Below are 52,418 nucleotides of genomic sequence, written 5' to 3'. Positions count from 1 at the left end.
CGACGCGGTCGAGGCCTCGGCCCACCTGCAGCTCGCGGGCTTCATGACGGTGGGCTTGAACTCTCCCGTCGAGGCCGACGTGCGCGCCGCCTACGCGCAGCTGCGAGGCATCAGGGACGAGGCCGCCGCGCGCCTCGGCGTCGAAGAGGCGGACCTGGCGCTGTCGATGGGCATGAGCCGCGACCTGGAGTGGGCCATCGCTGAGGGCGCGACGATCGTGCGCCTGGGCACAGCTATTTTCGGGGTCCGCCGCGCCTGAGCGGATCGCTCGTTCGTACCGGCGCGCCGCCCGGTAGGATTGTCCCCATGATGACCGTTGTCGCTGGAATGTCCGCGGCGATCCTCGCGCTCGCCCCAATCACCAACCCGATCGGTGGTCTCGCGGCGTTTGCGGGACTCACCGCCGGTGATTCTCCGGCGGCGGTGCGCTCGCAGGCGTGGAAGACCGGCATCTACGTGTTCGCGATCCTGGCGGTCTTCGCTGTCAGTGGATCGCTCATCATGCGTTTCTTCGGCTTCGACCTGCCGTCCCTGCAGATCGCGGGCGGCCTGGTCGTCGCGCACTCGGGCTTCTCGATGCTGGAAAACAAGCGCCGCTCCACCCATGAGGAGGCCCAGCACGCGACGGCCAAGCCGGACGTGTCCTTCTCCCCCATGGCGTTGCCGCTCATCGCGGGCCCCGGCTCGATCGGTGTCGTCATCGCACTGGCCGCCCGCAACACGGCCGTCGGTTTCCACATCGGCATCGTCCTCGGGATCGCGGTGACGGCCGCCCTCATCGCGGCGCTGCTGCGCTACGGCACTCCCTGGATCGACAAGCTGGGCGCCACCGGCGTCGGCGCGATCGTACGCATCATGGGCTTCCTGATCCTCGTCATCGGCGTCGAGCTCATCATCCACGGGGTACGCGCACTCCAGCTCTTCTAAGCGAAAGCCCGCCCCGGCCTCATTGCGCGCCATACCCCAATGTCGCACGTAATTCCCCTCCGATCCATTCCGCGAATTGTCTTGTTTCGTTGCTATTTCAAGGGTAGATACTAAACAACATAAAAGGTTGACACGGGAATTACGTGCGAAATTTGGGGGCAACCGCGCGGGAACACTAAAGCCCGCCCCGGCCTCGTCGATGAACGAGAGCCGAAGCGGGCCCGGGAACGTCCGGCTCGCGCCAGGCGGCGAAGCGCGCTCAGGGGATGCGGTGCACCCACTCCTCACGCGCGAACTTCGTCTCGCAGCGCTCGCGCGCGACCTCAAGATCCGCCTCGGTGATGGTGCCAACCGTGGCGTTGTACTTCTCCTTGAAGTGGTCGAAGAAAGCCTGGAGGATCTCCTCGCGGGGAAGGCCAGTCTGGGAGCGCATAGGGTCCACGCGCTTGACGGCACTGCGGGTGCCCTTGTCGCGGATCTTCTCCATGCCGATGCGCAGGACCTCGTTCATCTTGATGGCGTCGATATCGTAGGCCATGGTCACGTGGTGGACCATGTAGCCGTTCGCCCAGCGCTTCTGCGCGGCGCCGCCGATCTTGCCGTACTCGGAGGCGATGTCGTTGAGCGGCACGTACGTGGCTTTGATGCCCAGCTTGTCGAGGACCTCCATGACCCACTGATCCAGGTACGGGTAGGCCTGCTCGAAGCTCATTCCCTCCACCAGGGCGGTGGGGATGACCAGCGAGTAGGTGATGCAGTTGCCGGGCTCCATGAACATGGCGCCGCCGCCGGTGACGCGCCGCGACACGGTGATGCCGTAGCGCTCGACCCCGTCCTGTTGGATTTCGTTCTGGTAGGACTGGAAGGAGCCAATGACGACCTGCGGGCCGTTCCACTCCCACAGGCGCATGAAGGGCTTGCGGCGCCCCGCGGCCACGTCTTCGACCAGGGTTTCGTCCATGGCGACGTTGATCATCGGGTCGACGACGGGGCCGTGGATGACGTCGAAATCGATGTCGTCCCACGACAGGGCGGCGCCCAGCGCGCGGCGCACGGCGATGCCGACGGCCTCGGGGGTCACGCCCATGAGGGTGTCACCCTCGTGGAGAGCACCGGCGACGCGCGCGGCCAGATCCTTCGCGCTCGACGAGGCCGGGGCCCCTTCGAGGGACGAGGTGATCCGGGTGAGCGCGTCGTCGGGATCGAGGAAGAAATCGCCGGACACGCTCACGCGCGCGAGGCGTTCCTCCTCCACGTCGGTGTCGACGACGACGAGTTTTCCTCCGGGGACTTTATACTCTCCGTGCATGCCCACGATTGTAGGCGCCCCGCTCACGCCCAGTCGGGCAGGACGCGCACGCCGCCCTTGTCGGCGGAGGCGGCGAGCATACCGTAGACGCGCAGGGCGTCGGAGACCTTGCGGGGGCGAGGCTTGGAGGGCTTCCACGGGGCGGCGCCCTTTTCGGCGCGGCGGCGCTGAAGCTCCTCGTCGCTCACGTTCGCGCGCAGGACGCGGTTGTTGACGTCGATTTCGATCTCGTCGCCGGTGCGCACGAGGCCGATCGCGCCGCCGGCCGCGGCCTCGGGCGAGATGTGACCGAGGGAGATGCCCGACGTGCCGCCGGAGAAGCGGCCGTCGGTGATGAGCGCGCACTTCTTGCCCAGGCCCAGGCCCTTGAGGTAGGAGGTCGGGTAGAGCATTTCCTGCATGCCGGGGCCGCCCTTGGGGCCCTCGTACAAGATGACGACGACGTCGCCTTCGGTGACCTGCTTGCTGAGGATGGCCTCGACGGCTTCCTCCTGGGATTCGACGACGAAGGCCTTGCCGACGAAGTGGAAGAGGGACTCGTCGATGCCGGCGGACTTGATGATCGCGCCGTTGGCGGCGATGTTGCCGTAGAGGACCGCCAGGCCGCCGTCCTTCGTGTAGGCGTGGTCGACGGAGCGGATGCAGCCGGCCTCAGAGTCGGTGTCGAGGGACTCGAAGAGGTTGGCGGTCGAGAAGGCCTGGGTGGTGCGCACGCCGCCGGGGGCGGCGAGGAAGCGGTGCTTGGCCTCGTCGGTGGCGGTCCCCCTGCGCACGTCCCACGCGCCCAGCCAGTTCTCCAGGTTGTCGGAGTGGACGGAGTGGACGTCGCGGTGGAGCAGGCCCGCGCGGTCGAGCTCGCCGAGCAGGGCGGGGATGCCGCCGGCGCGGTGGACGTGCTCGATGTGGTAGGTCGTGGAGTTGGGGGCGACCTTGCACAGGCAGGGCACGCGGCGCGAGATCGCGTCGATGTCGTCGAGCGTGAAGTCGACGCCGGCCTCGTGGGCGATGGCGAGGATGTGCAGGACGGTGTTGGTGGAGCCGCCCATGGCCACGTCCAGGCTCATGGCGTTCTCGAAGGCTTCCTTGGTGGCGATGGAGCGCGGCAGGACGGAGTCGTCCTCGTTGTCGTAGTAGGCGCGGCACATGTCGACGATGCGCGTGCCGGCCTCGGTGAAGAGCTTCTTGCGTTCGATCTGGGTGGCCAGGGTGGTGCCGTTGCCGGGCAGGGCCAGGCCGATGGCCTCGTTGAGGCAGTTCATGGAGTTCGCGGTGAACATGCCGGCGCAGGAGCCGCAGGTGGGGCACGCGTTGGCTTCGACGGTCGCGAGCTGGTTGTCGCTGACGGAGTCGTCGACGGCCATGACCATGGCGTCGATGAGGTCGAGGCGGTGCTCGACGACGCCCTCGACAGCGGCGCCGGACTCCATGGGGCCACCGGAGACGAAGATGGTGGGGATGTTCAGGCGCATGGCGGCCAGGAGCATGCCGGGGGTGATCTTGTCGCAGTTGGAGATGCACACGAGGGCGTCGGCGCGGTGCGCGTTGACCATGGTTTCGACGCAGTCGGCGATGAGGTCGCGGCTGGGCAGGGAGTAGAGCATGCCGTCGTGGCCCATGGCGATGCCGTCGTCGACGGCGATCGTGTTGAATTCCTTGGCGACGCCGCCGGCCGCTTCGATGGCTCCGGCGACGAGGTCGCCCATGTTCTTCAGGTGCACGTGGCCGGGCACGAACTGGGTGTAGGAGTTGGCGATGGCGATGATCGGCTTGCCGAAGTCGCCGTCCTTCATGCCGGTGGCGCGCCACAGGGCGCGAGCTCCGGCCATGTTGCGGCCTTGGGTGGATGTTGCCGAGCGCAGCGGGCGACTCATGATGTGCCTTTCTTTTGCCTTGTAATGAGTCAACAGTAGGAGTGTGAGCGTCGCGTTTCCGTGCGGGTTTCGTCTCATGGACGAGGCCGGGGCTCAGGTCGGGTGGTTTTCGCGCGGTATTCCGTGGGCTGTGGCGAGCGGTGCTGTGTGTCAGAGGATGGACGCTTGCGTGCTGTGTGCGTGGGAAAACGCAAGGGGTATGTGCATGAAATAGCACGCAATCGTCCGAGTGGTTGATTACATTGGTCACGGATCGGACAATCGCCTTCGTCGCCAAGGCGCGAACCGTAGGCTGAAGGCACAGAAAAGAGAAAGGACTGCGATGACGATTCGCACCACTCATGTTGGTTCCCTGCCCCGTACCCCCGAGTTACTTGACGCAAATCGTGCGCGCCGCGAAGGTTCTCTCGACGAAGCTGATTTCGCGTCGCTGCTGCAGGATCAGGTTGACGGCGTCGTCAAGCGTCAGACTGAGATCGGCCTGGATATTGTCAATGACGGCGAGTACGGCCATGCGATGATCGACACGGTTGATTACGGCGCGTGGTGGACCTATTCCTTCTCCCGTTTCGGCGGGCTGTCCTTTGAGGACGTACAGCGTTTCGACGTGCGTCCCCCGGCTGGCCGCGATGGGCGCCTGTCCTTCTCGTCGTTTGCGCAGCGCCGCGACTGGCAGCGTTTCGCGGACGCGTACGGCGACCCGGATTCGGGCATTCACATTGCGAACCGCAACCCGATTGCGTTCCCGACGATCACGGGCGAGCTGACCTACATCGGCGCCGAGGCCGTGGAGCGCGACATAGCGGGCACGAAGCACGCGCTGGAGGCAGCGGGCAAGCTCGTGTCCGACGGTTTCGTGGCGGCGATTTCGCCGGGTTCGGCTGCTCGCGTGGCCAACGCGTTCTACGAGGACGACGAGGCCGTGGTGTGGGCGTGCGCGGATGTGCTGCGCGAGGAGTACAAGCGCATTACGGACGCGGGCCTGACGGTGCAGATTGATGCGCCGGATATCGCGGAGGGCTGGGATCAGATGAACCCGGAGCCGTCCGTTGAGGATTACCGCGCGTTCTCGCGCGTGCGTATTGACGCGCTGAACCACGCGCTGGAGGGCATTGACCCGGATCTGGTTCGTTTCCACGTGTGCTGGGGTTCGTGGCACGGCCCACACACGACGGATATTGCGTTCAAGGACATCGTGGATCTGGCCCTGCTGGTCAACGCGAACGGCCTGACGTTCGAGGCGGCGAACGCTCGCCACGCGCACGAGTGGACGATCTGGCGGGACACCCCGCTGCCCGAGGGCAAGTACCTGATCCCGGGCGTGGTGTCACACTCGACGAACGTCGTGGAACACCCAGAGCTGGTTGCTCAGCGCATCCGCCAGTTCGCGGACATTGTGGGCGACGAACGCGTCGTGGCGTCGACGGACTGCGGCCTGGGCGGTCGCATCTACCCGTCGATTGCGTGGGCGAAGCTGGAGGCGCTGGCGCAGGGCGCTCGTCTCGCGTCGAAGTGATCGCCTGATTGCTGGCCTGGGGCGCGCGGGGTGGATCTTTGTCCGCCCCGCGCGCTTTTTCAGGGTTTTTTCAGGTGACTTTCCATGTTTTTTGAGCTTCGCCTCACACAATATAGCGTGTGCCGCAGCCCCTGTTTCCGGGTCGGCCTGCCGCGGTGGGGATCGCACGCCGCGTCGGGTTCCGGGACCGGGGGCTGGTGTGCGTCCGATGCTTCTACTCCGTTAATACAAATGCCCCCTGTTTGTCGTCGTCACTGGCCGATGGGTACGTAGATGGGTACGTAAGGGTGATCGCGACTACAATTGGCGTATGAGCGTCCTCGTGATTCAAAACGACCCGATTGTTCCGGTGGGTCAGCTGTCCGCCTTCCTCGGCGGTCACGAGGTGGTGCGCGCGTGGGAAAATACCAAATACCTTCACGATCAGGCCGTCGCTACCCTGCCGGATGCCCTGATTCTGCTCGGCGGGCGCGCTAACGCCTACGACGACGAGGCGTGGCCGTGGCTGGAAGACGAGCGTGAACTCGTGCGCCGCTGCGTACGCGCGAACGTGCGCGTCCTCGGTATCTGTTTGGGGGCCCAGCTGATCGCAGCCACCTTCGGCGGGCGCGTCAGCGTCGCGGATCCTTGCGGCCCCGAATACGGGGTCATCTCCCTTACCTGGGGTACAAACGATCAAGCGGGCGGGGGTGGAGCCGTCCCCTTACGCATGGCCTTGGCGTCGACCCACACGGTCTTCGCCGATCATGGCGACGCCATCGTCGAGCTCCCTCGCGGAGCGCGCGAGTGGGCACGCTCAGACAAGTACACGCAGATTTTCTCCTTCGGTAGCGCGCTCGGTGTCCAGTTCCACCCAGAGGTCACGCGCGAAACCGCAACCGTGTGGGCGCAGAACAACGACGAGGTTGACACCGAGGACATCGTGGCGGGTTACGACGCCCACGAGGGGGAGCTGGCGGATACCTGTAAGACGCTGGCCGACTGGGTCAGCGGCATCTTCTGACATACACAGAATCGCAGTGCGGGCGCCCCCACGCGGCGCCCGCACTGCGATTGACAGTCGGGTCTCATCGCAGCGAGCGAAACTGAGACCCAATTTTTAGTTTAAGCGAATATTCAGGAACATGAAGGCTTTGTCAGGAACCAAGACCATCACGTGGATAGGCTTGACAACGAGGGTCGCCGTAGCGTCGTCTCAGCGCGTCATATTCCGATCAGGGGGCACCGACCTGCACGAATGAACCGGTGCCGTACGCCCACACGCGACGTTCGGCTGCCGAAACAAAAACGGCCTGCCCGCGCGACAGCCCCACTGCCTGTCCCCCCTGTTCCTCGCTCACGTGCAGGGTCACTGAGCCGGAGGTCGCGATAATAATGCGCGGTCCCTCTCCGGGCACCAGAACCTCGTCTACACGCGACGCGTGCGTGCCTGGCGCCAACGTCGTCACGGACAGCTCGAATTCCTGGGCGGGCGCCAGGAAACGATCCGTCGTCGCCGAAGGATGCTCGGGGGCCACGCGCACGGGCGGCAACGCTGAGAACTCGGTAATCTCCACGAGCTGTGCGGAATCCACGTACTTTCGGGTCAGGCCCGCGCGCACGACGTTGTCGGAGGAGGCCATGACCTCGATGCCCAGGCCTGACTGGTAGGCGTGGATCTGGAGCGGCGGAATGTAGACGGCCTCGCCGGGGCGCAGCGACACCGGGTTCATGAGGAAGGCGACGATGATGCCCGGGTCACCCGGGTGTTTCTCCCCTAGGACGCTCACGAGCGTGTCTGTGCGCGGCGAGGGTGAGTCCCCCGAAGCGAGGCGCGCGCGGCACGAGGCCACGAACTCGGCAATGCGCTCGGGCGTCGCCGGGGAATCCTCGTCAAAGAGCCAGGTTGCCAAGGAACGCAGGCCTCCGCGCACGGTCGAGAGCTTCAAGCGGTGGCGCAAGCGCTCAGCCAACTCCCCCTCTAGGCCAACCAGGAGCTCACGCGCCTTGCGCGGCACGCGGAAGCCCACAAGCGCACTGAACTCCGTGAGCGCGTAAATCATCTCCGGCTTGTGGTTCATATCCCTGTACACGCGGCGCGGATCCGTGCGTTCAATCCCGAGGACCTCTTCGCGCAGGTAGCCCTCGCGCGCAATCTCCTTCGTCGGATGCACCTGCAGGGACAGAGTTTGCGCGGGCGCAATAATTTTCGCCAGGTAGGGCAACGTCGAACCGAATGCGTAGAGCAGGCCACCTCCCAGCGCATGCTTGGGATCGACGTCGATAAAGTCGGCGAGTGTGTCACCGTCCGTCAGCAGCGTCGGCCCGTCCGGGTGAGTACCGAACCACACCTCCGACACCGGTTCGTCCCCGGCGGCGGCGCCCAAGAACTCCGGAATCGCGTTCGTGGACCCCCACGCGTCAGCTTTCGTCCAGCCGATCAATCTTTCCATAGGGTGAATCCTATCGGTATCGGACTCGCAAAGAGGCGAGGCGCGAGGCCGTGGCACTATTCCCGCGCCCACGCGGCTTTCAGGCGCTAGGTTGGGCGTCGGTTTCGCGTGCTTCGAGCATGGCGAGTGCGCCGCCACACGCGTGCAGCTCGGCGTAGGTACCGGTTTCCACGACGCGGCCCGCGTCCATGACAATGATCAGGTCGGCGTCGCGCACGGCACTGATACGGTGGGCGATCTCGACGATGGTGCGGCCCTTCGCGACGCGGGCGATGCCCTCGCGTACGCGCGCCTCGGTGACCGGGTCAACCTGGCTCGTGGCCTCGTCGAGGACGTAGATGGGCGCGTCGCGCAGGAGCGCGCGTGCCAGGGCCAGGCGCTGACGCTGGCCGCCCGAGAGGCGCTCGCCCATGTCGCCAACCACCGTGTCCAGGCCCTCTTTCTCCGTGGCCAGCCAGTCGGTGAGGTCCACGGCCTCCAGCGCGCGCTCCAGGTCCTCCTCGCTCGCCTGTGGGGCTGCGAGGAGCAGGTTGGCGCGCAGGGTGTCGTTGAACAGGTAGGGGCGTTGGGGAGCGGAGGCGACCACGGTGCGCAGGTCATGCAAGGATACGTCGGCGATGTTCGTTCCGCCGATGCTAACGGCACCGGAAGCGGGGTCCCACGTGCGCGTGATGAGCGAGGCCAGGGTGGACTTGCCGGACCCGGAAGCTCCCACAATCGCGGCGTGCGTGCCCGCAGGGATGTGGATATTGACGCCCTCCAGGACCGTGGGAGCGGGCGCAGGCGCGGTCTCATCCGTCGGGTAAGCGAAGCTGACGCCGGTGATGTCGATGTCGCCGGGCGTCAGGGGCTTGGGATCTGCCGGGTCCGCTACGACGGGCGCGCGGTCAGTGATCGCGAAAACGCGGGCGGCGGACGCGAAAGCTTGGTCCAGGTCGGCTGCGAACTCTTCAACCGCGAGGACCGGACCGAAAGCCCCCAAAGCGATGCCGATGGCGAGACCCGCCTGCGGCAACGTCAGCGTACCGGCGTGCACGCCCGAGCCCGCCACCATGGCGACGGTGACGATTCCGATTCCAACGGCGGCCTGTTTGAGGCCTCGGCGCAGAGCGATCCAGCGGCCCTGAGTGCCAAGGCTAGCGTCGATGCGCGCTTCAATCTGGTCCATTTCGGCCTCGCGGCGGCCTTGCGCGCCGAACGCCAAGACTTCTCGCACGCCCTGCACCGAGTCGGTCACGTGGGCAGCGATGGCGCCGCGAGCCTCGCGCAGCTCGCGGGCAGCGCGAGCGGTCAAACCCGACCCCAGGAATGGGATAACGACACCAACGGTGAGCAGGAAGGGAGCCAGCACGACAGCTGTCGTCCAGGAGACGACCGAACCCATCCACACGACGGTGAGGACCGGCACGATGAAGGCCGTCGTGACAGGAGCGAGGGTGTGGGCGAAGAAAACCTCGACGCGGTCGATGTCTTTTGTCACGCGGTTCATAATGTCGCCCGAATCCAGGCGATCCGTTACGGCAGGAGCCTGAGGTTCAAGCTGGTCGTAGAAATAGTTGCGCAGCATCGCCAGGGAGTGGAAGGCAACGAAGTGACCGGCGAACTGCTCGAGGTAGCGGGCTGCGCCTTTCAAGAGACTCAGACTCACGGCACACGCGATGATGAAGGGAATGGACCAGGCGCTGGTGCCGGTAGCCAGGCTCGCCACGGCCCAGCCGCCCAGCGCGAACAGGCCAATGCCGATCAGCAGAAAGACGATGCGCGCGGCGATTGAGAGAGCCAATGGGGCCAGCACTCGGCGCGTAATCGATAGGAGTCGAAGGGACAGCTTCCAGCGGGTCATCGGATCGTTCCTTCCTGGAGTGTTGCGACACGGTCGGCGTCCTTTATCGTCGCGTCTCGGTGGGAGATCGTCAGGGTCGTGCGCCCGGCGCACACCGAATCGAGGGACGCCAGGATTTCACGCTCGGAGGCAAGATCCACGTGCGCGGTTGGTTCATCCAGGATCATGATCGACGCGTTCTTCAAGAAGGCGCGGGCGATCGCGATGCGCTGCGCCTCGCCGCCGGACACGGCCAGGCCTCGGGCGCCCACGCGGGCGTCGAGGCCTCCGGGCAGGGAGTCGACAAACTCGCCCAGGTGTGCTGCGCGCAGAGCTTCGATGAGTTGGTCGTCGGTGGCAGTGGGTGCAGCCAGGAGGAGGTTGTCGCGCAGGGTACCGGAGAAGAGATAGGTGGTCTGTTCGACGACGGCGCTCTGGGCGCGTACCCACGACAGGGGCGCGGTAGCCAGATCCACGCCGTTGAGGCTCACCTGTCCGCGCGTGGGTCGCAGGAATCCTTGCAGGAGTGCGGAGATCGTGGATTTGCCGGCGCCGGAGGGTCCAGCCAAGGCGACGTGCTCGCCCGGGTTCACTGTCAGGTTCGCGTCGCGCAGGACGGGGGTGTCCTTGGTGTAGGAGAAGGACACCTCAGACAGGTCGATCTCCCCGGGGGCGGAAGGGATCGCGGGGATGCTGACGCCCTTTGCATCCGCAACGGGCGGGGTCTGCGCGATGAACTTCTTGATTTCCTTGTTGGCTGCGATGCCTCCCATGCCGATGTAGAAGAACTGGCCGATGCGGTCCAGCGGGTCGAGCATGATGGAGGACAGGAGCACGAGGCAAAGAGCACCTCCGATGCTCACGGCTCCCTGCTCGTAGCGGATGAGGGCTAGTGCGATCGCTCCGGTGATCATGCCGAGAGAGAAGACAGAGTCAATGACGAGAAGGATCAGCTGGTTGCCAGCCAGGTAGCTCATGACTTTCGAGCGTACTTCTTCGGCTGCCTGCGCCAGTCGCTGACCCATGTCCTTGCCTGCGTTCATGAGGGCAAGGTCACCCAAGCCCTGAATCGCATCGAGTTCTTTAGCAGCGAGTTGGCGCGAGGCGCCCCGGTAGCGATCGGACACCGGCTTAAAAGCGTGACGGAAACCCAAGACGCATACCGCAACCAGAGGAATCGCAGTAGCTAGAAGAGCCCCAGAGATAGGATCGAGCGCGAGTGCAACGACGATGACAACGAGGATCGGTATGGTGAGGGACGCGATCATGGGGGCCAGGAAAATTCCTTTATAGGCGGCCACACGCTCCACGCCATCGGTGGCCGAGTTGACGACGCGGCCCGCACGCTCGTTGGTGCGCTGCGTCGGCCCCAGGGCGAAGACCTGACGGATCATCGTGTGCCGCAGACTTGGCTCCAGTTCTTTCATGGCGGTCGCGCCGAACGCACTGACAAGCCACGCGAAGAAACCGGAGGCCAGTGCGCCCGCCAGAGCGAGCCACCACGTCGACCAGGCGCGACCGCCCACGACATCGTCGATGCCCCAGCCGATCGTCAGGTAGGCGAGCGCCAGGCATAGGGCCGCCGCCCACGAGCAGACGACAATGATCGCGCGTTTCATAGTTCTCCTATCACCACGACACACACGTGCATGTAAAGAAGGATACCCTTACTTTGGTTCTGACACTACCGTCACGAAGGTGGCGCCTGACGAAAATGAGACGGCTTGACACAGCTACGGCCTCGTCGATGGACGAGGCCGTAGCTAGGGGATGCGATCAGGCTCAGGCCAGGCGGTACGTCCAGCCGTAGGGATCCTCCGCGCGGCCCCACTGGATGTCGGTCAGACGCTTGTGAATCTGGCGGGTCTTGTCCCCCACCTCAATCTCCACGTCAAAGTCGTCGCCAGCCAGGCGCGTGATCGGGGTGACCACGGCGGCCGTGCCACAGGCGAAGACCTCGGCAACAGCGCCCGAACGGATCCCGTCCACGACCTCGGACAGGGCGATCTTCTCCTCGCGCACGTCTACGCCCTGGTCGCGCAGCATGCGCAGGATCGCGCTGCGGGTGCCGCCCTCGAGGATGACTCCGGTGAGCCCGGGGGTGCGGATAGTGCCGTCGGCCATGACGACGAACATGTTCATGCCGCCCAGCTCCTCGAGGTACTTGCCCTCGTACGTGTCCAGGAAGCAGACCTGAGAGAAGCCCTTGGCCTCGGCCTGGATCTGGGGCAGCAGGGAGGCCGCGTAGTTGCCGCCCGCCTTGGCGCTGCCGGTGCCGCCGGGGCCGGCGCGGTGGTACTCGCGCTCCACCCAGATGGCCACGCCCGACAGGCCGCCCTTGAAGTAGGGACCCGACGGCGAGCCGATGACGTAGTAGTCGACAACGCCCGCGGGATGCACGCCCACGAACTCCTCGGATGCAAACATGAAGGGACGCAGGTAGAGGGAGGAGCCATCGACGTCGGGCACCCACTTGACGTCCGTGCGCACGTAATCAACGAGGGAGGCCACGAAGTCCTCGCGGCTCAGCTCGGGCAGCGCCAGGCGGCGCGCGGAGTGGTTCAGGCGCGCAGCATTGTAGCCGGGGCGGAACGTCCACACGGACCCATCCTCACGCTTGTAGGCCTTGATGCCCTCAAACACGGACTGGCAGTAGTGGAAGACGGATGTTCCGGGGGTCAGATTGAGCGGACCGTACGGGATGACTTCGCGGTCGCTCCAGCCTCCCTCGCGCGTCCAGCGCATGTGGGCCATGTGATCCGTGAACTTCTTACCGAAGGCCAGGGTCGACATGATCTCGTTGTACTCTTCCGGCGTCGCCGGGTAAGGGTTGTGGGTCACTGGAAAACGACCGGCCAGCTTGTCGGCGCTGGGCAGGGCCAGGTCGCCGGCGGCCTCAAGCTCCGTGGGGGTGTGCTGCGTCGATGCCATGAGGTCTCCTCTGATGGTTTTTCACGAATATGGTGCCAGAATATGCCCGCGATTCACACCGAGGCCGATTGGTTTCGGCATGTGACCCACTCCCCCACCTGCTGTGGACGTTCTCACCCCAAGGAAGACTCATTCGTAGTGGGTCCACATGCGCAAGACGCGGACGGTGCGCTCTTCTTCGAACACCTCGTAGACGAGCCTGTACTGAATGTTAATTCTGCGCGAATACATCCCGGCGAGGTCGCCCACGAGGCGCTCGTAGCGGGGAGGCGTCGCGAACGGGTCCTTAGTCAGGACCTCGATGAGGGCCTGAGCTTTCGTCTTCAGGCCGCTGGCGGAGAGCTTCTTCGCGTCCTTCGCGGCCTGTTTGGAGAAAACGAGCCGCCACATCGCTACCACTCCACGTCATCGAGTGCGTCGTCGAGGTCTTCGCGAGCGGCTTCCTTCAGACTGTCCGTCATTCCGGGAATCCCCTGCAGGTACAGGGTTTCCTGAATCGCGGACCAGTCGTCCTCGCCGATGAGAACGGCGTTTCTGCGACGTCCGGTGATCGTGATCGGGGTTGACTCCTCATTCACGGTGTCGATGAGCCGATACAGGTTCGAGCGCGCGGCGGTAGCACTGACAGCAGTCATGATGTCCCTTTCCACCACCATCATAACGTACGCTTTCACGCACGCATAGTCTGTGCGCAGCGATACTGTTGAAAGGATACGATCAACGCATGACGACTCTGCCTGACTCCCTCGCCTGTGCCCTGCCCTCCCGCGAGCGCCGCTCCCCCGGCCTGGAGCTTCAAGACGGGCGCTGGACGGCAGCCGCGAAGTCGGGCCTGTACGTCTTCGGCGCCGAGGCCTCGTCCGGTGACGGGCACCCCTCCCCGGAGCACTTCCCCTGGTACGACGTCGCGCGGGCACGCTGGGAGGCCGAGGGTTCTCTCTTCGCCCTGGAGTGGGTGGATCCGGCCCGCACTCCCCTGGCCGGACGCACCCATGGCGACCCGTCGGACTTCATGCGACATGCGAGCGAATACGTCAACCGGTCGATCGTCCTACACTCCCAGGTGGAGGTCAGCAACGGGACGACGGTGACGGCGTGGGTGCGCCGCGGACCCGAGGGTCTCTTCTCCGTCCTGACGGCCGACGGCGCACTGGACGAGGCCGGTCAGCGCGAGGCGGACGCCCTGGAGGCTCGCGTGCGCGACGCGGTCGGTCTGGATTAGTCGACGAGGCCGTGGCACCCGCCCGGGGGCGCGCCCTCGGGCGCTCCGTCACAGATAACGACGGGACCCATCCGCTCCGGATAGGTCCCGTCTGCGTTCCCGGGTGCTCGCCCGGAATCAGTGAACGATGAACACTCGCTCGAAGGGGTCGACGGACAGGCCCTGCTCGAGGATCGTCCGGCTCCACTCGCGCGCGCTGAACAGGGAGTGATCGCGGTAGTTGCCGCAGGAGTACACGTCCGTGCCCGGAACGTCCTCCCAGGTCACCTCCTCGGCGATGGCGTGCAGCGACGAAGCGATGGCGGCCGTCACCTCACGGACGGAGGGGGTGCCCCACATGATGAGGTGGAAGCCCGTGCGGCAGCCGAACGGCGAGCAGTCGATGACGCCGTCGATGCGGTCGCGCAGCAGGGATGCGAGGAGGTGCTCGATGGTGTGCAGACCAGAGGTCGGGATATCGCCGCTGTTAGGCTGGACGAAGCGCACGTCGAAATTCGAAATCTGGTCGCCCTTCGGGCCGACCTCGACGTTGATGAGGCGCACGTAGGGCGCCTTCACGGCGGTATGGTCCAGGGTGAAGCTCTCCACTTCTGCCATGAGTTAGTCCCTTTCGGTGTAGTTTTGCCTGCGTTGCTCCAGACGCATGAGCGACCGGAAGACCTCAGAATACTGCGGGTCCTCCTCATTCATGCGCGACAGGGCCGCACGTGTTTCACCTAACTGCCTGGTCAGGTCCATGCGCACCATCGCGGCGACGACGCCGCGACAATAGGAACGCACGTCCCCCTCGCCCGCAACTGGTAGCGGATTGACTGCCAGCTCCGTGACCGACGGAGCGATAAACTCCCCCGCCGCCTCCAAGATAACCTGCACGAAGTGGCGCGACGCCGCCAGGGTCGCGTTCTCTCCCGGGCCGAAGTGGGCCTCGGCCTGACGCATCATCTGCGTGAACGCATCCAGGCCGCCGGCCGCGCGGATCGCGTCGTGGACGGCGCGGTGCGTGGGTACCGTGAAGGACTGGCCGTCCAGCTCCTCAAAGCCGGAGCCGACGACGTAGAGCGGGTGCTGGAGGACGGCCTCGAGGGCCTGACGCTCGACGCGGGTCACCGGATCCTCGGGCCCCCTGCGCGCGGGCGCGGCCACGGGGCGGCCCGCACCCGCCATCTCGATCTCACCCGGGCGAGGCCCCGGCGCGATGACCTCGACGCGGCCCGCCGCCCGAATCGCCTGCTCAACCGTGCCCATGTCCATGCCGAGCCACCCGGCAAGTGAACGCGTGTACTCGGCGCGCAGCGCACGGTCCTTGATGTGCGCGACGATTCCGGCCGAGGCCCTCAAGCCCTGGACGCGCCCCTCGGCGCTGCGCAGATCCATCTGAGACAGGACGGAGCGGATCGCGAACTCGAAAAGGGGGATGCGCGAGTTCACCAGATCGACGATCGCCTGGTTACCCTCGGCCAGGCGCAGGTCGCAGGGATCCTGCCCGCCCGGGGCGACCGCCACGAATGTCTGTGCCGCGAAATTCTGGTCTTCCCCGTAGGCGCGCAGCGCCGCCTTGCGCCCGGCACTGTCCCCATCGAAGGTGAAAATCACCTCGGAGCCGTGCGCGCGCCCGCTCGACAAGACGACGCCGGCCGCCGGGTCCGCGTGGTCGCCCAGCAGGCGCCGGATGATACGCACGTGCTCGGAACCGAACGCCGTGCCACACGTCGCCACCGCGTTCGTCACCCCCGCGACGTGTGCGGCCATGACGTCCGTGTACCCCTCGACGATGACGACCCGATGGTCCGTCACGATCGACTTTTTCGCCAGGTCCAACCCGTACAGCAGCTGCGACTTCTTGTAGATGGGCGTCTCGGGAGTATTCAGGTACTTGGGCGACTCCTTGTCGGCGTCGTCCAGTCGGCGCGCGCCAAACCCCACCGTCGCACCCGTAATATCGCGGATCGGCCACACCAGTCGGCCGCGGAAACGATCGTAGATGCCGCGGCTGCCCTGCGACCCCAGGCCCGCGATCTGGATCTCCTGATCCGTGAAGCCCTTGGAGCGCAGGTGGCGCGTCAGCGAATCCCACGAGGCCGGGGCATAGCCGACCCCGAAATGCTCACACATCGCCTGGTTAAAGCCGCGCTCAGCCAGGAACGTGCGCCCCCTGTGAGCCTCCTTGCTGCCCAGCTGCTTGCAGTAGAACTCTTCGGCCACGCGATGAGCGTCCAGGAGCCGCTGGCGCTTGCCCGGCTCCTCCGTGCGCACCCGCGTCCCGCCCTCCTCGTAGTGGAGGGTGATCCCCGCCTTCTGCGCGAGCATCTCCACGGCCTCGGTGAACGGCAGGTGGTCGATCTTTTGCACGAAGGAGATGACGTCGCCGCTCTCACCGCACCCGAAACAGTGAAACATGCCCAGGTGGGGGCGCACGTTGAAGGAGGGCGTGCGCTCGTCATGGAACGGGCACAGGCCCTTGAGGGAACCGATGCCAGCGGGTCGCAGCGCTACGTGCTCGCCGATGATCTCGTCGATCTTGATCACGCTACGTACCGCTTCGATGTCGTCCTTGCGAATCAAACCCGCCATGTCTTCAGTCTACCGACGCCCACCCGCGTCTGCGTCCGATCACGCTCAGAGCTGCGAAGACAGCATGCCACACCAGCGGGCGTGCCACGCCGACGCCGACACATCCGTGAGCGCCGCGACCTGATCGATGACGGCGCGCAGGCGCACCCCGTCGTCCGATGCTGCCCGCCACTGCGCGGCGAACACCGGCTCCAGGGCGTCCGCCCCGGCCTCGTACAGGGCGTCGACGAGGTCGGCCAAGAGCGTGCGCTGCTGGTAGTACACCGGCTCGCTCTCGCGCGGACTCATAACGTAGTGGACGGCCATGCCCTTGAGGATCTGGATCTCGGCACGCACCTCGCGAGGCACCACCAGGTCCGCGCGGTAGCGGCCCAGCGGCTCGTCCCCGAAGGTCTCGCGCGTCGCCGCCACCGTCGCCGAGCAGAAGCGCCCGATCAGCTCGCTCGTCGCGTCCTTCAGCCGGGCGAGGGACGCGTAGGAGCCGTCGAAGGAGCGCAGCCACACGCTCATGTGCACGATGCGCTCAAGGGCATCCTCCAGGTCCGAGCGCGCCACCGCGGGCCCGTACCAGTCCAGCGTGGAGGCGACGACAGCCGCGCAGTGCTCGTCGTCGAAAAGATCAGCGGGGTCAAGCTTGCGGGTCGCGACCGCGTCCTCCATGTCGTGCACCGAGTAGGCGATGTCGTCCGACAGATCCATGATCTGGGCCTCCAGGCAGCGCCGCCCCGCAGGCGCGCCCTGGCGCATCCACGCGAACACGGGCGCGTCGTCCGGATAGACCGAGAACTTGCGCGTCGACTTGGCCAGGTCAGGGCCGCCGGACTTGACCCACGGGTACTTACAGATCGCGTCCAGCGTCGCGCGCGACAGGTTCAGGCCCGCTGGCACGCCGCCCGGCCCGATCACCTTCGGCTCCAGGCGGGTCACGACGCGCAGGGTCTGGGCGTTGCCCTCGAACCCGCCGATCGAGGCGGCCGCCGCGTCCAGGGCGCGCTCGCCGTTATGCCCAAAGGGGGGATGCCCGAGGTCGTGGGACAGGCAGGCGGCATCCACGACATCCGGGTCAGCCCCCAGTTCCTTTCCTAGCTCGCGCCCCACCTGGGCGACCTCCAGGGAGTGAGTCAGCCGCGTTCGCACGAAATCATCCGAAATCGGGCCCAGGACCTGCGTCTTTTCACCCAGGCGACGCAGCGCGGACGAATGCAGGATGCGTGCCCGGTCGCGCTCGAACTCCGTGCGGGCCGAGGACTTGTGCTCCTCGGGCACCCAGCGCTCGGAATCGGCCCTGCTGTACGGAACCGCCGCATCAGTGCCGTCCACGCCTGGAATTACCACAGAAAACTCATTCACGAGGCCATGTTACGTGCCTCGCCGCCCGCTGGCCGCACAGTCTACTGGAACGACATCAAGGCCTCGTCACTGAAAGTAATTGAAACGAGTCGAGCTATTTCTGTGAGATACCCCGTCGGAACTTTCCTCGATTGCTCAAACATGCTAAATGTCGGATGTCGCATTCAGCGTCGAATCTCATCCACGGAAGGAGTCCCCCGTGTCCAACACGGCACAGGAAATCCTCGATGCGGTCGGTGGTCCCGGCAACATCACTCACTTTACCCACTGCGCGACGCGGCTACGCTTTGAGCTGCGCGACGCATCTATTATCGATAAGGACAGGGTCGAGGCCATCGACGGCGTTCTCGGAGCCGTCCCCCAGTCCGGCGACCGCTACCAGATCGTCATCGGCGGCGCCGTCCAGTCGGTCTTCAACGAGATCAACAACCTGCCTTCAATGAAGTCGGGCGCCACGGCCTCGAACGACGACGTCAAGGCCGCCGCCCGCGCGAAGGCACGCGGTAAGAACGCCATCGTCGACGCCTTCTTCGAGTACCTCTCCGACTCGTTCCGCCCCCTCCTGCCCGTCCTCCTCGGCGCGTCCCTGATCCTGGCGTTCCTGGCTGTCCTCGACGCCCTGCACATCGTCGACACCCGCGCGGAGACCATCCCCGCGTGGCTGGGCTACGTGAACTCCATGTGGCGCGCGGTCTTCTACTTCCTGCCCGCCATGGTCGCCTACAACGCCTCCAAGAAGCTGGACATCGACCCCTGGGTCGGCACGGCCGTCATCCTGTCGCTGCTCACCCCCAACTTCATCGGTCTGACGAACACCAAAAACTTCGCAAGCACCACCTGCATCCAGCTCGTCGAAGGCAGGGACGACATGCTGCAATGCACTGCCCACATCGAGAATGTTCCGCTGATCGGAACCCTCTCCCTGCCTCTGCCCGACTACGGCGGCCAGGTCTTCGTGCCGCTGCTGATGGTGCCGCTCCTGGCCCTGGTTTATAAGGGCCTGAAGAAGATCGTTCCTTCGAACGTCCAGATGGTGTTCGTCCCCTTCTTCTCCTTCATCATCATCATGCCGATCACCGCCTTCCTCATCGGCCCCCTGTCGATCTGGATCGGTAACGGCCTGGGCGCCGGCCTGGCCTGGCTCAACCACAACGCCCCCATCGTCTTCGCGATCATCATCCCGATCATCTACCCCTTCCTGGTGCCCCTCGGCCTGCACTGGCCGCTCAACGCCCTGCAGCTGGCCAACATCGCCTCGACGGGTTCGGACTTCATCCAGGGCCCCATGGGCGCGTGGAACTTCGCGTGCTTCGGCGCCACGGCCGGCGTTCTCTTCCTGTCGATCCGCGACCGCGACACCGACATGCGTCAGACGGCGTCCGGCGCCCTGGCCGCGGGCCTCTTCGGCGGCATCTCCGAGCCGTCACTGTACGGCATCCACCTGCGTTTCAAGCGCATCTACCCGCTCATGCTCACCGGCTGTGTCGTCGGCGGTCTGGTCATCGGCATCGGTGGCGGCGCCACCACGAACACCTTCGTGTTCACGTCGCTGCTGACGATCCCGGTCTTCACCCCCATGGCCGTCTACGGTCTGGGCATCCTGGCAGCGTTCACTACTGCTTTCCTGATGGTCGTCTTCTTCGACTACCGCACGAAGGAGCAGAAAGCTGAGGCTCGCGCGAAGAAGGAAGCCATGAAGGCCGGCGTCTCCGCCGCCCCCGCCTCGGCTCCCGCCGTCGCTCCCGCAGCTGAGGCCGCCCCGGCTCCCGCGTTTAGCGACGAGGCGAAGGCCGACCTGACGCTGTCGGCCCCCATGGAGGGCGAGCTGATCGCGCTCTCGGACGTGGCGGACGAGGCCTTCTCCTCCGGCGCGCTCGGCCCCGGCGTTGCCGTCTCCCCCGCCGCTCACGCGGTCGTCGTCGCCCCCTGCGACGGCAAGGTGACGGTCGCCTTCCCGACCGGCCACGCCTACGGCCTCAAGTCCGCCTCCGGCGTGCAGGTGCTCATCCACATCGGTATGGACACGGTCAAGCTGGACGGCAAGGGCTTCACGCCCCGCGTCTCGAAGGGCGACATCGTCAAGCGTGGCGATGTCCTTGCCGAGGTCGATTGGGACGTCATCCGCGAGGCCGGCTACGACACCATCACCCCGATGGTCGTGACGAACAAGAAGAAGTTCGGCGAGATCACCCCCGCCGCTCCCGGCCCGGTCACCATCGGCCAGACCGTTGTGACGGTGGCTCCCAAGGAGGCGTGAGCGTCCCGGTATCTCACTGACGCTGTGGGGGTGGGCCGCAAGGCCCGCCCCCACACGTGTATCTGCCGGGTGTTCAACCGACGCCGACGCGCACACGCGTGTATAGAACATGCCGTCTCGCTGGAGTCCGGGTGCGACCCCATTGCATGGTTCCCCAACAACGTCGCACGTAATTTCCCTGTCAACCTTTCATACATTGAAATAGGGTCGTTGCAATTCCAACGTTTGTGCGTCATATCGAAAACTGACCCGGGGAAATTATGTGCAACTTTTGGGGGAGGCACCCGAGGTGTGTGCCGGAGGTCCACCCGGACAGGACCCCATTGCATGGTTCCCCAACAATGTCGCACGTAATTCCCCTGTCAACCTTTCACACATTGAAATAGCGGCATTGCAATTCCAACGTTTGTGCGTCATATCGAAAACTGACCCGGGGAAATTATGTGCAACTTTTGGGGGAGGCACCCGAGGTGTGTGCCGGAGGTCCGCGCCCCGGCTCCGCACCCCGGCCTCGGGCGACACCCCGGAACAGGTCGAGAAACTCTAGGCCTCGGAGCCTTCAACGATGTCGAGGACCGCGCGCACCTGCTCGATGGTGAACTGTCCGGGGGCGCTCCCCTCGGCACCGGGCAGGGTCGCAAACGTCGCAGCCGATCCGAGGGCGGAGCCGACCAGGCGCGTGGGTGCGCCGTGCTGCCCCATCGCGATGCCGATGACGGGCCGATCGTAGGCATCATGCGCCCACGCCTGCGCGCCGAGCACGCGAGCCGCGTCCGTGGCGCTGTGGGCCATGCACGCGAACTTCAGAACATCGGCGCCCGCGTAGTTCATGTCGGCCAACACCTCGGCGAGTTGGTCATCACTGGGAGTGGCCTCGAAGTCGTGGAAGGAGGCGACGGCGACGGCGCCGGCTGCGTGCACCCGCTCGATCAGGGTGTGGGCTCCGTCGCGCGAGATCTCGACGTCGACGCCGCCCACCAGGGGCGCGAGGTCGGTCACGAGGGCGCAGTACTCCTCGTCGTCCAGGAAGGCCTCCCCGCCCTCGACGGAAGTGCGGATGGTGGCCAGGACGGGCAGCGGCGAAGCGTCCGCGACGTAGCGGGCCATGCGCACCAGGTCGTCAGCGACTTCGCTGGCGGCGACGAAGTGCGATCCCACCAGGGAGGCCAGGTATGTGTCGGCTCGCCATTCGACGATGTCGGCGCAGCAGGAGGCCAGGGCGCCGACCTGCTCGGCGAGCGAGTGCGCGTCCCCGCAGACGGGGACGATCACCTGGGTTCGCGCGCCGAGCGTCGCTTTCTTGGCGGCTCGCCCGATGGTGACGAGGCTAGGGGCAGGGTCGGGGTCGGGCGCAGATGAGTGAGGCATGATTCCTTCGCTTAGTATCCGATTTCAGCCAGGTGCAGGCGTGAGCGCTCCGCATCTGTCAGGTAGGGGTGGTCCAGCCAGCCGTCGGGCAGGTGGGGGGTCTTTTCGCCGCCGGCACGCCCGCGCGGTCCGCGTGCGGCGGGCGGAAACGCTTGGTCGAGGTCGAGGTCGGCGAGGCGCTCGTGGAGCTCTTGGAGGGTGGAGACCATGGACAGGGCGTGGCGCTGGGGGCCGCCGACGGCGAATCCGCGCAGGTACCATCCGATGTGTTTGCGCATCTCGCGCAGTGCGCGCCCCTCGTCGCCCTGGTCGACGACGCACCAGGCGGCGTGGCGTTCGATGACGGAGACAACCTCGGCCAGGCTGGGGCCCGGCGGGATCGTCCCACCGTGGTAGGCGGCGACAATGTCGCGGAAGATCCAGGGGCGCCCCTGGGCTCCGCGCCCGACGCTGATGCCGTCGCACCCAGTGCGCTCGAGCATGGCCAGGGCGTCGGCGGCCTCGAAGACGTCGCCGTTACCGAAGACGGGGATGTCGAGCAGGTCTTTGAGGCGCGCGATCTCGTCCCAGTGGGCGTGTCCCGCGTAGTGCTGGTTCTGGGTGCGCGCGTGCAGGGTGAGGGCGGCGGCGCCGAGCTTTTGCGCAGCCAGGGCGGCGTCGGTCGCGGTCTCGTGTTCGGCGTCGATGCCGATGCGGATCTTCACGGTCACGGGGATCTCGCGCCCGGCGCGCTCCCCGGCCTCGTTTGAGGCGCGCACGACGGCACCCACGAGGTCGGTGAACAGGTCGCGCTTCCAGGGCAGGGCCGCTCCCCCGCCCTTCTTCGTCACCTTGGGGACGGGGCACCCGAAGTTCAGGTCGATGTGGTCGGTGAGGTCGCGCTCGACGAGCATCGTCGCGGCGCGGGCCATGACGGCGGGGTTGACGCCGTAGAGCTGCAGGGAGCGCACGCGCTCGGCGGGGTCGGGGCGCACCATGTCCCAGGTGCGTTCGTTTTCTTCGATGAGGGCGCGGCTGGTCACCATCTCGGTGACGTACAGGCCGGCGGGCGCGTCCACGCGTGGGATGGCGACGTGGCGCGGTTCGCCTGCGCCATCGCGCGGGTACTGAGGGGACGAGGCCGGAGCCCCCTCCCCCGACTCGGCCGCCCAGGAGGGGATGCCGGTGGGTCGCAGGTGGTCGGGCAGGCCCGACTCGCCCATGATGCGGCACAGGCGTCGGAAGGGCACGTCCGTCACCCCGGCCATGGGGGCCAGGACGACGGGTGTCCACAGGCGCAGCGGCCCCACGCGAAGAGGGGCCGCTGCGGACGAGGAGGCTATGGACAAATCAGCAGCCCAGGCGTTCGACCAGGTACGACTTGACCGTCTCGAGCGGGATGCGCACCTGCTCCATCGTGTCACGCTCGCGGATGGTGACGGCGTGGTCCTCGATCGAGTCGAAGTCGTAGGTGATGCAGAAGGGTGTGCCGATCTCGTCCTGGCGGCGGTAGCGGCGTCCCACGGCGCCGGCGTCGTCGTAGTCGACGTTCCAGATGCCGCGCAGCTCGTCGGCCAGCTCCTGGGCGGGGCCGGTCAGCTCGGGCTTGCGGGACAGGGGCAGGACGGCAGCCTTGACGGGGGCCAGGCGCGGGTCCAGCTTGAGCACGACGCGCTTGTCGACGCCGCCCTTGGCGTTGGGGGCCTCGTCCTCGTGGTAGGCCTCGATGAGGAAGGCCATGAGGGAACGGGTCAGGCCCGCGGAGGGCTCGATGACGTAGGGGGTCCAGCGTTCCTTGGTGTTCGGGTCGAAGTAGTCGAGCTTCGCGCCGGAGGCCTCGGAGTGCACGGTCAGGTCGTAGTCGGTGCGGTTGGCGATGCCTTCGAGCTCGCCCCACTCGCTGCCCTGGAAACCGAAGCGGTATTCCAGGTCGACGGTGCGCTTGGAGTAGTGGGAGAGCTTCTCCTTGGGGTGCTCGTACTCGCGCAGGTTCTCCGGGTCGATGCCCAGATCCACGTACCAGGCCTTGCGGTAGTCGATCCAGTACTGGTGCCATTCCTCATCGGTGCCGGGCTCGCAGAAGAACTCGAGTTCCATCTGCTCGAACTCGCGGGTACGGAAGATGAAGTTGCCGGGCGTGATCTCGTTGCGGAAGGACTTGCCGATCTGGCCGATGCCGAACGGCGGCTTCTTGCGCGCGGCGTTCATGACGTTCGCGTAGTTGATGAAGATGCCCTGGGCGGTCTCGGGGCGCAGGTAGTGCAGGCCGGCCTCGTCGTCGACGGGGCCCAGGTAGGTCTTGAGCAGGCCGGAGAAGGCGCGGGGCTCGGTCCACTGGCCGCGCACGCCGCAGGTCGGGCAGGCGAGGTCGGCGGTGGTCAGGGAGGACTCTTCGACGCCCTTCTTTTCGGCGAGCTCTTCGATGAGCTGATCCTCGCGGGCGCGCTTGTGGCAGTTGAGGCACTCGATGAGCGGGTCGGTGAAGGCCTTGACGTGGCCGGAGGCGACCCACACTTCGCGCGGGAGGATGACGGAGGAGTCCAGGCCGACGACGTCGGCGCGGCGGCGGACCATGGCGTTCCACCAGGCGCGCTTGATGTTTTCCTTCAGTTCCACGCCGAGCGGGCCGTAGTCCCACGCGGAGCGGGTGCCACCGTAGATGTCACCGCAGGGGAAGACGAAGCCGCGGCGCTTGGCCAGGCTGATCACGTTGTCGAGGCGGGAGGGTCCCTTAGCCACTTGTCACTCCTTGAGTATTTGGGGCACGACTGGCTGTCGTGTCGCCATCGATACTAGTCGATAACTACTGCGTGGGGCTGTGTCGCACCGCTTGGGCGCCCATGGATCCCACCACAGGGTGCGCGCGGCTGGCACGAAGGAGCCCCGGCCTCGTTGAGTTGGCCTCGCCCCACGAGATTCCTGATCACCGCGTGGGATGCCAGCACACCGGTCGTACACTCGGCGACCTGTATTCGGGGCGCCGAGACTGGAAGCCTGCTCACCCCTGCGGCGCCCTCGCCCACGATCGACACGACACTCAGCCCAGTGTTCAGGATGGCCCTTCGGCGCGCTTCTCCCGGCGTGCACGCGGATAGGTTGAGTGTTCGCGGCCCATGTGGCGGCGATCGTGACTTCTCCCGGCGCGCACGCGGATAGGTTGTGAACATCCGGATAGGTTGTGAACATCCGGATAAGTTATGAGCATCCGGATAAGTTATGAGCATCCGGATAGGTTATTAACCTATCCACATCTTCGTAACCTATCCACATGCGCGCGAGTAGGCCCGGTCAGGCCGGCCAGCATAGTGACGACGGCTCGCCACGCAGGCCACAAACCCATCGAGACTTCACCCCGGTGTCTATAACGTTCAATGTCGCGCTCTCACGGGACACCGATCACGCTGAGGACCTTCCGACATCACACCATGACGGATGACGAGACGGCCGTACACAGGGCACGATGAGGTAAGCATTTCATCCAGACAAACACGAACGCATCAAAGGGCGTTTTTCCGCGCAGCAAAGCCAAAATGTCAACACCCAGCAGCACGATACGCCCTCATTATTGGCGGCCACTACTGTCAGCGTCGACCTGCGACACCAGCGAGCCTCACCACCGTTCTACCCGCAACGCACCCGGTCTGATAACCCGAGAAGGAGCCCCGGCCTCGTCCATGGGAGCGGGGACGAGGCCGGGGCCGGGTCGGGGGGTCATGTTCCCCGGGCGGAACGGACGTTCAGTTGAGGCGGCGCAGGCGGCCCGTGAGGGTCAGGCGCCATCCGGCGGCGGCGACTGCGAGAGTGATCAGGCCGAGGAGCCAGAAGGCGGGGTGCATCGGGGGAAGGTAGCCGGACTTGTGAACGAGCGTGAGGACCAGCCAGGTGAACGGACCGGCTATGCCAGCCAGGCCCAGCACAGTCGCCACGATAATGCCGAGGGCGACCATCCACGGGCCTCTACCATGGCGCGAGGCCGCACCGATCAGGCGTCCGGCCCCGTCGCAGGCGATCCAGGCGGCCACCACAAAGAGCCACGAGTCCACTCCGAGGGGGTACTCGAGGCTCCCCAGAAAGAAGATGTGCGACTGAGTCAGGGCGAGCACCCACCAGATCACACTGGCGATGGCGATAACGACGGCACTGTGCACGTAGGTCGAGCGTGCCAGGGTGCGGCGCGACGCGCCGCTCAGAGACGCCGCCCGCAGGTACGTCGTCGTCGTGATGATCTGTGCAATGAGGAGGTAGATGCCCGTCGAGAAGGCGGCGTTGACGGCGGCCTGATCGACGTGCCCCGAGAAGTCATCGGAGGTCGCATACATGATGGCGCTCACCGTGGAGTTAATGAGAAATTGACCGACGACAACCGAGGCGTACACTCCGAAAGCGAATCGCCAGTCGACCATTCCAAGTCGCCAGATCGAGGGCTGAGAGGAAACAGTGGGTGCGGTGCTCATTGGTCGTTCTCCTGGATGAGGTAGGCGAAGGCGTCCTGGAAAGAACAGGGCGATGCGCTAAGACTATGGGCGGCAAGATCAGCCTCGGTGATGGAGGCGCCACGCAGGTCCACGACGATCTCTCGCGTGGAGCCGAGCTCGCGGCTGGCGATGACGGCGAGGGCCGGGCGCTCTCCGAGGAAGCGCTCGACGTCGGAGGCGTGGCCCGTGACGGAGGTGACGCGGGCGGTGAAGTCGTCGACGCTCTCGTGAGCGAGGAGCTCGCTCTTCTTCAAGACGATGACGTCTTCGGCGACCTTCTCGAGTTCAGAGACCATGTGCGAGGAGATGAGGAAGCGGCGCTGCGGGCGCTTTCCCTCCATGACCTCCGCCGCCAGGGTGAGGACCTCCTCGTAGAGGGCGTATCGGGTGGGCACGTCCAGGGGCGCTTGGATCTCGTCGAGGAGGGTGAGGGGCGCGCCCGAGGCCAGGGCGATCGCGCCGGCGAAGACAGCTGCTTGGCCTGTGGAGAGCTTGCCGAGGGTCTTGCGGCGTTGGACCGGCAGGCTGAAGCTCTCGACATAGTGGGCGAAGAGAGCCTCGTCCCAGGTCGGGCGCAGACGGGCATATTGGACCAGGATAGTTGCGGGGACATCGTCGAGGTCTCGGCTGGACGAGGCCATGATCGAGCCGGTGAGCAGGTCGTCGGCACTGGCCTGGGTACCGTCGATGGAGATGCTCCCCGAGGTGGGGACCATCAGGCCGCCGAGGATCTGCATGAGCGTCGTCTTGCCCGAGCCGTTGGGGCCGACGAGGGCGGTGACGGTGGCGTCCCCTAGGGTGAGCGAGACATCGCGCAGCGCCGCCTCACTCTCTCCCGGATACGTGTAACTGATGGAGTTGAGGGTGATCATGAGTTGTCCTTGGCGGTCGTGTCGGCGCTGTAGGCGCGGACGTGGTCGATGATGGCGTCGAGGTCGAGGCCCAGGGCCAGGCCCGCTTCGACGGCGGGGTTGAGGGTCTCCTCCACGTAGGACGCGAGCCCGTCGGCCACGAGCGCGCGACGGGCTCCTTCGGCGACGAACATGCCGATGCCGCGTCGCTTTTCGACGAGCCCTTCATCGACGAGGATCGCGAAGGCCTTGCCGACGGTGGCCGGATTGATGCGGTAGGTCGCGGAGTATTCCGTGGTGGAGGTGAGCTGGTCCCCGGCGCGCAGGGCGCCGCGCAGGATCTGCGCGCGGATGTCGTCGGCGATCTGCAGGTAGATCGGGATCCCCGAGATGAATGTGGGTGCCATGCGCAAGTCCTCCGGCTTCAGTGGTTCATTACATGACTAATGAACCATAGAACCAGTTAACCTGTCAAGCGGTCTCACCACACGAACCTCGCATTCCTCCCCCCGTGCCCACACCACCCCTGCCCACGCCCACCACAACGAACCCGCTCCCCCAAAAAAGTCGCACGTAATTCCCCTCGGTCAGTTTTCAACACCGTCCATAAACGTTGCAATTCCAACGACAACATTTCAATATTTGAAAGGTTTACATGGGAATTACGTGCGACATTGTTGGGGAACCATGCACACCCCTAAAAGTCGCACGTAATTCCCCTCGGTCAGTTTTCGACACAGCTCACAAACGTTGCAATTCCAACGACTCAATTTTAATGTTTGAAAGGTTTACATGGGAATTACGTGCGACATTGTTAGTGAACCATACACACCCCTAAAAGTCGCACATAATTCCCCCTGGTCAGTTTTTGACACAGCTCACAAACGTTGCAATTCCAACGACTCAATTTAAATGTTTGAAAGGTTTACATGGGAATTACGTGCGACATTGTTGGGGAACTATGCCCGCAATGCCCGCAATGCTCGCGATGCCCCTGATGTCGGGATTCACGTCAACTGGCCGCCCCACGCACCCCCGAACACAGCCCACCCCACACAGCACCCCGCGCACGCTGCCCGCCCCACGCAGCGCCCCGCGCACGCTGCCCGCCCCACGCAGCGCCCCGCGCACGCTGCCCGCCCCACATACAAAGAACCCCGGCCTCGTCCCACGGGGATAGGGGACGAGGCCAGGGCCGGGTCAGAGCGTCAGCGCAGGCGCGCTCACTCCTTGACAGCGCCGGCGGTCAGACCGGACACAATGTACTTCTGCAGGTACTGGAACAACAGGATCACAGGGACAGCCGCAATCACAGAGCCGGCGGCGAAGATACCCCACGGGGCAGTACGCGAGTCAGCGGCCCACATGTACATGCCGACAGCCAGCGTGAACTGACTCTGATCCTGCAGGACGACCTTCGCGATCACGAAGTCACCAAGCGAGGAGATAAAGCTCAGCAGACCGACGACCGCCAGAACCGGGCGAACCAGCGGCATAATGATCGTCCAGAAGGTCTGAGCGTGCGTCGCACCATCAATCATGGCTGCTTCGTCCAGCGAACGCGGAATCGAGTTGAAGAAACCATAAAGCAGGAAGGTGTTCGACCCAAGCGCGCCGCCCAAGTAGACGCAGATAAGACCCAGCTTCGAGTTCAGGCCCAGCACCGGGAAAATGTCCTGAATTCCCAAAAGGAGCAGGAAGAGAGCCACAAAAGCCAACATCTGCGGGAACATCTGCACCAGCAGCAAGCCGGTAAGGGTCGCTCGACGGCCCTTGAAACGGAAGCGGCTGAACGCATACGCGGCTGCTGCACCCATGAGGACAGTACCAATAGCTGTAGCCGTCGAAACAATCAGAGAGTTGAGAACCCACGACCAGTAAGCCGAGTACTTACCCGAACCCAGGGCAGCAAAGTTATCAAAAGAGATCTTCTCAAACAGGCTATTTGAACCCGTCAGCGTCGCGTTAGGATTCAGAGAGACCGACAGAACGTACAGCAAGGGAATGATGCAGTAGACGATGGTCACGATGGCGACGATGTGTCGCCAGCCAACCTCAGCCCACCAGCGCCCACCACTCAGGGACGACGAACGGTACGTAGGAGGCATCGCACCGTGCCCGTAGGCGGCAGCGCGGTATTGATTGGCCACTGTTGTATTACTGCGCATCACAGCTCCTCAAGTGTCTTGGTCTGGCGGAAACCGAGCCACGCGATCACGCCAACGACGATGAAGATGATGATCGACATGGCCGAGGCCAGGCCGTAGTCCGCGGAACCCGAATCGATCGCGATCTTGTAGACCATGGAGATCAGGATGTCGGTCTGGCCAACATCCAAACCCCGATAGTTCGGTCCACCCTTGGTCAGCATGTAGATCAGCGAGAAATTATTGAAGTTGAACGCGAAGGAAGCAATCAACAGCGGCACGGTCGACTGCAGGACAAGGGGCAGCTTAATGGACCACACAGTGCGCAGGCCCGAAGCACCGTCGATCTTCGCGGCTTCCTCAACGTCGCTCGGCAGGGACTGCAAGGCGCCCAGGCAGACGAGGAACATGTAGGGGAAACCCAGCCACAGATTGACACCCAGGATCGACACTTTCGCCAGAAGCGGATCGGCAAGCCACGGAACTTTCGTACCACCGAGGAACACGTTGTTGACGAAGCCGAACTCCTCATTGAGCATGCCCTTCCACACCAGCGTAGCCAAGAAGGCCGGGAAAGCATAAGGAAGGATCATCAGCGACTGATAGATCTTGCGGCCCTTAATGCGCTTGTCCGAGAAAACAAGACCGAGGATCAGACCGAGCGCGAAGGTGGAGAGAACGGACACTGCGGCGAAGACGAAGGACCAGACAAGCGCCTTCAGGAAGGGACCCGCCAGATCGCCGCGCGTGAACATGTTTCGGTAGTTGTCAAAACCGACGAAGACACGCCAACCCGGATCGATCGCGTTACCGTCGGCATCAACGTAGGCGCCGATCTTGTCGTTCGCTGTGTACACGACACCCGTTTCGACATCCGTCAGCGTATCGGCAGCTGCATCGTACGTTTTGTTGTACTTCACCTCGTAGGCACTCGTACCGTCATCGGTTTTGTAGCTGCCATCGTTGACGTCCTGAGAAACCTGGACCCTCAGCTTAGCGACTTCAGTCTGCACATCAGGCTTGAGGATGTCAGCGATCGTGAGGACTTTGTAGCCTGCGACCTCCGTGATCATGCCCGCGGCGCACTTTCCCTGGACGTCGTGCATCGGGGTATGTTCGGTGCCCACCTGGACGGCATCCGTCTCGCAATCAGCGATGGCCAGCCCGTAGCCTGATGCATCCTCGACGACCGCGGCCGGCATGGTCTTGGCGCCGGGGGCACGCTCTTCGGCCGCAATCAGGATCGAGTGAAGTGCGTCTTCCTTAGTCGAGTTGTGTCCATTGCCGTAGTTCGTGAAGGACACGTAACCCGTATACCCCATAACGAACACCTGGTAGATAAGCAGAAACACCATGCCGGGAACAAGGTACTTCGCGGGGATCATCCGCTTCGAGAAGTACACCCAGTTCAGGGCAAGGAGCAGCACGACCAGGACGGCGAGCACGGCCCACGACTCAACCATGTAGGCGGTGAACATGCCGTACAGCCCCAGGGCGTCGATCAGCATCATCAGGATGAGCTTTGCGAAGAAACCGGGCCTGGTCACTTCGCTCGCATGCGAGGCCTTAGGCCTCGCCTTCTTGTTTTCTGTAGCCTTCGCTGGCTCAGACATCGTTTCCTCCACACGCGCGCGTTCGCGCACCTTTGCAGCGTACCGCCCATCGGCGGGTAAAGAGTTGACACCGTGGTGCTGTGACACCCACAGGCGCCGGTGGCCCGGTTGGTGGTGTTCGCCCGTCACGCTGGACGGGCGAACACCACCACCGTATGGCGTTGAGGTCAGTGACTATGAGCGGGAAGGGTAGTCTCCGCTCCGGCCACCTCACTTAGCGGCAATCGAACTCTCGACGTTGCCGATCATCGTGGCCCAACCCTCATCGGGGGTCTCGGTGCCAGAAACGATGTTGGCCTCGGTCTGGCCCCAGAAGTTCCAGACCTTGTTCATCGCCGGGATGGCCGGAGCAAGCGCACCGGACTCGGCGACCTTCGAGAAGTCCTTGATGTCCTGGTCATCCGAACCGGAGGCGACCGACGGCATCGCAGATGCGCGACCGCCGAGCTTCTGCATCTCAGTCTGGGCCTCGGGGGTGGCCAGGTAGTTGAAGAACTGCTTGGCAGCCAGGGTGTTGGTGGACTTGGCGCTCTGGTAGAACATCTGGACACCAACGAAGGGCTGCGCGGCCTGCGAGCCGGCGGCGGGGACGGGCAGGACAGAGACGTCCATTCCGGCCGAGCGGAAGGCAGCGACGTTCCAGGGGCCGGTCACCGTGTAGGCTGCCGCACCATCAAGGAACTTCTGTTTAGCGACGTCACCGTCGATGGACGTCGAGAGGATGCCCGCATCGCCCTGGGCCTTGAGCCATTTGGCGAAGTCGGTGCCGCCGGAGCCGCCCATGGCTAGATCGGAGGTGTATTCACCCGCATCGTTGGTCTTGAAGACGGGGGCACCGAAAGAAGTCTGGAAGCCGTAGAAGTGGTACGGGTCGCCCTTATCACCCATCTGGATAATGAAGGGGTACTGAGCACCGGAGGTCTTGCCGGATGCAATCATGTCGTCGAAGGTGGTGGGGGTGTCCTTGGTAAGCGCGTTGTTGCGCACCAGGGCGACGGACTCGACGGCGTAGGGAACGCCGTATGTCTTGCCATCGTAGGTGACGGCTTTGAGAGCAACATCAGAGAAGTTCGACGCGCTTTCGCCCAGGTCAACGGGAGCAACAACACCGTTGGCAACGAACGAACCGAGCTTATCGTGTGCCATCACGATCAGGTCCGGGCCATTACCGGTGGGGACCTGCGTGGTGAACTCGGTGTCCATGTCAGTCTGGGACTTCTGTACGACGTTCACAGCCACGTTCGTGGCTTTGGTGAACTCTTCCGCGATGGACTGAACCTGAGTGAAACGGGTGTCGTCTGCCCAGATCGTAAGAGTCGCCGACGCATCACTGCCCTTGTTGGCAGCCGACGAGTTCGACGATGAGGAAGGGGTGGTGTTGCCACTGCAGGCGGCCAGAGCGGTAACCGCCGCAAGGGCACCGAGTGCTGCGATGCCACGTCGCATGTTTACTCCTGTGTTGGTCGGGCCGGTCGCCTCCATCAGCGACCCGCTAGCTATCACTGTAATACGTCCATTTTTGTTTCTGCAACAATTTTTCGAATTGTGGGCAAGCTGTTACATTTGTAGGGTTCTGTCGCACTGACACGCCCAAAGGAGAGTTGAGTCGATGACGAAAAACCGCACGAGTATGGCTGACATTGCCGCCCACGCCGGCGTCTCGACCGCGACAGTATCACGCGTCTTCAATGGCGTGGGACAGGTGTCCACGGACACGCGTCGCAAGGTTCTTACCGCCATTGACGAGCTGGGATACGACCGACCTGCTCCCGAGCGCACCCCAAACACGCCGACGATTGGGGTTATCGTACCGGAACTTACGAACCCAATTTTCGCATCCTTTACCCACCGTCTCCAGGAGGGTGTATCGCGGGCCGGGGGCATCACGCAGATCCGCACACAGACGCCCGGTGCGACCTCTGAGGTCGACCACCTGTCTTCACTTCTTGATCATCGAGTGAGCGGTCTCATCTTTCTCTCCGGTCGACATGCAGACCATTTAGCGGACCTTGGTCCCTACCATGAGCTTTTAGAACGCTCAATCCCATTCGTGACGATTAACGGCACTAGACCTGAAATTCCAGCTCCGGATTTTTCGACGGACGACGCGCTCGGTATCCGCACGGCGGTCGCTCACCTTCACGAGTTGGGCCACACGCGCATCGCCCTGATCACAGGACGCACGCATATCGTTCCAGCGCAGCGCAAGGCGGACGCCTTCACGCTGATCATGGAGGAACTCGTTGGCGAGCGCTCCCCCATCATTGAGGAGACCTTCTACACCTACGAGGCCGCCGCGGCGCGAACGCCCGGCCTCCTCGAACTGGGGGTCACAGCAATTGTCACTGGCTCAGACCTGCAGGCCATCGGCGCCATCGACGCGATCAGGTCGATGGGCCTTTCCGTCCCCGAGGACATCTCGGTCATTGGCTTCGACGACTCCTTCCTCATGTCCCACCTGAGCCCGAGCCTGACCACGATTCACCAGCCGGTTACCTCGATCGTCACCTCGGCCGTGAACACCCTCTTTGGAGCCATGGCCACGCCCGACTACGTTTCAACCCACGCCGATCACCTTTTTCCACCCGACCTGGTCGTGCGCGCAACGACCGCGCCGATCAGCTAGCAACTCCGACCGGCAGGTCCGCGTCGTGAGAATAATTTGACATTGATTCTCATAACTGTGGAGAATGATTCTCATGTCGAAGAGATTCCTCGCCGCCGCCTGTGCGGCCGCCACAGCGCTCGCACTGTCCGCTTGTTCCTCCACCGCTCCCTCGAGTACCAGCGGAGCCAAGGATGGCACCCTGACCGTTATGGCCTCCTTCTATCCCCTGCAGTATCTGGCTGAAAAGATCGGCGGCGAACACGTGACCGTCACCTCGCTGACCCCCGCCGGCGCAGAGCCCCACGACCTCGAACTCTCCCCCAAGACGGTCGACGCCTTGTCCTCCGCGGACGCTGTCATCTACCTCGCTGGCTTCCAAAGCGCGGTCGACGAGGCTATCGAGCAGCAGGCTCCCAAGACCGTCATCGACGTCTCCCCCGCCGTCCAACTGGTGGAAGCAGGTGTCGACGCGAACCACCCCTCCGAGGAGGAGGACGAGGACACCGACGAAACACAGTCCAGCGAGGCCGATGGCCACGAGGACCATCACCACGACATGAGCGCAGACCCGCACTTCTGGCTGGACCCCGTGCGCATGGCAAACGCCGCCACCCTGGTGGGCGACAAGCTCGCCGAAGCCAACCCGGCCAACGCCGAAATGTACAAGACCAACGCCAAGGCCCTCATGGACGAACTCACCTCCCTGGGCAACGACCTCGTCTCCAAGACCTCGACCTGCCAGATCAAGACATTCGTCACCGCACACACTGCCTTCGGCTACCTCGCCGACCGCACCGGCCTGACCCAGGTAGGCATCTCGGGCCTCGACCCCGACTCCTCCCCCTCACCCGCGCGACTCGCCGAGATCAGCCAGATCGCCAAGGACCAGGGCGTGACGACCATCTTCACCGAGGCACTGATCGATCCCAAGATTGCCCAGACCCTGGCCGACGACCTCGGAATCACGACAGCAGTCCTCGATCCGATCGAGTCCCAAACAGATCCCTCCAAGGATTACTCCGGAGTCATGAACGACAACATCAACGCCCTCACGAAAGCGCTCAACTGCCAGTGACATCTGATCCGTCTACGACGCAACACGCGGGTGCCCCACTCTTCGGGGCACCCGCCGTCGTGCGCCTTGATAACCTACACGTCGCGTGGGACACCGACCTGATCCTGCACGGAATCACCCTGACGATCCCCGCCGGACAAACGGTCGCCATCACAGGCTCAAACGGCTCGGGAAAATCTACGACCGTGAAGGCACTCCTGGGCACAGCCCCCATCACGAGCGGCGATGCCCAGCTCTTTGGGCGTTCGATCACCACGCGTCGGCGTGTGCCTTGGAAAAAGATCGGCTACGTGCCCCAACGCATCTCCTCGGGCGGGGCCGTCAGCTCCAGCGCTATCGAGGTCGTGCGCTCCGGCCTGCTCGGGCCTCGTCGCCTGTGGGCGATGCCCGGGGACACGGCCCGCGCGATGGATGCTCTCGAGCGCGTCGGCATGGCCCACCGCGCCCACTCCCCCATGAATATCCTCTCGGGTGGCCAGGCCCAGCGCGTCCTCATCGCGCGCGCCCTCGTGCGCCGCCCCGAGCTGCTCATCATGGACGAGCCGATGGCCGGAATCGACGCCGCCTCCCGTGCGCGCTTGGCCGACATTGTGCGCGACGCGAAGAGCGCGGGAACCACCATCCTGATTGTTTTGCACGAACTCGGTGAGCTCGGCCCCCTCCTGGATCGCGAGCTCCACATCAGCGCCGGCCACATCTCCTACGACGGCACCCCTCACATCGACGACGATCACGAACAGCACCACGGAGGAGGCGACCACTGCCGCTCCTCCGAGTCCACCGCCCTCTCCCAGGGCGACCACGGCCTCGTGAGTGGAATCTGGACAGGAGACACGCATGATTGACGCACTGACCACGCTACTGTCCTCGCCGATGATGCAGCGTTCCCTCCTGGCCGCGCTCATCGTCGGACTGACGGCGCCGATCATCGGGACCTACCTGGTCCACCGCAGACTCGCGATGCTCGGCGACGGCATCGGGCATATCTCCCTGACCGGCGTTGCCCTGGGTTGGCTGGCTGGCGCATTCGCGAACGTGTCCCCGGCGGACTCGTGGGCGGTACCCGGAGCCGTGATCATTTCCCTGCTCGGGGCGATTGCGATCGAATTGGTCCGCCAAAGCGGACGCACCTCTGGCGACACGGCTCTGGCCATGCTCTTTTACGGCGGCATTGCGGGCGGCGTTCTCCTCATTGGACTGGCGGGCGGCACCTCCGCACAGCTCAACTCCTACCTGTTCGGATCGATTTCGACCGTGCGATGGAGCGACATCACGCTCATCACGATCCTCGGCGCGGCCATCGTGATACTCGGCGTGGGGCTGGCCCCCGCGCTCTTCTCGGTCACCAACGACGAGGACTTTGCGCGCTCCACGGGGCTACCCGTGCGCACGCTGTCCCTCCTCATCGCGGTCTTGTCGGCCCTCACGGTCGCAGTCGCGATGCGTGTCGTCGGCTCGCTCCTGGTCAGCGCCCTCATGGTCATCCCCGTTGCGATCGCGCAGCTGGGTGCCCGTTCTTTCCGCTCGACGATGGGTATCGCCATGGTGCTCGGCGTCCTCATCTGCACATGCGGACTCTCCCTGACCTACTTCGTGGATCTGTCGCCCGGCGCGACGATCGTTGTGGGCGCTATCAGCGTCTACGCGATCGGGTTTATGATCAGGGCGGCCCTGGATCGCATACGCAGGGTACGCAGGCTGCGCGTTGCACGCGCCCACAACCAGCACCCCGAGCGGGCGGGGACCCAGTGAGGCACCACAAGGAAGGCAGATCCATGCAACGCATGACCAAGCAGCGTCAGGCAGTCCTCGACGAACTCACGCGCGTCGCTGACTTCCGCTCCGCTCAGCAGATTTTCGAGGACCTGCATTCCCAGGGGCAGCGCGTGGGCCTGGCGACCGTGTACCGTTCATTGCAAGGACTCGCCGAGGACGGGCGCGTTGATACGCTGCGTTCTACCGAAGGCGAGACTCTCTACCGTAACTGCGCGAGCGAGCACCATCACCACCACCTGGTGTGTCGCAAGTGCGGCTTCACGGAGGAGATCGAGCAGTCGCAGATTGAGTCCTGGGTAATGAGCGTGGCGATGACGCACGGGTTTGCTGATGTTGAGCACTCGCTTGAACTCTTCGGCGTGTGCACCCAGTGCCAGATGAAGGCCGCCGAAAGCTAAGGCCTGTTGGCATCACGGGGTAGCGCTCTGCGTTTTTTCGTCGGTATATTAGGATGGGCTTTGTTTGGTTAACCGTCCGCTGGAGGGTTTTGTGTATACCGCAGGAATCAGCAACATGGTCCCGACCTTCGCTCGCGAAGGCATCTGGCTGTTCCCTTTCCTCTTCATGGTTGTCTTGTCCCGCGCACAGATGACCTATTGGCTCGGTCGAGCCGCGGCCTCTGGCGCCGTTCGCGCTTCGGGCCGCTCGGGCTTCCTGGGTGCCATCGCCCGTTGGTTTGAGGGACCGGTTCCACGCAAGGGAGCGGCGTTGCTGGACAAGTGGGGCATCATCGTGATTCCCCTGTGCTTCCTGACGGTTGGGGTCCAGACGGCGGTCAACGCTGGCGCCGGCTTGGTGCGTATGCGTTGGAGCACCTACACGATCGCGATGATTCCCGGTTGCATCCTGTGGGCGCTGCTCTACGGCCTCGGGACGCTTGCGTTGTTTGTCGCGATTCTCCGCGCGGTCGCCGGATCCCCGTGGGCTTGGGCGGCCTTGGGCGTCGTTGTCTGCCTGATCGCAGCGAAGGTGGTGTGGGGGCGCCGCAGGCGCGCAAGCAACGCTCCGTCCCTCCAGCAGGAGCAGGCTTAGGCCTGCGGGACGCGGTCGACTGCTCCGCCGAAGCGGCGGTCTCGCCCTGCGTATTCTTCGAGACACCCCCAGAGTTCTTCGCGGTCGAACGCGGGCCAGGGGGTGTCGACGAACGTCATTTCGGCGTAGGCCATCTGCCAGAGCAGGTAGTTGGACAGGCGTTGTTCCCCGGACGTGCGGATCATGAGATCGACGTCCGGTACGTCGGGCAGGTAGAGGTGGCGTGCGAAGGTTTTTTCGGTGACGCCGCGCGGACTCATGCGTCCCGCTGCCACGGCTTCGGCGATGGACCTTGCAGCGTCGGTCAGCTCCGCGCGCCCCCCGTAGTTGACGCACATGATCAGGTCCAGGGTGTTGCAGTGGGAGGTCGCGCGGTCGGCCTTTTCGAGGGCCTTGATGACGCTTGTCCACAGGCGTGGGCGCCGCCCACTCCAGCGGACGTGCACTCCCCACTCGGCCAACTGGTCGGTGCGTCGCGCGAGCACGTCGGACGCATAGTTCATGATGAAGGAGACTTCGGCGGGTGAGCGCTTCCAGTTTTCGGTGGAGAACGTGTAGACGCTCAGGTAGCGTACGCCCGCATCGATGGCGCCTGCGATGGTGTCCATGAGGGCGTATTCCCCGGCGCGATGTCCCTCGGTGCGCGCGAGGCCCCGGGAGTTTGCCCAACGCCCGTTTCCATCCATGATGAGGGCGACGTGCGCGGGCACTTCTCCCTTCGCGAAGGTGGGGGCGGGAACATGCCACTGGCCGGGGCCGAGGAGAGGGGCTGCAGGGTCTGCGGGGGCACGGTCCATGGGGGTGGGTCGTTGGGTCGTCATGGGTGGGTCCTGTCGATGAGGGTCAGGGAGCGTAGGCGCCTCTCGAGGTGCCATTGAGTGTAGGAGGAGATGAGGCCCGAGGCCTCGGTGCGCGCGTAGGTTTCGCAGCGGTCAGCGTGCGCCCAGTCTCCGCTGAGAAGTTGGCCGAGCAGGTCAACGGTGTCGGGAGCTGGGGAGGACGCGCCGGGAGGGCGGCAGGTGTCGCATACAATTCCGCCATCGGGGATAGAGAAGGATGAGTGGGGGCCGTGTGCGCCGCATGTGGCGCAGTCGAAGCATGAGGGGGCCCAACCTGCGAGTGCAAGGGCACGCAGCGTGTAGGAGGTGCGGATGAGGGTGGGGTCGTGACGTTCGCGCGCGAGCGCATTGAGGGCGCCGATGAGGAGCAGATATTGGGAGTGGGTTCCGTCGTTGGCGTCTGCGGTGAGTCGCTGCGCGGTTTCGACGACGACGGTGGCGGTCAGGTAGAGGTCGTAGTCGGAGGCGATGGCGTCGCCGTATTGGGCGATGGAGGCGACTTGGGTGAGCGTGTCGAGGGTGCGGCCTCGGTGGAGCTGGGCATCGATGACGGAGAAGGGTTCGACGCGGGCGCCGAACTTGGAGGTTGTTTTGCGCACGCCTTTGGCGATGGCGCGAACCTGCCCGTGTTCGGCGGTGAGCAGGGTGATGATGCGGTCAGCTTCGCCCAGTTTGTGGGTGCGCAGGACGATCGCTTCGTCTCGATAGGACTTCATCACGATGCCATTGTGTCACGGGTACGAGGCCGTGGTGGCGTGGGTTTGGTGGCGTCGCGTAGAGCGAAATTTCTTGTGAAGTGTACTGTCACATTCTTCGACAAGTGCATCTGTGGGCGTTGTCAACAAAGTGTGAGAAACTGACAGCGTGGTCGGTCTAACAGCCGACAAGGAGTTTTCGAGTAGATAGTTTTCTCGTAACTGGTTATGGTTTATTCATAACCGTCGAAGGAAGGAAACATATGGCTCCCCCGATTGATGCCCGCGAAAAGCTTGGCACCGCACTGCGCCACGCCCTGAAACAAACACCACTGTCAAAGATCTCTGTCAGCGCACTGACACGCGCTGCTGGAGTCACCCGACAAGCGTTCTACTACCACTTCAATTCCCTGAACGACCTCAATGCTTGGGTTTTTCGCGAGGAAGTCACATCGCGACTGACCACCAGTTCGGGAGAATGGCTTGACGCCGTCGAAGCAACAATGATGTGGATGCATGAACATCGCGACGAAACCGCCGCCGCCATGAAGACGATCGAAGCCAACGACCTGTGGGCTTTCCTCGTCTCGAACGCCCAGGAACTCATCGAGTCCCGCCTGCCCGGCTCAGCCTCGGCCACCGCGCGCGACGTCGTGGCCCAGCATTTCGCCCTGGCCACCGCCGCCCACATGGCCCAGTGGATGCTCTCCGGCCTGGAAGTTAACCCTTCCCTCGCAATCGCCCGCATGCGCGTCCTTATGACCGACCAAACCACTCCCGCTCTGGCACGACTGGCCAACTAACACGTTCACCTCACCAGCCGCGCGAGGATACATACCTATACCCCGGCCTCGTCCCCATCGACGAGGCCGGGATTGTCATCCCCACGCGCGACACACCCCTGTGACAGTAGACCACGACCAACAACCTGACCGAATAAAATATATAACGCCTACGACAACCCCCATCAAAGGCTCCAGAATCACTCACAACGTTTAAACACAAACAAATACCACATATTGATACCGGTCAGACTTTGGTGCAATAGCGCCCAAAAAAACGAGTACGAACAAGTGAAGAGCGACGCACTGTACATTCGAGCAACTGTATCTAGGCCCGGGATTTCGCGGTTCCGCACTCTGACATGTATAGTTCGCTCGTAACCTCTCTCTGACCGTCGATGAGGACCACCGATGCCCCACCCCGATGCGAAAACAACGCTCGCGCTCGCACTGCGCGACGCACTCACGACTACGCCACTGTCTAAGGTGACAGTCTCCGGACTCACGCGCACAGCTGGCGTGACCCGGCAAGCGTTCTACTATCATTTCTCCGACATTCGTGACCTCACCGTCTGGGTTTTCAAACGCGAGGTCACCAACCAGATCAACGCCCACGCCACCTACGAAGACTGGTCGGACGGACTGCTCGCCATGCTCGTATGGATGCAGTCTCACCCCGAGGAGACACACTCAGCAATCTCCTCACTGACCATGGAAAACCTTCAACTCTTCCTCCACAAACAGCTACACAACGTCATTGAACCCATCGTCAACCAGCTTGGCGCAAACCTGACCCTCGCCACGGACGACCTCACGTTCATCGTCGACCATTTCACGCTCTGCATCCTCGGGCACATCTCCCAATGGCTCAGAAACGACATGAAAGCAGACCCCTACATCCTCACCGAACGGATCGCACGCATCCTCGACGGGCAGGTGACACGCGCGCTCACACTGTTCGCACTGCAGCCCACCACGGGTCCGGCGCGCTCCTAAAAACGACACGGACCCCGGCCTCGTCATGAACGAGGCCAGGGTCACCTATCCGTCTAGGCGTCTATCGCAGGGCGCGATTCACCGCCGAGATAACAGCCTTGTAGGACGCACGCGTGATCGACGAATCAATACCAACACCCCACACGATCTGCCCTTCCACCGCTGCCTCCACGTACGCGGCAGCGCGAGCATCGCGCCCCTGACTCATCGCATGCTCAGAGTAGTCCAGGACGCGCACATCCAGATCAAACTGGTGCAGCGCCGACACGAACGCGTCGATCGGACCCGTACCAGTCGCCCGCACCTTAACAGGCGAACCATCGTCAATGAGCGTCGCGTTAAGCTCGACAGTATTGTCGTCCATCGAAGAAACCTGCGAGGAACGCATCTCGAAGCGACCCCACGGCTCCAAGCCGGGCGCGGCATTCGTCGGCAGATATTCGTCCGCAAAAATCTGCCACAGCGCGGGCGCATTGATCTCCCCACCGTACGTATCCGTGTGACGCTGAACGATACGAGAGAACTCCACCTGGAGGCGGCGCGGAAGCTCCAAGGAATGCGCCGTCGACATCAGGTAGGCGACACCACCCTTACCGGACTGCGAATTCACGCGAACCACAGCCTCGTAGGAACGACCCACATCATGCGGATCGATCGGCAGATAAGGCAGCTCCCACACGACAGCATTCTCGTCGCCGCCCGCCGCGTCCACCTTCGTCTTGCGGGCCGCAAAACCCTTCTTAATCGCGTCCTGGTGCGAACCAGAGAAACTCGTGTAGACGAGGTCACCAACGTAGGGAGCACGCGGAGACGTCTCCATCTGCGTGCAGTGCTCGACCGTGCGACGGATAGCGTCCACGTCCGAGAAATCGATGCCCGGATCGATGCCCTGGCTGAACAGGTTCAAGCCCAGGGTCACCAGGTCCACGTTGCCAGTGCGCTCGCCCTGGCCCAGCAGGCAGCCCTCAATACGATCCGCGCCGGCCAGGAGCGCCAGCTCGGCGGTGGCGACGCCGGTGCCGCGGTCGTTGTGGGGGTGGACGGACAGGGCCACGTACTCGCGGCGGCTCAGGTTGCGGCTCATCCACTCGATCTGGTCCGCGAACACGTTGGGCGTGGCGCGCTCGACCGTGGAAGGCAGGTTGAGCACGATCTCGCGCCCCTCGCCCGGCTCCCACACGTCCATGACGGACTCGCACACCTCAAGAGCGAATTCGAGTTCCGTATCGACAAAAATCTCCGGGGAGTACTCGAAACCAAAAATGGTCTCATCACCCAGCCGTTTCTCCGCCTGCGCGATAACCTCGCGCGCGCCAAACTGCGCAAGCTCAACCGTCTGAGCCTTATCCGCATGGAAAACAACCTCGCGGAACACAGGCGCAGTTGCATTGTAGAGGTGAACAGTGGCGCGCGGGAAGCCGACCATGGCCTCGACCGTGCGCTCAATCAGCTCCGGGCGCGACTGGGTCAGCACCGAAATGGTCACGTCTTCGGGAACCGCGTCATCCTCGATCAGGGAGCGCACGAAGTCGAAATCAGTCTGCGAGGCAGAAGGGAAACCAATCTCGATCTCCTTGAACCCCAGCTTGATGAGCAGATCATACATGCGGCGCTTGCGCACCGGATCCATCGGCTCAATGAGCGCCTGGTTGCCGTCACGCAGGTCAGTGGACATCCACCGAGGAGCCTTCGTGATCCGCTTAGATGGCCACTGGCGGTCCGGCAGATCAATAGGGTTGGTATCCAGGAACGCGCGGTACTTGCCAATCGGCATGCGCGAGCCGGCGGGGACAGGGACGCTGGATGTAGTCTTCACACCTCGTAGTCTATCGGCGGCGCTTTGCCCATGAGACAAGCCTGCGCATACTGGACGTGAGATCCGGCGCGGTCGCCTGCGTTGCGGTTTTGTCGCACGCTCAGGCCATTGGAACACATTGCGCGCGTGAAGTGCCGTCACTGACGGCGCTCATATGTCATGATAATTAGGTCCAATGTCCCACACAACGACGCGCGGAGCAGTCATGACCCCCTTGTTGTTAGCTCAATCCTTTACCCCATCGACGACGTCCGTCGCAGGCAACGTTTTCCTCACGGCCATCGTGGGCCTCCTCCCCCTCATCCTCTTCTTCGTCCTCATGGGTGTCTTCAAGGTCGCCACCCACTGGTGCGCGATCATCTCGCTTGTCACCTCGCTCGTCATCGCGGTCCTCGCCTTCAAAATGCCCGTGGGCATAGCCCTCCTGGCCGGCACGCAGGGCGCGGCGATGGGCTTCATGCCGATCATCTACATCATCATCGCGGCCGTGTGGCTCTACAACCTCACCGAGAAGTCGGGGCGCAGCTCCGACCTGAAGGCCGTCTTCAACACGATCGGCCGCGGCGATCAGCGCGCACAAGCACTCATCGTCGCCTGGAGCTTCTGCGGCCTGCTCGAGGGCCTGGCCGGTTTCGGCGCTCCCGTTGCCATCACCTGTGCCATGCTCGTGACCCTCGGCGTCCCGAAGATCAAGGCAGCCGTCGTGGCCGTCGTCGGCAACGCCATCAACGTCGGCTTCGGCGCCATGGCCATCCCCACCACGACCGCCGGCAGGCTCGCTGACGCCGAGCCCGTCGTCGTCGCCGGCGACATGGGTCACCTGACGTGGATCTTCTGCCTGTTCATCCCCTTCCTCATGCTGTTCATCCTGGACGGCTCCCGAGGCGTGCGCCAACTCTGGCCCCTCGCCCTCGTCGCGGGCGCAGCCGCCGGCGTGGGTCACTTCTTCACTCCTTCGGTCTCCTACGAGCTGACTGCCGTCGTCGCCTCCCTGCTGGGCTTCGCGGCCTGCTACGTGTTCCTGCTGGCGTGGGGTCCGACGACCCCCGTGGAGTGCGCGACCAGCGCCGACGAGTCCGACAAGCCCACCGGCTCGCGTATCGGCTTGGCCCTGCTGCCCTACGTCCTCGTCGTCATCATCATCGCGATCACGAAGCTGGCCAAGCCCGTCGCAGCATTCTTCTCGTCCACGGACGTGAAGATCCCGTGGCCCGGCATCTACGGCAACCTGCTGACCGGCGACGGTTCCCCGTCGACCGCCGCGATCTACACGCTGCAGATCCTGTCCAACCCCGGCACATGGATCTTTGTCACCGGTATCATCGTCGCTATCGTCTACGGCACGAACTCCTCGGGCGGGCGCTTCCAGACCTCGGTCGGCGAGATGTTCGCGGTCCTGCCTCGCACCATCTACTCGCTGCGCATGGCGATCCTGACGATTGCCTCCGTCATGGCCCTGGCTTTCGTCATGAACTTCTCCGGCCAGACCACCTCAATCGGTGCGGCCCTGGCGACGACGGGCGCCGCCTTCGCGTTCCTCTCCCCCATCCTGGGCTGGATCGGAACGGCCGTCGCCGGCTCCGCGACCTCGGCGGGCGCTCTCTTCGCGAACCTACAGTCCACCGCCGCCGCGGGCGCCGGCCTCGATCCGAACATCCTGCTGGCCGCCAACACGATCGGCGGCGGCATCGGCAAGATCGTGTCCCCGCAGAACCTGGCGATCGCCGCGACCTCCGTGGACGCGGAGGGCTCGGACGCGGAGATCCTCAAGAAGGCCGCCCCCTACTCGATCGGCCTGCTCCTGGTCCTGTGCATCCTGGTGTTCGTCGCCTCCCAGGGCTGGCTGGGCTCCTACATGCCGCACTGAGCAACCTCATCGCACAGGCGGGGCCCCGAGAGGCGCGTGTCGCTCGGGGCCCCGCCACATTTGCTTTCATCCCCCGCATCCTTGTAGCCTCGAAGCAATGAGTCCGCAGCGACGCCCGCTGTTTCCCCGCCGACCAGGAAAGCCAGCTTCTGTGAAGACTCCCCTCCGCTTAATCGTCACACTGGGAGCCGTCGTGGCGCTCACCGCCGCATGCAACCTTTTCGGGGCCTCGTCTCGCGAACGACTTCCAGAGGACCCGCGCTTCGCCGAGTTCACGTACAAGACCGACGACACAATCGAGGTTCAAGAACGCACCGACTCTTTCAACGAGCGCATGCCCGGCCTGGGGGCATCCGAAGGACACGCTGTCGTCGAGAGTTTCCCCGAAGGACGCGGCTTGCCATCCCCCGATTCCCATGCTTGGCTAACCGGAGTCGCTACCGTCCCCACAGACACGGTCACGAAACTCACGGAAGGGGCTGACGGAAGTACCACGTTGCTACCAGGCATCTACCCGGGCCTCTATCAGTACGTGCCCCAGGACTGCCACTTTGCCACTATCCCCGCCGACCACGCGAACTCCGTCCTCCAGACCAACCAGGACGCCATCTACTCGAAATGGGGTTCATTCACCATCACCGACTTCGCAGCCTCCACCGACTGCAACCTCATCATCGTCACAGGCGAAGCCATCAAGGGCTAACGGCACTCACTCACGATCCCCGGCCCCGGCCTCGTCCAAGTTTCGGAGCGCAGTTCAAGCACGAACGAGGCCGGGGTTGCCGCATGCGGGCACGCGGCGATGAAGAAACGATAAACGCAAGATCACCCTGTTCTAAGTCGTGTCCCAGAGGTCCTAGATTCCCCCATCAGCACCGAATTTTCGCGGGGGATTTGTCTTGATTTTCCAGCGGAATAACGCCACTTCCTCCCACCGACTATCGAAGAAAGCACACAATTGGCCCCCCGGGACCTCGGACCCAGCCATACTGATGGACGACAGCACCCACGAGGAAGGATCCCCAGTGCGTATCGCTCTCTTTTCCACGTGCCTGGCAGACGTCATGTTCCCCCAGGCAGCCCAGGCGACGGTCACCCTGCTAGAACGCCTCGGCCACGAAGTCGTCTTCCCTGAAGACCAGGTGTGCTGCGGACAGATGCACGCCAACACCGGCTACTTCGAAGACGCAGCGAAAATCACCCGCAACCACGTCAAAGCCTTCGAGCCCGTGCTCGACGGCCAGTGGGACGCCATCGTCGTCCCCTCCGGCTCCTGCACCGGCGCAGCACGCCACGAACAGAAGGTCGTCGCCGAGCACGTGGGCGACCACGAGCTGGCCAAGCAGTCCCAGCGCATCGCCGCGCACACCTACGACCTGACCGAGCTGATCACCGACGTCCTCGGCCTGGAAGACGTGGGCGCTTACTTCCCCCACACCGTCACCTACCATCCGACATGCCACTCGCTGCGTATCGCCAAGGTCGGCGACCGCCCCTACCGCCTGCTGCGGGCCGTCGAAGGCCTGACCCTCGTCGACCTGCCCGACGCCGAAGTCTGCTGTGGTTTCGGCGGAACCTTCGCCATGAAGAACTCCGAAACCTCCACCTCCATGCTCGCGGACAAGGTCACCAACGTCATGTCCACGCGCGCCGAAGTCCTCGTCATGGGCGACTACTCCTGCCTCATGCACGTCGGCGGCGGCCTGTCCCGCCTCAGCTCCGGTATCCGACCGATGCACCTCGCCGAAATCCTGGCATCCACCAAGGACCAGCCCTTCGAGGGCAACATCTCCTTCGCACCCGAAAGCGCACAGGTGATCTGATATGTCTGAAACATTCATTGGCATGCCCGGCGTGGTCTCTGACGACGCAAACGCACTGGCCCACACCGGCGGCTGGCGCACCACCGTCACCATCCCCGAAGACACCCTCCGCTGGGGTCCCACGTTCCCCCAGGGCGCCCACAAGACCCTGGCAAACACCCAGATGCGCCGCAACCTGGGCCACGCAACCCGGACGATCCGCGCCAAGCGCGCCCAGCGCGTCGCAGAAATGCCGGACTGGGAGAACCTGCGCAGCGCCGCCGAGGCCGTCAAGTTCGAGGTCGCCTCGCGTATGCCCGAACTACTTGAGGAATTCGAACGCAACGTGACCGCCCGCGGCGGCATCGTCCACTGGGCGCGCGACAAGCACGAGGCCAACCGCATCATCGCGGACATCATCAAGTCCAAGGGCGTCGACGAGATCGTCAAGGTCAAGTCCATGGCCACCCAGGAGACCAACCTCAACGAGTACCTGAAGGAACAGGGCATCAGCGCTCGCGAGACCGACCTCGCCGAGATGATCGTCCAGCTGGCCGACGACATGCCCAGCCACATCGTCGTCCCCGCGATCCACCGCAACCGCTCCGAAGTACGCGGCATCTTCCTGGACCGCATGGAGGACGCGCCCCGCGACCTCTCCGACGACCCGACCGAGCTGACCGCCGCGGCCCGCGCCCACCTGCGCAAGAAGTTCCTGCACGCCAAGGTCGCCGTGTCCGGCACCAACATGGGCGTCGCAGAAACCGGCACCGTCTCCATCTTCGAGTCCGAGGGCAACGGACGCATGTGCCTGACCCTGCCCGACACGCTCATCACCCTGATGGGCATCGAGAAGCTGGTCCCCCGCTTCCAGGACGTCGAGATCTTCTCCCAGCTGCTCCCCCGCTCCGCCACCGGCGAGCGCATGAACCCCTACACCTCCATGTGGACAGGCGTCACCCCCGGCGACGGCCCCCAGGAATTCCACCTCATCCTCATGGACAACGGCCGCACCAAGGTCCTGAGTGACCCGATCGGCCGCCAGGCCCTCGCCTGCATCCGCTGCGGCTCGTGCATGAACATCTGCCCGGTCTACCAGCACACCTCCGGTCACGCCTACGGCTCCGTCTACCCGGGCCCCATCGGCGCGATCCTCACCCCGCAGCTCACCCAGGGCCTCGACGAGCACGACCCGGTGCACACCCTGCCCTTCGCGTCCTCCCTGTGCGGCGCGTGCGGCGAGGTCTGCCCCGTCAAAATCGACATCCCGACGATCCTCATCCACATGCGTGCGCGCACCGTTGACGTCAAGCGCAACCTCGTGCCCGACGTGTGGGACCTCGCGATGGGCGTGGCCACCCCCGTCATGTCGAACTCGACCCTGTGGAAGGCCGCCGGCACCGGCACCAAGGCCACTCGCCTGTTCGCCAAGAAGGGCTCGATCGGCGCGCTGCCATTCCCGGCCTCACTGTGGACGCGCGCACGCGACCTGCCGGTCGCCCCGAAAGAGACCTTCCGTCAGTGGTGGAAGCGCACCCACAAGGACTCCGACGCCAACGCGCCGCGCACGGACCGCCCCGCGACGGGACTCCCGCTCGCTTCCGAACACGGCATGACCACCAGCACGACCCAGAAGGAGGCGTGACATGACCACCACCATGGACGCGAAGACCGCGATTCTGGCGCGCGCACGCGACGCCATCTCCCGTTCCCAGCAGGGCCGTCCGGTGCGCCCGATCCCCCGCGACTACATTCGTTCCACTGAGCACGCGCCCGGTTCCGACGCCGTCATCGAGGAAATGATCGAGAAGCTCGAGGACTACTCGGCGAAGGTCGTCGTGGTCTCTAACGAGTCCGAGGCCGCCGACGCGATCTCGACGTTCCTGTCCGACCAGAAGGCAACCTCCGTCGTCGTACCGACCGGCCTGGACGCCGCCTTCAAGGAGGCCGCCGCCCGCGACGATCGCACGGTCCGCGAGGACAGCCGCGAGCAGGCCATCCCGACGCTGGAGCTCGACGAGATCGACGCGGTCGTCACGCGCTGCCGCGTCGCGATCTCCATCTCGGGCACCATCGTCCTCGACGGTGAGCCCGACCAGGGCCGCCGCGCGATCTCCCTCGTGCCCGACACACACGTCGTCGTCCTCAAGGCCTCCGACATCGTGCCCACGGTCCCCCAGGCGGTGGACATCCTCGGAAAGAACCCGACCCGTCCGATGACCTGGATCGCCGGCGGTTCGGCTACCTCCGACATCGAGCTGGTCCGCGTCAACGGCGTGCACGGCCCCCGCTTCCTGCGAGTCGTCATCGTCAAGTGAACGTCTCGCTCTGACAACGTCACGCGCCCGGCTGCCATTACGCAGCCGGGCGCTGCGTTATGCCTTGTTCGTGAGCCGTTCTGTGCCGGGGGCAGCTGGGCCCTATGGGTGGCACCCTCAGCTCCTCAATGCGCAGCTGGGGCCTACGGCACCGCAAACCACGACATCGCAGCTGAGCCCGACAGGTCGAAGCGTCCCGGGGATCGTGAACAGTGTCGTGGGCCGACGTCCGCACACAGGAGTTCGCCTGTCGCGCCTCATCAACCATAATTCGCATGCAATTCGGGTGCCCGAACTTTCTGCAGCACCCCAAAACGTTGCAATTCCAACGATGTGATGTCAATGTTTGAAATGTTTACACGGGAATTGCATGCGACATTTCTGTGGAACCACAACACGGGGCCACAAAAACCCCAAGCAGGGGACACTTAAACACCGGAGACGCCCAAGCCCCGGAGACGCACAAGCCCATGAGACGCCCACATCCCCGGCCGCCACAACTGCCAGAAGCACGGGGCGCTGCACCCGATCAGGGGCACTGCACCCGAACAGGAGCGCTGCACCCGAACAGAAGAGGTGCATTGCCTACGGATCGGGTGCAGTGCCCCAACACACAAGAACAAACGCGGAACTGACAGCACCTATCCACTCCCCACCACAACCAGCCCGGGCACCCACCCTAGGCCGAATCGCACCACAACGACACAAAAGGGACCGCACCCCCCTCCATGCGCTGCTGGGCACGGCTAGTGGCAGTATGGGCACGCCGCCCACGCTGCCACCTATCGGGTTAACATGCGCATGAAAGGGCGGACACGGCCACCAACCGGTAATGATGCCCCAGTCAGCGCAGGAAACGCCCCGTCACCGAGGCCTGAGAGGCCGCAATGTCGGTCGGCGTTCCCTGTGCGATGATGCGGCCACCCTCGATGCCACCGCCCGGGCCCATGTCGATGACCCAGTCGGCGCAGCGGATCAAGTCCAGGTCGTGCTCGATGACGAGAACGGTCGCTCCCCGCTCGATGAGGTGCTGGAGCACGTCGATGAGGACCTGCACGTCATCGGGGTGCAATCCGATGGTCGGCTCGTCGAAGACGAAGAGCGTGCCGTCCTGCCGTCTCCCCATTTCCGATGCCAGTTTGAGCCTCTGCGCCTCGCCGCCGGACAGAGCAGGCGTCGCCTCGCCGAGCGTCAGGTAGCCCAAACCTAGGCCTGAGAGCGTCTCGAGGAGCGCTCCCGCCTTCTTCAGGCCGCGCACGGCAACCCGGGCCTCGTCAACGCTCATCGCCAGAATATCCGGCAACGAAAACCCATCGCGGCGAATCGACGCAGCCTGCGCGCCGTAGCGGCTCCCCCGGCACTCGGTGCACTCAATGTCCACGTCCGGCAGGAACTGCACGTCCAGGGTGATCTGCCCGGTCCCGTCGCATGTGGGGCATCGAAGCGAACCCGTGTTGTAGGAGAATGCACCGGGCTTCACCCCGGCCGATTGAGCTTCCTCGGTGCGCGCAAACGCACGGCGAAGCTCGTCCAGGACGCCCGAGTACGTGGCCACGGTCGAGCGCACGTTCACGCCGATGGGTGTCGCGTCGATCAGGTTGACGCGGGAGATCCCGGCGCCGTCCACGTCGCGCACGTGCGCGGGCAGCGGCTCGCCCGCGAGGCGCGCACGCAGTGCGGGAACCAGCGACTCAAGCACGAGCGTCGTCTTGCCCGACCCGCTCACGCCCGTGACGGCCGTCAGCGAGCCGACGGGAACGTCCACGCTCAGGGGCCGCACCGTGTGTATCTGCGAAGTCTCCACGTGAAGCGCGCCGCGACCGACGACGTCCGCGCCCCGACCCGACTCCCCCGCCACACGCTCAACCCGACGCAGCCCAGCCATGTACGGGCCGATGCGAGAAACGGGGGCGTGGGAGGCCTCGTCGATAGTGCCCTGGAAGATGACGCGGCCACCGTCCGCGCCGGCTCCCGGCCCGATTTCGATGAGGTGGTCGGCGGCGCCCAGGACACGTGTGTCGTGGTCGACGACGACGACGGAGTTCCCGTCAGTAATAAGCTCACGAATGATCGCTAGGACCCCGTCAACGTTGGAGGGGTGCAGGCCGATGGTCGGCTCGTCGAGGACGTAGAGAACCCCCGTCGTCCGGTTGCGCACGGCGCGCGCGAGCTGCACGCGCTGGCGCTCGCCGTTGGACAACGTCGAGGACGCGCGGTCAAGGGACAGGTAGGACAGGCCGAGCTGCACGAGGCGATCCATCGGCTCAGTCATCTCGTCGACAATGACGCGGGCCATGGGTGCCACTTCCTCCGGAACGAGGCCCGGGACACGCTGGACCCACTCGCGCAGTTCCGTGAGGGTTAAGCGCGAGGCCTCACCAAGGTCGATGCCGTCGATGAGCGTCGAACGCACCCGCTCCCCCAAGCGCGTACCGCCACAGGCCGGGCACGTGCGGGTGATGAGGTACTTCTCGACGCGAGCAAGCGCTTTTTCATCTTTTGCCTTCGACAAGGCGTTTTCGACGGTGGCGACCGCGTTGAAGTAGGTGAAGTCCAGCTCCGCGCCGCCCGTCTTGGTCGCGACGACGATGTGGCGCTTCTCGGCGGGCCCCTCGTAGACGATTTCTTTTTCGGCATCGCTCAGGTCTCGGAAGGGCACGAAAGTGCGCACGCCCATCTCACGGGCGACGTCTTTCATGAGCTTCCACATGAGGGACCCCCACGGGGAGACCGCCCCCTCGTCGATGGTGAGGGACTCGTCGGGCACGAGGGAATCCCGGTTGACGACGCGCTGGACGCCCGTCCCCTCGCATACCGGGCACGCGCCGCCCGAGTTGAAGGCCATCTCCTCAGCGCTGAGCCCGTCGAAGGACTCCCCGCATTGCGGGCACTTCAAAGGAATCTCAAGCGCGACGCCCAGCGAGGGCGGTACGCGGTGACCATTCGGGCACAGGTAGGAACCCGCGCGCGAGAAGAGGAGGCGCAGGTGGTTGAGGAGCTCCGTCGCCGTGCCGAAGGTGGAGCGCACGTCGGGCACGCCCGGGCGTTGGCGCAGCGCGAGCGCTGCGGGTACGTGAGCGACTTCGTCCACCGAGGCCTTGGCTGCCTGGGAGATGCGCCGGCGCGTGTAGGTCGCCAGGGACTCCAGGTAGCGCCGCGATCCCTCGGCGTAGAGCGTGCCCAAGGCCAGGGAGGATTTACCCGACCCGGACACGCCCGCGACCGCAACGAAGGCGTTCAGCGGAACGTCAACGTCCACGTTCTTCAAGTTGTGGACGCGGGCGCCGCGCACGCGGATGACGCTGGGCATGTCAGAACCCGAGGCGGCCCAGCATCTTCGGGTCGGACTGCCAGTCCTTGGCGGTGCGCACGTGCAGGTCCAGGTAGACGCGCCGGCCCAGCAGCTCCTCGATGTGAGCGCGGGCCTGGGTGCCGATCTGCTTGAGGCGCGAGCCCTTCCGGCCGATAATGATGGCCTTCTGGGAGTCGCGCTCGACGTAGACGTTCACGTGAATGTCGAGCATGGGCGGGCGGTCGTCGCCCTCGCGGCGCGGCCTCTCGATGATCTCCTCGACCTGGACGGCCAGGGAGTGCGGCAGCTCGTCGCGCACGCCTTCCAGGGCGGCCTCGCGGATGAACTCGGCGATGAGGGTGTCGCGCGACTCGTCGGTGACGTCACCCTCGGGGTAGAGCGGCGGAGACAGCGGCACCGTCTCGGCGAGTACCTCGCGCAGGTGGTCGATGCCCTTGCCCTCCACGGAGGAGACTGGAACGATGGCGGCCCACTCCCCCAGCTTCTCGATGGACAGCAGGTGCTTCATGACGCGCTCGCGCGGCACGGCGTCGCACTTGGTGGCCACCGCGATGATCGGGCGCTTGATGCCGCGCAGCTCGCGGGCGATGAACTGGTCGCCGGGGCCGATGCGCTGGTCGGCGGGCAGGCAGAAGAGCACGACGTCGACCTCGGAGAGGGCCTCGCGCACCATGTCGTTGAGGCGCTTACCGAGCAGCGTGCGCGGCCGGTGGTATCCGGGGGTGTCCACAAGCACCAGCTGGTAGCCCTCGCCGTGCACGATGCCGCGGATGTTGTGTCGCGTCGTCTCGGGGCGCCCAGACGTGATCGCGATCTTGCGTCCGACCAGCGCGTTCGTCAGGGTCGACTTGCCGACGT

General features: G+C 64.5%; 43 protein-coding genes and 1 pseudogene. 19 read left to right on the top strand and 25 right to left on the bottom strand.

Annotated elements, in window-relative coordinates; translation table 11 throughout:
* Together RYL44_RS03320 and RYL44_RS03315 are read left to right on the top strand one after the other, a co-directional pair.
* Positions 1-259: pseudogene (locus RYL44_RS03320) on the top strand (alanine racemase); the annotation flags it as partial.
* Positions 260-306: 47 nt separating this feature from the next.
* Positions 307-927, top strand: coding sequence for a MarC family protein (locus tag RYL44_RS03315; RefSeq protein ID WP_314975087.1), 621 nt, complete (start codon positions 307-309; stop codon positions 925-927).
* Positions 928-1,186: 259 nt separating this feature from the next.
* On the opposite strand, the gene RYL44_RS03310 is transcribed toward RYL44_RS03315, so the two are convergent.
* A complete protein-coding gene (locus RYL44_RS03310; RefSeq protein ID WP_314975086.1) occupies positions 1,187-2,236 on the bottom strand; it encodes a lipoate--protein ligase family protein in 1,050 nt (349 codons plus the stop codon).
* A 23-nt stretch (positions 2,237-2,259) separates the two neighbouring features.
* Positions 2,260-4,107 carry a dihydroxy-acid dehydratase gene (ilvD, locus tag RYL44_RS03305; RefSeq protein WP_314975085.1) on the bottom strand — a complete coding sequence of 616 codons (1,848 nt, stop codon included), beginning with the start codon at positions 4,105-4,107 and terminating at the stop codon, positions 2,260-2,262.
* A 322-nt stretch (positions 4,108-4,429) separates the two neighbouring features.
* Here ilvD and RYL44_RS03300 point away from each other — a divergent pair, with 322 nt between their 5' ends.
* Positions 4,430-5,623, top strand: a complete 1,194-nt coding sequence (locus tag RYL44_RS03300; protein ID WP_314975084.1) for a cobalamin-independent methionine synthase II family protein — start codon at positions 4,430-4,432, stop codon at positions 5,621-5,623.
* A 310-nt stretch (positions 5,624-5,933) separates the two neighbouring features.
* Positions 5,934-6,626, top strand: a complete 693-nt coding sequence (locus tag RYL44_RS03295; RefSeq protein ID WP_314975083.1) for a type 1 glutamine amidotransferase — start codon at positions 5,934-5,936, stop codon at positions 6,624-6,626.
* Between the two features lie 211 nt (positions 6,627-6,837).
* Here the strand turns inward: RYL44_RS03295 and manA are convergent, their stop codons facing one another.
* From manA to RYL44_RS03265, 6 genes are all read right to left on the bottom strand, one after another.
* Positions 6,838-8,055, bottom strand: a complete 1,218-nt coding sequence (gene manA / locus RYL44_RS03290; protein ID WP_314975082.1) for a mannose-6-phosphate isomerase, class I — start codon at positions 8,053-8,055, stop codon at positions 6,838-6,840.
* A gap of 79 nt (positions 8,056-8,134) precedes the next feature.
* The gene (gene cydC / locus RYL44_RS03285; protein WP_314975081.1) at positions 8,135-9,898 is read right to left on the bottom strand and encodes a thiol reductant ABC exporter subunit CydC; all 1,764 of its coding nucleotides are present in this window, start codon (positions 9,896-9,898) and stop codon (positions 8,135-8,137) included.
* Entirely contained in the window at positions 9,895-11,496 is a 1,602-nt protein-coding gene (locus tag RYL44_RS03280; protein ID WP_276740416.1) for an ABC transporter ATP-binding protein/permease, read from the bottom strand. The genes cydC and RYL44_RS03280 overlap by 4 nt, the downstream gene beginning before the upstream one ends.
* 163 nt (positions 11,497-11,659) lie before the next feature.
* Positions 11,660-12,808 carry a branched-chain amino acid aminotransferase gene (locus RYL44_RS03275; protein WP_073983044.1) on the bottom strand — a complete coding sequence of 383 codons (1,149 nt, stop codon included), beginning with the start codon at positions 12,806-12,808 and terminating at the stop codon, positions 11,660-11,662.
* Positions 12,809-12,937: 129 nt separating this feature from the next.
* Positions 12,938-13,198 (bottom strand): Txe/YoeB family addiction module toxin, encoded by a 261-nt coding sequence (locus tag RYL44_RS03270; RefSeq protein ID WP_314975080.1) that lies wholly within the window; start codon positions 13,196-13,198, stop codon positions 12,938-12,940.
* A 2-nt stretch (positions 13,199-13,200) separates the two neighbouring features.
* On the bottom strand, positions 13,201-13,443 hold the full coding sequence (locus RYL44_RS03265; protein WP_314975090.1) for a type II toxin-antitoxin system Phd/YefM family antitoxin: 243 nt from the start codon (positions 13,441-13,443) through the stop codon (positions 13,201-13,203).
* A gap of 89 nt (positions 13,444-13,532) precedes the next feature.
* Here RYL44_RS03265 and RYL44_RS03260 point away from each other — a divergent pair, with 89 nt between their 5' ends.
* Positions 13,533-14,030: a hypothetical protein gene (locus RYL44_RS03260; RefSeq protein ID WP_314975079.1), complete on the top strand. Its 498-nt coding sequence runs from the start codon at positions 13,533-13,535 to the stop codon at positions 14,028-14,030.
* Positions 14,031-14,147: 117 nt separating this feature from the next.
* Here RYL44_RS03260 and RYL44_RS03255 read toward each other — a convergent pair whose 3' ends face one another.
* Genes RYL44_RS03255 through RYL44_RS03245 form a run of 3 tightly spaced genes read right to left on the bottom strand, consistent with a single transcriptional unit; the run spans position 14,148 to position 17,951 of the window.
* Positions 14,148-14,627 carry an S-ribosylhomocysteine lyase gene (locus tag RYL44_RS03255; protein ID WP_314975078.1) on the bottom strand — a complete coding sequence of 160 codons (480 nt, stop codon included), beginning with the start codon at positions 14,625-14,627 and terminating at the stop codon, positions 14,148-14,150.
* Between the two features lie 3 nt (positions 14,628-14,630).
* Positions 14,631-16,601, bottom strand: a complete 1,971-nt coding sequence (gene dnaG / locus RYL44_RS03250; protein ID WP_314975077.1) for a DNA primase — start codon at positions 16,599-16,601, stop codon at positions 14,631-14,633.
* Between the two features lie 45 nt (positions 16,602-16,646).
* Positions 16,647-17,951, bottom strand: a complete 1,305-nt coding sequence (locus RYL44_RS03245) for a deoxyguanosinetriphosphate triphosphohydrolase (protein ID WP_314975076.1) — start codon at positions 17,949-17,951, stop codon at positions 16,647-16,649.
* Positions 17,952-18,150: 199 nt separating this feature from the next.
* Between RYL44_RS03245 and RYL44_RS03240 the strand changes: the two genes are divergently transcribed.
* Positions 18,151-20,208, top strand: a complete 2,058-nt coding sequence (locus tag RYL44_RS03240) for a glucose PTS transporter subunit IIA (protein ID WP_314975075.1) — start codon at positions 18,151-18,153, stop codon at positions 20,206-20,208.
* A 543-nt stretch (positions 20,209-20,751) separates the two neighbouring features.
* Here RYL44_RS03240 and aroD read toward each other — a convergent pair.
* The 9 genes from aroD to RYL44_RS03195 all read right to left on the bottom strand — a co-directional run bounded on the left by aroD (position 20,752) and on the right by RYL44_RS03195 (position 32,087).
* A complete protein-coding gene (gene aroD / locus RYL44_RS03235) occupies positions 20,752-21,576 on the bottom strand; it encodes a type I 3-dehydroquinate dehydratase (protein ID WP_314975074.1) in 825 nt (274 codons plus the stop codon).
* Positions 21,577-21,587: 11 nt separating this feature from the next.
* Positions 21,588-22,865 carry a tRNA dihydrouridine synthase DusB gene (gene dusB, locus RYL44_RS03230; protein ID WP_314975073.1) on the bottom strand — a complete coding sequence of 426 codons (1,278 nt, stop codon included), beginning with the start codon at positions 22,863-22,865 and terminating at the stop codon, positions 21,588-21,590.
* Positions 22,866-22,905: 40 nt separating this feature from the next.
* On the bottom strand, positions 22,906-24,294 hold the full coding sequence (locus RYL44_RS03225; RefSeq protein ID WP_314975072.1) for a glycine--tRNA ligase: 1,389 nt from the start codon (positions 24,292-24,294) through the stop codon (positions 22,906-22,908).
* Positions 24,295-25,292: 998 nt separating this feature from the next.
* The gene (locus RYL44_RS03220; protein WP_314975071.1) at positions 25,293-26,009 is read right to left on the bottom strand and encodes a hypothetical protein; all 717 of its coding nucleotides are present in this window, start codon (positions 26,007-26,009) and stop codon (positions 25,293-25,295) included.
* Entirely contained in the window at positions 26,006-26,902 is an 897-nt protein-coding gene (locus RYL44_RS03215) for an ATP-binding cassette domain-containing protein (protein WP_073983037.1), read from the bottom strand. The genes RYL44_RS03220 and RYL44_RS03215 overlap by 4 nt, the downstream gene beginning before the upstream one ends.
* Complete coding sequence (locus tag RYL44_RS03210; RefSeq protein WP_073983036.1) at positions 26,899-27,288, bottom strand: GntR family transcriptional regulator; 390 nt, start codon at positions 27,286-27,288, stop codon at positions 26,899-26,901. Before RYL44_RS03210 ends, RYL44_RS03215 begins: the two co-directional genes overlap by 4 nt.
* 816 nt (positions 27,289-28,104) lie before the next feature.
* Positions 28,105-28,989: a sugar ABC transporter permease gene (locus tag RYL44_RS03205; protein WP_276739879.1), complete on the bottom strand. Its 885-nt coding sequence runs from the start codon at positions 28,987-28,989 to the stop codon at positions 28,105-28,107.
* Between the two features lie 59 nt (positions 28,990-29,048).
* The gene (locus RYL44_RS03200; RefSeq protein ID WP_314975070.1) at positions 29,049-30,641 is read right to left on the bottom strand and encodes an ABC transporter permease subunit; all 1,593 of its coding nucleotides are present in this window, start codon (positions 30,639-30,641) and stop codon (positions 29,049-29,051) included.
* Positions 30,642-30,851: 210 nt separating this feature from the next.
* Positions 30,852-32,087, bottom strand: coding sequence for a sugar ABC transporter substrate-binding protein (locus RYL44_RS03195; RefSeq protein WP_276739862.1), 1,236 nt, complete (start codon positions 32,085-32,087; stop codon positions 30,852-30,854).
* Between the two features lie 163 nt (positions 32,088-32,250).
* On the opposite strand from RYL44_RS03195, the gene RYL44_RS03190 reads away from it, so the two are divergent.
* From RYL44_RS03190 to RYL44_RS03165, 6 genes are all read left to right on the top strand, one after another.
* A complete protein-coding gene (locus RYL44_RS03190) occupies positions 32,251-33,267 on the top strand; it encodes a LacI family DNA-binding transcriptional regulator (RefSeq protein WP_276739859.1) in 1,017 nt (338 codons plus the stop codon).
* 64 nt (positions 33,268-33,331) lie between these two features.
* Positions 33,332-34,324: a metal ABC transporter substrate-binding protein gene (locus RYL44_RS03185; protein WP_314975069.1), complete on the top strand. Its 993-nt coding sequence runs from the start codon at positions 33,332-33,334 to the stop codon at positions 34,322-34,324.
* Positions 34,321-35,169, top strand: a complete 849-nt coding sequence (locus tag RYL44_RS03180) for a metal ABC transporter ATP-binding protein (protein WP_390883776.1) — start codon at positions 34,321-34,323, stop codon at positions 35,167-35,169. The genes RYL44_RS03185 and RYL44_RS03180 overlap by 4 nt, the downstream gene beginning before the upstream one ends.
* Positions 35,162-36,076, top strand: coding sequence for a metal ABC transporter permease (locus RYL44_RS03175; protein ID WP_314975068.1), 915 nt, complete (start codon positions 35,162-35,164; stop codon positions 36,074-36,076). Before RYL44_RS03180 ends, RYL44_RS03175 begins: the two co-directional genes overlap by 8 nt.
* 23 nt (positions 36,077-36,099) lie before the next feature.
* The gene (locus RYL44_RS03170; protein WP_073983029.1) at positions 36,100-36,498 is read left to right on the top strand and encodes a Fur family transcriptional regulator; all 399 of its coding nucleotides are present in this window, start codon (positions 36,100-36,102) and stop codon (positions 36,496-36,498) included.
* Positions 36,499-36,589: 91 nt separating this feature from the next.
* Positions 36,590-37,132: a hypothetical protein gene (locus RYL44_RS03165; RefSeq protein ID WP_314975067.1), complete on the top strand. Its 543-nt coding sequence runs from the start codon at positions 36,590-36,592 to the stop codon at positions 37,130-37,132.
* On the opposite strand, the gene RYL44_RS03160 is transcribed toward RYL44_RS03165, so the two are convergent.
* Together RYL44_RS03160 and recO are read right to left on the bottom strand one after the other, a co-directional pair.
* A complete protein-coding gene (locus RYL44_RS03160) occupies positions 37,129-37,953 on the bottom strand; it encodes an isoprenyl transferase (protein WP_314975066.1) in 825 nt (274 codons plus the stop codon). The two genes, RYL44_RS03165 and RYL44_RS03160, sit on opposite strands and share 4 nt — an antisense overlap.
* Positions 37,950-38,687, bottom strand: coding sequence for a DNA repair protein RecO (gene recO / locus RYL44_RS03155; protein ID WP_073983026.1), 738 nt, complete (start codon positions 38,685-38,687; stop codon positions 37,950-37,952). Before recO ends, RYL44_RS03160 begins: the two co-directional genes overlap by 4 nt.
* Before the next feature lie 242 nt (positions 38,688-38,929).
* On the opposite strand from recO, the gene RYL44_RS03150 reads away from it, so the two are divergent.
* Together RYL44_RS03150 and RYL44_RS03145 are read left to right on the top strand one after the other, a co-directional pair.
* Complete coding sequence (locus tag RYL44_RS03150) at positions 38,930-39,469, top strand: TetR/AcrR family transcriptional regulator (protein ID WP_073983025.1); 540 nt, start codon at positions 38,930-38,932, stop codon at positions 39,467-39,469.
* A gap of 390 nt (positions 39,470-39,859) precedes the next feature.
* Entirely contained in the window at positions 39,860-40,444 is a 585-nt protein-coding gene (locus RYL44_RS03145) for a TetR/AcrR family transcriptional regulator (RefSeq protein WP_073983904.1), read from the top strand.
* A 61-nt stretch (positions 40,445-40,505) separates the two neighbouring features.
* Here RYL44_RS03145 and leuA read toward each other — a convergent pair whose 3' ends face one another.
* On the bottom strand, positions 40,506-42,260 hold the full coding sequence (gene leuA, locus RYL44_RS03140) for a 2-isopropylmalate synthase (protein ID WP_276739844.1): 1,755 nt from the start codon (positions 42,258-42,260) through the stop codon (positions 40,506-40,508).
* 205 nt (positions 42,261-42,465) lie between these two features.
* Between leuA and RYL44_RS03135 the strand changes: the two genes are divergently transcribed.
* The 5 genes from RYL44_RS03135 to RYL44_RS03115 all read left to right on the top strand — a co-directional run bounded on the left by RYL44_RS03135 (position 42,466) and on the right by RYL44_RS03115 (position 48,247).
* The gene (locus tag RYL44_RS03135) at positions 42,466-44,127 is read left to right on the top strand and encodes an L-lactate permease (RefSeq protein WP_314975065.1); all 1,662 of its coding nucleotides are present in this window, start codon (positions 42,466-42,468) and stop codon (positions 44,125-44,127) included.
* 151 nt (positions 44,128-44,278) lie between these two features.
* A complete protein-coding gene (locus RYL44_RS03130; protein ID WP_314975064.1) occupies positions 44,279-44,830 on the top strand; it encodes a hypothetical protein in 552 nt (183 codons plus the stop codon).
* A gap of 322 nt (positions 44,831-45,152) precedes the next feature.
* A complete protein-coding gene (locus RYL44_RS03125) occupies positions 45,153-45,950 on the top strand; it encodes a (Fe-S)-binding protein (protein ID WP_314975063.1) in 798 nt (265 codons plus the stop codon).
* Between the two features lies 1 nt (position 45,951).
* On the top strand, positions 45,952-47,574 hold the full coding sequence (locus tag RYL44_RS03120; RefSeq protein WP_314975062.1) for a LutB/LldF family L-lactate oxidation iron-sulfur protein: 1,623 nt from the start codon (positions 45,952-45,954) through the stop codon (positions 47,572-47,574).
* A gap of 1 nt (position 47,575) precedes the next feature.
* Complete coding sequence (locus RYL44_RS03115) at positions 47,576-48,247, top strand: LutC/YkgG family protein (RefSeq protein WP_314975061.1); 672 nt, start codon at positions 47,576-47,578, stop codon at positions 48,245-48,247.
* A gap of 844 nt (positions 48,248-49,091) precedes the next feature.
* Here RYL44_RS03115 and RYL44_RS03110 read toward each other — a convergent pair.
* Together RYL44_RS03110 and era are read right to left on the bottom strand one after the other, a co-directional pair.
* Positions 49,092-51,557 carry an excinuclease ABC subunit UvrA gene (locus RYL44_RS03110; protein ID WP_314975060.1) on the bottom strand — a complete coding sequence of 822 codons (2,466 nt, stop codon included), beginning with the start codon at positions 51,555-51,557 and terminating at the stop codon, positions 49,092-49,094.
* A 1-nt stretch (position 51,558) separates the two neighbouring features.
* A partial coding sequence (gene era / locus RYL44_RS03105; protein ID WP_314975059.1) for a GTPase Era occupies positions 51,559-52,418 on the bottom strand: 860 nt, incomplete at its 5' end.

The sequence above is a fragment of the Actinomyces bouchesdurhonensis genome (assembly GCF_963540955.1).
GTDB classification, from domain to species: Bacteria; Actinomycetota; Actinomycetes; order Actinomycetales; family Actinomycetaceae; genus Pauljensenia; species Pauljensenia bouchesdurhonensis.
Note: the sequence above shows the minus strand (reverse complement) of the source record. Positions and strands in the feature narration are given on the sequence as shown.

Coding starts and splice junctions, on each gene's coding strand:
- RYL44_RS03200 (WP_314975070.1), bottom strand. CDS start 30,641: ATGTCTGAGCCAGCGAAGGCTACAGAAAACAAGAAGGCGAGGCCTAAG.
- RYL44_RS03185 (WP_314975069.1), top strand. CDS start 33,332: ATGATTCTCATGTCGAAGAGATTCCTCGCCGCCGCCTGTGCGGCCGCC.
- RYL44_RS03280 (WP_276740416.1), bottom strand. CDS start 11,496: ATGAAACGCGCGATCATTGTCGTCTGCTCGTGGGCGGCGGCCCTATGC.
- manA (WP_314975082.1), bottom strand. CDS start 8,055: ATGGAAAGATTGATCGGCTGGACGAAAGCTGACGCGTGGGGGTCCACG.
- RYL44_RS03275 (WP_073983044.1), bottom strand. CDS start 12,808: ATGGCATCGACGCAGCACACCCCCACGGAGCTTGAGGCCGCCGGCGAC.
- RYL44_RS03260 (WP_314975079.1), top strand. CDS start 13,533: ATGACGACTCTGCCTGACTCCCTCGCCTGTGCCCTGCCCTCCCGCGAG.
- RYL44_RS03170 (WP_073983029.1), top strand. CDS start 36,100: ATGCAACGCATGACCAAGCAGCGTCAGGCAGTCCTCGACGAACTCACG.
- RYL44_RS03150 (WP_073983025.1), top strand. CDS start 38,930: ATGGCTCCCCCGATTGATGCCCGCGAAAAGCTTGGCACCGCACTGCGC.
- RYL44_RS03220 (WP_314975071.1), bottom strand. CDS start 26,009: ATGAGCACCGCACCCACTGTTTCCTCTCAGCCCTCGATCTGGCGACTT.
- ilvD (WP_314975085.1), bottom strand. CDS start 4,107: ATGAGTCGCCCGCTGCGCTCGGCAACATCCACCCAAGGCCGCAACATG.
- RYL44_RS03315 (WP_314975087.1), top strand. CDS start 307: ATGATGACCGTTGTCGCTGGAATGTCCGCGGCGATCCTCGCGCTCGCC.
- RYL44_RS03270 (WP_314975080.1), bottom strand. CDS start 13,198: ATGTGGCGGCTCGTTTTCTCCAAACAGGCCGCGAAGGACGCGAAGAAG.
- RYL44_RS03210 (WP_073983036.1), bottom strand. CDS start 27,288: ATGGCACCCACATTCATCTCGGGGATCCCGATCTACCTGCAGATCGCC.
- RYL44_RS03160 (WP_314975066.1), bottom strand. CDS start 37,953: ATGACGACCCAACGACCCACCCCCATGGACCGTGCCCCCGCAGACCCT.
- cydC (WP_314975081.1), bottom strand. CDS start 9,898: ATGACCCGCTGGAAGCTGTCCCTTCGACTCCTATCGATTACGCGCCGA.
- RYL44_RS03265 (WP_314975090.1), bottom strand. CDS start 13,443: ATGACTGCTGTCAGTGCTACCGCCGCGCGCTCGAACCTGTATCGGCTC.
- recO (WP_073983026.1), bottom strand. CDS start 38,687: ATGAAGTCCTATCGAGACGAAGCGATCGTCCTGCGCACCCACAAACTG.
- RYL44_RS03110 (WP_314975060.1), bottom strand. CDS start 51,557: ATGCCCAGCGTCATCCGCGTGCGCGGCGCCCGCGTCCACAACTTGAAG.
- RYL44_RS03300 (WP_314975084.1), top strand. CDS start 4,430: ATGACGATTCGCACCACTCATGTTGGTTCCCTGCCCCGTACCCCCGAG.
- RYL44_RS03135 (WP_314975065.1), top strand. CDS start 42,466: ATGACCCCCTTGTTGTTAGCTCAATCCTTTACCCCATCGACGACGTCC.
- RYL44_RS03215 (WP_073983037.1), bottom strand. CDS start 26,902: ATGATCACCCTCAACTCCATCAGTTACACGTATCCGGGAGAGAGTGAG.
- RYL44_RS03115 (WP_314975061.1), top strand. CDS start 47,576: ATGACCACCACCATGGACGCGAAGACCGCGATTCTGGCGCGCGCACGC.
- RYL44_RS03205 (WP_276739879.1), bottom strand. CDS start 28,989: ATGCCTCCTACGTACCGTTCGTCGTCCCTGAGTGGTGGGCGCTGGTGG.
- dnaG (WP_314975077.1), bottom strand. CDS start 16,601: ATGGCGGGTTTGATTCGCAAGGACGACATCGAAGCGGTACGTAGCGTG.
- RYL44_RS03175 (WP_314975068.1), top strand. CDS start 35,162: ATGATTGACGCACTGACCACGCTACTGTCCTCGCCGATGATGCAGCGT.
- aroD (WP_314975074.1), bottom strand. CDS start 21,576: ATGCCTCACTCATCTGCGCCCGACCCCGACCCTGCCCCTAGCCTCGTC.
- RYL44_RS03120 (WP_314975062.1), top strand. CDS start 45,952: ATGTCTGAAACATTCATTGGCATGCCCGGCGTGGTCTCTGACGACGCA.
- RYL44_RS03310 (WP_314975086.1), bottom strand. CDS start 2,236: ATGCACGGAGAGTATAAAGTCCCCGGAGGAAAACTCGTCGTCGTCGAC.
- RYL44_RS03295 (WP_314975083.1), top strand. CDS start 5,934: ATGAGCGTCCTCGTGATTCAAAACGACCCGATTGTTCCGGTGGGTCAG.
- RYL44_RS03195 (WP_276739862.1), bottom strand. CDS start 32,087: ATGCGACGTGGCATCGCAGCACTCGGTGCCCTTGCGGCGGTTACCGCT.
- RYL44_RS03255 (WP_314975078.1), bottom strand. CDS start 14,627: ATGGCAGAAGTGGAGAGCTTCACCCTGGACCATACCGCCGTGAAGGCG.
- RYL44_RS03145 (WP_073983904.1), top strand. CDS start 39,860: ATGCCCCACCCCGATGCGAAAACAACGCTCGCGCTCGCACTGCGCGAC.
- RYL44_RS03190 (WP_276739859.1), top strand. CDS start 32,251: ATGACGAAAAACCGCACGAGTATGGCTGACATTGCCGCCCACGCCGGC.